The sequence below is a fragment of the Acidobacteriota bacterium genome (genome assembly GCA_019347945.1).
Classification (GTDB): Bacteria; Acidobacteriota; Thermoanaerobaculia; order Gp7-AA8; family JAHWKK01; genus JAHWKK01.
Window position 1 is genome coordinate 57,672 of sequence record JAHWKK010000013.1, and the last position, 42,588, is coordinate 100,259.

Annotated in this window: 36 protein-coding genes (1 of these 36 cut by a window edge); 24 read left to right on the plus strand and 12 right to left on the minus strand. The window is 62.1% G+C overall.

What is annotated here, in order from left to right; all coding sequences use genetic code 11:
* Nucleotides 1–1,279 carry the 3' portion of an EAL domain-containing protein gene (locus KY459_10050; protein ID MBW3565054.1) on the plus strand. The gene continues 761 nt to the left of window position 1, outside the view, so the window shows 1,279 of its 2,040 coding nt (coding positions 762–2,040); its start codon lies off the left edge, out of view; the stop codon is at nucleotides 1,277–1,279.
* A 14-nt stretch (nucleotides 1,280–1,293) separates the two neighbouring features.
* On the opposite strand, the gene KY459_10055 is transcribed toward KY459_10050, so the two are convergent.
* Genes KY459_10055 through KY459_10065 form a run of 3 tightly spaced genes read right to left on the minus strand, consistent with a single transcriptional unit; the run spans nucleotide 1,294 to nucleotide 4,657 of the window.
* Complete coding sequence (locus KY459_10055) at nucleotides 1,294–3,636, minus strand: anion permease (GenBank protein MBW3565055.1); 2,343 nt, start codon at nucleotides 3,634–3,636, stop codon at nucleotides 1,294–1,296.
* A gap of 21 nt (nucleotides 3,637–3,657) precedes the next feature.
* Nucleotides 3,658–3,957, minus strand: coding sequence for an addiction module toxin RelE (locus KY459_10060; GenBank protein ID MBW3565056.1), 300 nt, complete (start codon nucleotides 3,955–3,957; stop codon nucleotides 3,658–3,660).
* A 31-nt stretch (nucleotides 3,958–3,988) separates the two neighbouring features.
* Complete coding sequence (locus KY459_10065) at nucleotides 3,989–4,657, minus strand: hypothetical protein (GenBank protein MBW3565057.1); 669 nt, start codon at nucleotides 4,655–4,657, stop codon at nucleotides 3,989–3,991.
* A gap of 141 nt (nucleotides 4,658–4,798) precedes the next feature.
* Here KY459_10065 and KY459_10070 point away from each other — a divergent pair, with 141 nt between their 5' ends.
* A complete protein-coding gene (locus tag KY459_10070; protein ID MBW3565058.1) occupies nucleotides 4,799–5,563 on the plus strand; it encodes a LysM peptidoglycan-binding domain-containing protein in 765 nt (254 codons plus the stop codon).
* Here KY459_10070 and KY459_10075 read toward each other — a convergent pair.
* Both KY459_10075 and argE read right to left on the minus strand, forming a co-directional pair.
* Entirely contained in the window at nucleotides 5,532–6,812 is a 1,281-nt protein-coding gene (locus KY459_10075) for a formimidoylglutamate deiminase (protein MBW3565059.1), read from the minus strand. The genes KY459_10070 and KY459_10075 overlap by 32 nt on opposite strands.
* Entirely contained in the window at nucleotides 6,809–7,957 is a 1,149-nt protein-coding gene (argE, locus tag KY459_10080) for an acetylornithine deacetylase (GenBank protein MBW3565060.1), read from the minus strand. Before argE ends, KY459_10075 begins: the two co-directional genes overlap by 4 nt.
* 194 nt (nucleotides 7,958–8,151) lie before the next feature.
* On the opposite strand from argE, the gene KY459_10085 reads away from it, so the two are divergent.
* Nucleotides 8,152–10,230 (plus strand): S8 family serine peptidase, encoded by a 2,079-nt coding sequence (locus KY459_10085; GenBank protein ID MBW3565061.1) that lies wholly within the window; start codon nucleotides 8,152–8,154, stop codon nucleotides 10,228–10,230.
* Between the two features lie 131 nt (nucleotides 10,231–10,361).
* On the opposite strand, the gene KY459_10090 is transcribed toward KY459_10085, so the two are convergent.
* Entirely contained in the window at nucleotides 10,362–11,324 is a 963-nt protein-coding gene (locus KY459_10090) for an NAD(P)H-quinone oxidoreductase (protein MBW3565062.1), read from the minus strand.
* A gap of 332 nt (nucleotides 11,325–11,656) precedes the next feature.
* Between KY459_10090 and KY459_10095 the strand changes: the two genes are divergently transcribed.
* The 3 genes from KY459_10095 to KY459_10105 all read left to right on the plus strand — a co-directional run bounded on the left by KY459_10095 (nucleotide 11,657) and on the right by KY459_10105 (nucleotide 15,861).
* The gene (locus KY459_10095) at nucleotides 11,657–12,175 is read left to right on the plus strand and encodes a response regulator (protein MBW3565063.1); all 519 of its coding nucleotides are present in this window, start codon (nucleotides 11,657–11,659) and stop codon (nucleotides 12,173–12,175) included.
* Between the two features lie 54 nt (nucleotides 12,176–12,229).
* Nucleotides 12,230–12,871: a YceH family protein gene (locus tag KY459_10100; protein MBW3565064.1), complete on the plus strand. Its 642-nt coding sequence runs from the start codon at nucleotides 12,230–12,232 to the stop codon at nucleotides 12,869–12,871.
* A 143-nt stretch (nucleotides 12,872–13,014) separates the two neighbouring features.
* A complete protein-coding gene (locus tag KY459_10105) occupies nucleotides 13,015–15,861 on the plus strand; it encodes an aconitate hydratase (protein MBW3565065.1) in 2,847 nt (948 codons plus the stop codon).
* A 134-nt stretch (nucleotides 15,862–15,995) separates the two neighbouring features.
* Here the strand turns inward: KY459_10105 and KY459_10110 are convergent, their stop codons facing one another.
* Both KY459_10110 and KY459_10115 read right to left on the minus strand, forming a co-directional pair.
* The gene (locus tag KY459_10110; GenBank protein MBW3565066.1) at nucleotides 15,996–16,517 is read right to left on the minus strand and encodes a hypothetical protein; all 522 of its coding nucleotides are present in this window, start codon (nucleotides 16,515–16,517) and stop codon (nucleotides 15,996–15,998) included.
* A gap of 2 nt (nucleotides 16,518–16,519) precedes the next feature.
* Nucleotides 16,520–20,269, minus strand: coding sequence for a multifunctional oxoglutarate decarboxylase/oxoglutarate dehydrogenase thiamine pyrophosphate-binding subunit/dihydrolipoyllysine-residue succinyltransferase subunit (locus KY459_10115; GenBank protein ID MBW3565067.1), 3,750 nt, complete (start codon nucleotides 20,267–20,269; stop codon nucleotides 16,520–16,522).
* Between the two features lie 232 nt (nucleotides 20,270–20,501).
* On the opposite strand from KY459_10115, the gene KY459_10120 reads away from it, so the two are divergent.
* The 5 genes from KY459_10120 (at nucleotide 20,502) to KY459_10140 (ending at nucleotide 24,414) form a co-directional block, all read left to right on the plus strand.
* On the plus strand, nucleotides 20,502–20,981 hold the full coding sequence (locus KY459_10120; GenBank protein MBW3565068.1) for a hypothetical protein: 480 nt from the start codon (nucleotides 20,502–20,504) through the stop codon (nucleotides 20,979–20,981).
* A gap of 54 nt (nucleotides 20,982–21,035) precedes the next feature.
* Entirely contained in the window at nucleotides 21,036–21,914 is an 879-nt protein-coding gene (locus KY459_10125; protein ID MBW3565069.1) for a GNAT family N-acetyltransferase, read from the plus strand.
* Nucleotides 21,911–22,603 carry a phosphatase PAP2 family protein gene (locus KY459_10130; protein MBW3565070.1) on the plus strand — a complete coding sequence of 231 codons (693 nt, stop codon included), beginning with the start codon at nucleotides 21,911–21,913 and terminating at the stop codon, nucleotides 22,601–22,603. The genes KY459_10125 and KY459_10130 overlap by 4 nt, the downstream gene beginning before the upstream one ends.
* Before the next feature lie 120 nt (nucleotides 22,604–22,723).
* Complete coding sequence (locus KY459_10135) at nucleotides 22,724–23,617, plus strand: 3-hydroxybutyryl-CoA dehydrogenase (protein ID MBW3565071.1); 894 nt, start codon at nucleotides 22,724–22,726, stop codon at nucleotides 23,615–23,617.
* Nucleotides 23,614–24,414: an enoyl-CoA hydratase/isomerase family protein gene (locus KY459_10140; protein MBW3565072.1), complete on the plus strand. Its 801-nt coding sequence runs from the start codon at nucleotides 23,614–23,616 to the stop codon at nucleotides 24,412–24,414. The genes KY459_10135 and KY459_10140 overlap by 4 nt, the downstream gene beginning before the upstream one ends.
* 336 nt (nucleotides 24,415–24,750) lie before the next feature.
* Here the strand turns inward: KY459_10140 and KY459_10145 are convergent, their stop codons facing one another.
* Complete coding sequence (locus KY459_10145) at nucleotides 24,751–26,217, minus strand: phosphoglucomutase/phosphomannomutase family protein (GenBank protein ID MBW3565073.1); 1,467 nt, start codon at nucleotides 26,215–26,217, stop codon at nucleotides 24,751–24,753.
* 13 nt (nucleotides 26,218–26,230) lie between these two features.
* On the opposite strand from KY459_10145, the gene KY459_10150 reads away from it, so the two are divergent.
* The 7 genes from KY459_10150 (at nucleotide 26,231) to KY459_10180 (ending at nucleotide 33,237) form a co-directional block, all read left to right on the plus strand.
* Nucleotides 26,231–27,907, plus strand: coding sequence for an EAL domain-containing protein (locus tag KY459_10150; protein ID MBW3565074.1), 1,677 nt, complete (start codon nucleotides 26,231–26,233; stop codon nucleotides 27,905–27,907).
* On the plus strand, nucleotides 27,904–28,926 hold the full coding sequence (locus tag KY459_10155; GenBank protein ID MBW3565075.1) for a M20/M25/M40 family metallo-hydrolase: 1,023 nt from the start codon (nucleotides 27,904–27,906) through the stop codon (nucleotides 28,924–28,926). Before KY459_10150 ends, KY459_10155 begins: the two co-directional genes overlap by 4 nt.
* Nucleotides 28,927–29,053: 127 nt before the next feature.
* Nucleotides 29,054–30,244, plus strand: a complete 1,191-nt coding sequence (locus KY459_10160) for a thiolase family protein (protein ID MBW3565076.1) — start codon at nucleotides 29,054–29,056, stop codon at nucleotides 30,242–30,244.
* On the plus strand, nucleotides 30,244–31,017 hold the full coding sequence (locus KY459_10165; protein ID MBW3565077.1) for a TatD family hydrolase: 774 nt from the start codon (nucleotides 30,244–30,246) through the stop codon (nucleotides 31,015–31,017). Before KY459_10160 ends, KY459_10165 begins: the two co-directional genes overlap by 1 nt.
* Nucleotides 31,014–31,745 (plus strand): glycosyltransferase family 2 protein, encoded by a 732-nt coding sequence (locus KY459_10170; GenBank protein ID MBW3565078.1) that lies wholly within the window; start codon nucleotides 31,014–31,016, stop codon nucleotides 31,743–31,745. The genes KY459_10165 and KY459_10170 overlap by 4 nt, the downstream gene beginning before the upstream one ends.
* Nucleotides 31,742–32,053: a lipid-A-disaccharide synthase N-terminal domain-containing protein gene (locus KY459_10175; GenBank protein MBW3565079.1), complete on the plus strand. Its 312-nt coding sequence runs from the start codon at nucleotides 31,742–31,744 to the stop codon at nucleotides 32,051–32,053. The genes KY459_10170 and KY459_10175 overlap by 4 nt, the downstream gene beginning before the upstream one ends.
* 8 nt (nucleotides 32,054–32,061) lie before the next feature.
* Complete coding sequence (locus tag KY459_10180; protein MBW3565080.1) at nucleotides 32,062–33,237, plus strand: glycosyltransferase family 2 protein; 1,176 nt, start codon at nucleotides 32,062–32,064, stop codon at nucleotides 33,235–33,237.
* A 107-nt stretch (nucleotides 33,238–33,344) separates the two neighbouring features.
* Here the strand turns inward: KY459_10180 and KY459_10185 are convergent, their stop codons facing one another.
* Nucleotides 33,345–33,764 carry an energy transducer TonB gene (locus KY459_10185; GenBank protein ID MBW3565081.1) on the minus strand — a complete coding sequence of 140 codons (420 nt, stop codon included), beginning with the start codon at nucleotides 33,762–33,764 and terminating at the stop codon, nucleotides 33,345–33,347.
* A 662-nt stretch (nucleotides 33,765–34,426) separates the two neighbouring features.
* On the opposite strand from KY459_10185, the gene KY459_10190 reads away from it, so the two are divergent.
* The 3 genes from KY459_10190 (at nucleotide 34,427) to KY459_10200 (ending at nucleotide 39,115) form a co-directional block, all read left to right on the plus strand.
* Nucleotides 34,427–36,886, plus strand: coding sequence for a PIG-L family deacetylase (locus KY459_10190; protein ID MBW3565082.1), 2,460 nt, complete (start codon nucleotides 34,427–34,429; stop codon nucleotides 36,884–36,886).
* Nucleotides 36,887–37,014: 128 nt separating this feature from the next.
* Nucleotides 37,015–38,715: a sodium:solute symporter gene (locus tag KY459_10195; GenBank protein MBW3565083.1), complete on the plus strand. Its 1,701-nt coding sequence runs from the start codon at nucleotides 37,015–37,017 to the stop codon at nucleotides 38,713–38,715.
* Between the two features lie 46 nt (nucleotides 38,716–38,761).
* Nucleotides 38,762–39,115: an STAS domain-containing protein gene (locus KY459_10200; protein MBW3565084.1), complete on the plus strand. Its 354-nt coding sequence runs from the start codon at nucleotides 38,762–38,764 to the stop codon at nucleotides 39,113–39,115.
* Nucleotides 39,116–39,416: 301 nt separating this feature from the next.
* On the opposite strand, the gene KY459_10205 is transcribed toward KY459_10200, so the two are convergent.
* On the minus strand, nucleotides 39,417–39,773 hold the full coding sequence (locus KY459_10205) for a four helix bundle protein (protein ID MBW3565085.1): 357 nt from the start codon (nucleotides 39,771–39,773) through the stop codon (nucleotides 39,417–39,419).
* Nucleotides 39,774–40,134: 361 nt separating this feature from the next.
* On the opposite strand from KY459_10205, the gene ndhC reads away from it, so the two are divergent.
* Genes ndhC through nuoF form a run of 3 tightly spaced genes read left to right on the plus strand, consistent with a single transcriptional unit; the run spans nucleotide 40,135 to nucleotide 42,356 of the window.
* Nucleotides 40,135–40,512 carry an NADH-quinone oxidoreductase subunit A gene (gene ndhC, locus KY459_10210; GenBank protein ID MBW3565086.1) on the plus strand — a complete coding sequence of 126 codons (378 nt, stop codon included), beginning with the start codon at nucleotides 40,135–40,137 and terminating at the stop codon, nucleotides 40,510–40,512.
* Between the two features lie 3 nt (nucleotides 40,513–40,515).
* The gene (locus KY459_10215) at nucleotides 40,516–41,046 is read left to right on the plus strand and encodes an NAD(P)H-dependent oxidoreductase subunit E (protein ID MBW3565087.1); all 531 of its coding nucleotides are present in this window, start codon (nucleotides 40,516–40,518) and stop codon (nucleotides 41,044–41,046) included.
* Nucleotides 41,043–42,356, plus strand: coding sequence for an NADH-quinone oxidoreductase subunit NuoF (nuoF, locus tag KY459_10220; protein ID MBW3565088.1), 1,314 nt, complete (start codon nucleotides 41,043–41,045; stop codon nucleotides 42,354–42,356). The genes KY459_10215 and nuoF overlap by 4 nt, the downstream gene beginning before the upstream one ends.
* Before the next feature lie 27 nt (nucleotides 42,357–42,383).
* Here the strand turns inward: nuoF and KY459_10225 are convergent.
* Nucleotides 42,384–42,588: hypothetical protein (locus KY459_10225; protein ID MBW3565089.1), on the minus strand; the 205-nt coding region annotated here is incomplete at its 5' end.

Genomic DNA, 42,588 nt, shown 5'->3' on the forward strand with positions numbered 1-42,588 from the left:
ACTGACTGGTCTTCCGAACCGGGCGTTGTTTTTCGATCGTTTGATCATGGCGACCCAGCATTCGGGCCGGCGTGGCGGGCGGCTTGCCGTTTTCTTTCTCGATCTGGACCGGTTCAAGAACATCAATGATTCGCTGGGCCACTCGGTCGGAGATGCCCTTTTGAGGGTCACGGCAGAGAGGCTGCGGAATGTGGTCCGGTCCGAGGATACGGTGGCCAGGTTCGGGGGCGACGAGTTCATCGTGATCATCCAGGGGATTCAGGCACCGGACGACGCGGTCAAGGTCGCCCACAAGGTCCTCGAGGCGATGCGACGCCCCTTCGTCGCGTTTGGGCGTGAGTTGGTCGTCTCGTGCAGCATCGGAATCGCGCTGTTTCCCGAGGACGGAACGGGCGCCGAAGAGCTGGTCAGGAACGCCGATTCGGCGATGTACCGTGCAAAGGAAGACGGCCGGGACCGTTACCGCCTGTACACCCATTCGATGAACGCCGACGCGGTCAGCCGGCTCGAACTGGAGATGGATCTGCGGTCGGCTCTCGATCAGAGCGCTCTGACGGTCCACTACCAGCCTCAGTATGATCTCGAAGACGGGAGTCTGCGCGGCTTCGAGGCTCTGGTAAGATGGGATCATCCTAGGCACGGGATGCTGCCTCCCACCACATTCGTGCCGATGGCGGAGAGAACCGGGCTGATGAGCAGGCTGGGTAACTTCGTTCTTAACCAGGCATGCGCGCAGGGAGCGCGCTGGGAAAATGAAAGTGGGGCGAGCCTCAGTATCGCTGTGAATCTCTCTCCCCCGGAACTGCTTCAGCCCGGACTGGTGTCGACCGTCAAGGCGGCGCTGAGGACCACTGGCCTGCCGGCGAATCTTCTAGTGATCGAGATCACCGAGGCGGTCGCCTTCCGGAACGAAGAGGTCACCGTCAGTATCCTCCGGTCGCTCAAGGCGCTCGGCGTCAGCATCGCGATCGACGACTTCGGAAGCGGCTACTCGTCTTTGACGTATTTGAGGAATCTTCCGATCGATATCGTCAAACTGGATCAACTGTTCATCGGCGATATCGAGTCCGGACCCGACGCAACGATCACGGCGTCGATGATCCAGATGGCGCACGGGATGAAACTGAACGTTGTTGCGGAAGGAGTCGAACGGCCGGCTCAACTCGCGTTTTTGCGTCAGCAGAAGTGCGACATCGCTCAGGGTTTTCTTCTGAATCATCCGCTGCCTCCGGGGGAGATCGACATTCAGCAGTTGCTCCGCGGATTCGATTCCGACTGAGCCCTTCGCTTCGGTCAGAGGAGCGGCCAGAAGAGCGGGAGAACGAACATCAGTACCAGAAGGGTGATGATCGTCAGAGGAATCCCGACCTTCAGGAAGTCTTTCATGTGGTAGCCACCCGGTCCCATGATCAGCAGGTTGATCGGTTGATTCGTGGGCGTCATCCAGACGGACGCAGCAGCAATCGAGAGCGCGAGCATTGCGGCATGGGGCTCGATGCCCATCTCCATCGATGAATTGATCGCCACGGGGGCCAGCAGGACCACCGTCGCCGGTGGCGGGACCACCTGGGTCATTGCCACGGCAAGAAGAAAGAGAAAGAGGATCAGTGAGCGGGTTCCGAACTGCTCGGTCGACGCTGTGAGAATCTCCGAGAACGTGAGAGCCGCGCCGGTTTGCTCGAGCGCGATTCCGAGCGGCAGCATTCCGGCAATCAGGAACACTGATTTCCAGTCGATGAACCGGTAGGCCTCTTCCATCCTCAGGCATCCGGTGATCACCATGAGCGCCGCGCCGCCGACGGCCGCAATGGAAACATGAACCATCCCCGCAATGACGGGAACGATCGTGAGAACCATCAGAGCTGCTGCGGTGAAAGTCTTTTCTGAGCGAGGAGGCTCCTGAACGGCCTTGGTCAGTGCGAGAAAATCGGATTCGGAACCGAGGACCATCAGATTCTTCCGGGGCCCATAGACGAGCAGGGCGTCGCCCGTCTGAAGGGGAACCGCGCTGAGCCGCGACCGGATGACCTTGTCCCCGCGGAGAATCGCCAGGACCGTCAGGTGGTACTTGTCCCGGAAATGGATGTCTCGCAGCGTCTTGCCCACCAGCGAGCTGTGCGGAGAGAGAATGAACTCCTGCAGCCCCACGTGCGGCGACTGCAGCGTACTGATCTCCGGGGCTCCCTCGGTCGTCAGCTCGAGATCCCGCAGCGCGTCGAGCAGGTCAAGCTCCGACCTGCGACCCTCGACGATCAACCGGTCACCAACTTCGATCTTTTCGGATGAGGAAGGGAGAACGACTCTCTCACCCCCTCTTTCAATGGAAAGCACATTCAGACCGAACGCGGCGCCGAGCCGGCTTTCGGCCAGCGATTTGCCCTGGAGAGTCGACTCTCCGGAGACGGTGATGACGAACAGGCTGTCGTCGAGAGCATAGCGGCGAGTCAGCTCGGAGCGGTCGATCTGTTCGAAGCTGTCGAGCATGTCGTGCTCGGCAAGAGCCGCGATCTTTTCGGGCGCTCCCTGAAGAAGTACGCGGTCCCCCGCTTCGAGCGCAAGCCATTGAATGTTGGAACGCCACCGCTCCTTTCCGCGATAGACGGCGACGATGTTCACTCCCCAGCGGCCGCGGAGGTCGGCGTCCGCGACGCTCAGCCCGATCAGCTCGCTGTCGTCCGATACGGTCATCTCGGTGAGCTGGATCGCATTGGACGCGATCGCCTCGGCGTCGATCGACGTTTCGAAAGCGCGGGCGACCGACCAACCTCTCAGATCCTGCAGTGAGTCCATCCGTCCCGACACGACGAGCTTGTCTCCTCCTCGCAGAACGTAGTCCGCTTCCGGAGCGAGCCGTGTATGGCCCGAGCGGAGGACGGCGAGAAGATTCATCCCGAGAAGCGTTCCGATACGGCTTTCGGCGACCGTTTTCCCTGAGAGCAGTGATTGCCACGGTAATGTGGTCACGAAGATCCGCTCATCGAGCTCGAAATCGGAATAGTCGGCTTCCCGCGGCCTGCTGCCGTCTCCCTTCGGCAGCAGACGGCGGCCGAACACGAGCATGTAGATCGTTCCGCAGATGAGCAGAACGAGACCGACCGAGAAGAAATCGAACATCCGGAACGGCTCGAGCCCGCGGTTCCGGAGCGCATCCGATGCGAGCAGGTTCGGAGCCGTTCCGACCAGCGTCATCGTACCGCCGAGAAGAGTGGCCGAGGTGAGAGGAATAAGCAGACGGGCAGGAGGACGAGAGGTTTCACGCGCCAGGTCCATGACGACCGGCAGGAACAGTGCGATGACCGCCACGTTGTTCATGAAAGCCGAAACGGTCGCGGCGGTGATCATGATGGTCGCGATCAGGCGCATCTCGCTGCGCCCAGAGAATCGGATCAGATGCCGCGCGATGATTCCGGCGACGCCCGTCCGGTAGAGCCCTCCACTCAAAATGAACATCGCCCAGATGGTCACGGTGGCGGGGTTGCCGAATCCGGAAAGCGCCTGAACCGGCGTCAGAATGCCGAACGCCGCCAGGCTCACGATGACGACGAGCGCGACGACGTCCATGCGAACTCGATTCGACATCGACAGGGCGAAAGCGACGGCGAGGATCGCCATCACGGTGAGCTCGGGAGCGGTCATCTGGGCAGGGGTGTACGGGCGTTACGATCGGGAACGAATGGCGCGGATCAGCGCGCTCTTGTTCATTCGAGAACGGCCCCTGATCGACAGCTCGCGGGTGCGGTTCCGGAGCTCGGCGACCGTTCTCGTTTCCAACGGCGAATTCGGGTTCCCGGTTCCACTCGTCGTCACCTTCTCGGTGCGTCCTTCCTCACGCCGCTGTTTGTTGACGGTACGAGCCGCGATTTCCTTTGCTTTCTCCGGCTTTCTCCCTCGTTCCCGCTCGCTCTGCCGGATGTGCTCGTACTGTCTTTCATCTTTCGGGGTCCAGGCTTTCGGCATCACTCGTTCCCGTTCGGGACAGGATCTACGTTCATGGATTGTACTTTCTCGTCGGAACGCCGAGGCGCTGGCTGACGCTGATCTCGGCGAGTTGGCGGATCATCTTCCTGCCGCCCTCATCGGAACGCTGGAACACGGCGCAGAGCATGTCGATCTCTTCATCCGACTCTCCCCGAGATATGGTGAAGCCAAGAACCGGCTGTTCCGCGTCCCTGGTCTCTACCTTGAGCCAGGTGTTGTCGGGCTGGAGGGTGCACCGCACATACCCCTGGCTCGCTGCTCCGGTCTGATAGGCGACGGCATTTACGGCGGGAACCCCCTGGGCATTGGACATCTGTTCGTCGAGTGCACGTTCGACCTGCTGGCCGATCAGTTTCCGCATCGCCGTGAGCGAATCGTCTTCGATGTGCGACAACTCGATCTCGGAGGCGAAGAGCTCGCGGGCTTTTTCCCGGGCCTTCGTACTCCGGAGAACGCGCCCAGTCATCTGAACGACCTCACCGTTCCATTCGAAAACCACCGTTGCGGGATTTGTCGTCAACTCCGATTCGTGAACGGCCGTCAAGTGGGTGAGGGAAACTCGTGTGATGTAGACGAGGGTCGATCCGACATGTCCGGGGATCGGGTGATGCAGATGAACACTGAGAAACTGTCTCTGATTCGTCGGCCCGGTCACGGCGGACATTCTACTGTCACGCATGCGTCAAAATCGAGCCGTCCCCTCTCGAAAAGAGTCGCCGAGGTTGTTCAAAAAGCGAAATGATTTCGAGGCGAGAGCCGTTGAGAGGTTCAAATTAATAACTGATTTTGGTATCCTTTTTCAGGCAGGGGGGTCCGAGGAATGCAGGTGGGTTTTTCAGAGACGTGGAATGGCGCCAGACTCTGGCTATTGATGCTTGTAGTGGTGATAGCAGTTTCGGTGCCGGTCGAGGCGGCTTCCCTCAAGGGGTCGCGGTCCTCGCTGAAAAAGCAGAACCAGGTCGCTCGGCAGCACAACTATTCCTATCTCCGGAACGACTCCCAGGTGCGGACCTTCGTCAGGAGCGGTTACATCGTTCCGATTCGGGGCAACAGCGATTTCGAGCTCGTCGGCGTCAGCTCCCCCTATGCGCGCCCGGAGCTCGAGCTCTTCCTGAACAGACTCGCGTCGCAATATCGGGACCGATGCGGCGAGAAGCTGGTCGTGACCAGCCTCACGCGGCCGAAGAGCCGGCAGCCCCGAAACGCTTCTCCGCTGTCGGTGCATCCGACTGGTATGGCTCTCGACCTGCGGGTGCCTCGGTCATCGGCCTGCCGGAGGTGGCTCGAGGACACGTTGCTGTCGCTGGAGCGATCCGGCGTTCTGGACGCGACCCGTGAGCGAAGGCCGCCGCACTACCATGTCGCTGTCTATCCGCGGCAGTACGTCTCCTATGTTGCGAAGCTGACCGGTTCGAAGCCCGAAATCAGCCGGCCTGCGGCGACCCTGAAAAAGTACAAAGTTCAGAAGGGGGACAGCCTCTGGCTGATCGCGAGAAAGCACGGTACCTCGGTCGCCTCGATCAAGAAGGTCAACGATCTCGGATCGAACCTGATCAAGCCCGGCGATTCTCTCCGGATTCCCTGAACCGGCCTCCGATGATCGTTCCGGCGACGACCGAGTTGTCGGAGCCGCTGATGATCGAATCGAGCAGGCTTTCGCGGGTCCACCCCGCGAGCGAGGGCGCGGTCAGATCGATCACCGCATAGTCGGCGGGGTGACGAAGCGTTCCGCGAAGACTCGCGGCGCCTCCCTCGGTCGCGATTCGGAGCAGCTCGATCCCCATCATTCCCTTGCCGTCGACGAACGCCCCGCGCTTTTCGTGAACGAGCCGCTGTACGTACTCGAGCCATCGCATCTCTTCGACGAAACTGATCCGCGCATTCGAATCGGTCCCGAGCGAGAGCTGTGACCGGATCTCGGGCGCGAGCGGTTGCACGCCATCACCCAGATTCCCCTCCGTCAGCGGCGTGATGCATACGCGGCCGCCTCGCGAGGCGAGCTCCTCGAGCTCCGCCGGGGCAGTGTGAGTCGCGTGAACGGCCGTGAATCGCGAATCCGGCCCGAGCTCATCGAGGACGAGACGCATCGGGGTGGCGCCGTGAGCCGCCTGGCACTCCTCGATCTCCTGCCTCTGCTCTTCGAGGTGCATGTGAAAGGGGAGGTTCCGCTCCGCCGCCGCTTCCCACAAATGCTTCGCGCTCGCGAGCGAAACGGCTCGCAGGCTGTGGGCGGCGATTCCGAACGAGACCAGCTCGTTCGTGGTGCGCGCTCTCAGCCGGTCGAGAGTTTCGATGAATTCGGAGACCGACTCGCTTGCGAACCGAGCCTGCGCGGGCTCCAGCGGGGAGTCGAAGCCTCCGCGTTCGTAGTACGTCTGGAGCAGGACCATCCGAATCCCCGCCTCTGACGCCGCCTCGATCACCGCGTCGTCGAGATCCCATCGCCCGGAGCCGTGATGAAGATAGTGGAACTCCCCGACGGACGTGATCCCTCCGTTCCTCATCTCGGTAAACGCCTGCACCGCTGTGGCTTTCAAGGTTTCGGGATCGATCTCGTCGACCAGGGCGTACATCGCTTTGCGCCATGACCAGAAGCTGCCACGGCCGCCAGGAAAGCGCTCGGTTCGTCCGCGGAGGGCTCGTTGAAACGAATGTGAGTGGGCATTGACGAACCCGGGGATGAGCGCCTTCCCCTCGAGACGAAGATCGGCCCTTCGATTTCCCGCAGGCTCGATCGACGCGGATGAGTCTTCCTCGAAGGCGACCAGCCGGTCCGGCTCGAAGGCTTCGCCCGTCCAGACGAGATCGGCCTTGATCGTACGAGCGCCGGTCATGATTCGCGAATGCAGAAGGCGTGGATCATCGTGTCGAGAACCCGGGCCGCTTCCACCATCTCGGACCAGGGAACGAACTCGTTTGCCCGGTGTGCGACTTCAATCGAGCCGGGTCCGAAAAGCACGCATTCGAGACCGAGCTGCTCGAGCCAGCCGGCGTCGGTCGCGAAGGAGACTGCTTTCGAGTCGACCTGGCCGCGTTCCCTGCAGAGCCATTCGTGGACTTCGGCCTCCGCCGCGCAGATCATCGGCGGGCTCGAGCTGATCTCTTCGACCGTCGCGGTCGGTTCGGCGCTCGCCACCGTCTCGCTGATCCTTTCGAGGAAGGAGTGGCGGTCTCCCTTCGTCGAGGGCATCGGGCGAAGACCGAGCTCGATCAGGCACTCGGCCGGAACGATGTTGATCGCCGTACCCCCGGTGATCGTCGCGATGTTGAGCGGCTGCCATGGGACGGGTTCGAAATACCGGCTCAGTTCGAGACGCTCCTCTTCGAGTTGGCGCCGCAGCCCGGAAAGCGCCTCCAGGACAGGGATCGCGGACTCGATTGCGTTGCTTCCGAGATGCGGGTAGCCGCTGTGGGCCGATCGGCCCCGGATCGTTACGCGAAACTTACTGTGGCCCTTGTGCATCCGGACGACGGCAAGCCCCGTCGGCTCTCCGATGACCGTGGAGCGGGGGAGCGGCTCTTCCGGCGGCGATGCGACCAGCTGCTCTGCTCCGAGGCATCCCACTTCCTCGTCATAGGTGAACACGAGGACGAGAGGCCGACTCAGGCCGGAGGCTCGACGTGCCGCATTCATCGCGATCGCTAGGAAGCCCTTCATGTCGGAGCTTCCGCGAGCGAACAGAAGATCGTCTTTCTCCCGCACGGTGAACGGATCACTGAGCCAGTCATCCTCGACTGCGGGCACCGTGTCCATGTGACCGGAGAGGGTGAGGCCCTCCTGATCGCCGGTCGAAGGGCCCAGCCGGATGATCACGTTCGCCTTTTCTCCGCGACGATCCTTCAGAAATTCGATGCGTGCTCCGGTCGAGTCGAAGTAGTCGGCGATCTCGCCGACGAGCGGAAGATTGCTCTTCGCACTCGTCGAATCGTGCGAGATCAGACGATCGAAGAGCTGCCGGTCGGTGACGAGGCTGGGCATCCGGCGAAGTCTATCGCCATCCGATCTTACCGTGTGCCGCGGTCGGTATCGTCGCTGGTTTTCGACATGCCACCGGCTGGGGCAGGTCGGCCTCCCCCCTTCTAGGAGTAGCATAGTTCCCGAAAATGTTGTATAACGGTTTTCCTGTCGGTAACCATTCAGTCGTCAAACCACAACCCTTCACGAGGAAAAATATGCAGAGAATTCGAAATATCGTAGCGATTGTGGCTTTCCTTACCGTCGTCGGTGTTCCGGTGGCTTCAGCCAGTGACGCGGCGCCCAACGATGGGCGTTACATGATCGAGTTTCACGACTTCAAAGGCGCGGCTGCTGCTGTTCGCGCCGCTGGCGGGAGTCCGATCCATGAATTCCCCGCGATGCGGGTCGTCGCGGCTCACCTCCCTGCGCCAGCCCTTCACGGATTGCAGAGCAACCCGAACGTGAAGCTGATCGCTCCGGAACAGCGACGGTATCGTCTCGCACTCTGGTCCGACAGTACGGTGTCCGGTGAGACGACTCCCTACGGAGTTCAGATGGTGCAGTCGAATGTGGCGCCTTTCACCGACATTACCGCGGCAATCACGAACCGCACGATCTGTATCATCGATTCGGGTTACTACATCGAACATGAAGATCTGCCGTCCACCAATGTCACAGGCTACAACGGCAACCTCGCCTGGAACCAGGATGGCAGCGGTCACGGCACTCACGTGGCGGGAACCGTCGTGGCGACCGGCGGCAACGCGAAAGGTGTCGTCGGTGTGATCCCGAATGGGGTCAAGCTTTACATCGTCCGGGTGTTCGGAGACGACGGCACCTGGGCGTACGAGTCGGATCTGATCGACGCACTCGGGCGCTGCCAGGACGGCGGCGCCAATGTGGTCAGCATGAGCCTCGGTGGTGGCAAACCGATTGGCCCCTGGGAGCAGAACGCATTCGACAACGCCTACAATGCGGGCGTTCTTTCGATCGCCGCAGCGGGAAATGCGGGAGACACGAGCACTTCTTATCCAGCCGGGCACGGCAGCGTCGTCTCGGTCGCAGCAGTCGATGCCGACGAGATCGTCGCTGATTTTTCTCAGAAGAACGCCGACGTCGAGATCGCTGCGCCTGGTGTGTCCGTTCTCTCGACCCTTCCCTTCGATGAGACAAACACGCTCACTGTTTCGGATGGGACGAGTTACAGCGGCGGACACATCCACAATTCTCCGAGGACCAGCGGAATCACTGGCGATCTCGCGGACGGCGGTCTTTGCGACGGCGTCGGGGCATGGAGCGGAAACGTTGTTCTCTGCCAGCGAGGCACGATCAGCTTCAAACAGAAACTGGATAACGTTGAAGCTGGCGGAGGTGTTGCCGGCGTCATCTACAACAACGTCTCCGGCGGCTTTCTCGGAACCTGTGATGACGGCACCGGTACGACATGCACGATCACGGGGCTCAGCCTGAGTATGGAACAGGGCGATGCGGCGAAAGCCTACTTCGGGCTCACCAGCACCGTGGTCAGCACGATCACTCAGCCCGCAAGCGGCTACGACTACTACAACGGCACCTCCATGGCCACTCCGCACGTTTCGGCGGTAGCCGGTCTGGTGTGGAGCTACAACACCGGATTGACCAACCAGCAGATCCGTGACGCCCTCAACGCCACGGCGCTCGATAAAGGCGCCGCCGGACGGGATGATGCCTACGGCTACGGGATCGTTCAGGCCAAAGACGCCTTCTGCTATCTCAATCCCGCTCATACCGCATGCGGTGGCGGAGGCGAGACCAACAGTCCGCCGTCCGCGAGTTTCACCCACAGCACGAGCGACCTGACCGCCAGCTTCACCGACACGAGCACCGACTCCGACGGCACCATCGCGTCATGGAGCTGGGATTTCGGAGACGGAAGCGGCACCTCGACTGCGCAGCATCCGAGCTACACATACGCTGCCGAGGGAACCTATACGGTCTCGCTGACGGTGACCGACGATGATGGCGCAACTGCCAGCGCGAGCAATTCCGTAACGGTGAGCAGCGGATCGACCGGCGGGATCACTCTGAGCGCCACGGGATACAAGGTCAAAGGTGTGCATCACGCCGACCTGAGCTGGAGCGGAGCGACGTCCACGGATGTCGACATCTTCCGAAACGGGTCGAAGATCACGACCACGGCGAACGATGGGTTCCACACGGACAACATCGGGAACAAGGGCGGCGGCTCCTACACCTACAAGGTGTGCGAGGCTGGCACTTCCACCTGTTCCAACGAGGCTAGCGTGACTTTCTGATCGAAGTCAGGACTGGAAAAGGCCCCCCTCCGGGAGGGCCTTTTTTTGTTTGGCGATGAGTCAACGAACGAAGATCAGCCGATTGAACAGCCGCCTGTCGGTCAGTGGGGAGATGCCATCGCCCGCAAGGTCTACCGGTGAAGGATGATTTTGCCGAAATGCCCGGACGACGCCATTCTTTCGTGAGCTTTTGAAGCGTCGGCCATCGGGAAGACCGAATCGACGATCGGCGTGAGCCGTCCGGCTTTGAGAGCGTCGCCGAAGCGTTCGAGGAACTTCTCCACGATGAACGCCTTCGCGCCGTCCGGTTGATTCCGAAGCGTTGAGCCGCGGATCGTCAGGCGCTTCCGAAGCAGCATCGTGAAATCGAGCTCCGCGGATCGCGATCCCATCGAGCCGATGCTGACGATCCGGGCATCGAGGTTCGCCAGATCGAGGTTCGCGTCGAGCCAGGTCGCTCCGGTGTGATCGAGAATCACGTCGAAGCCGCGGAAGCGCTCCCTGGCTTTGCCGGGCCAGTCGGAATCGTTGTAATCGAAGCCCGCCGTGGCACCGAGCTCGATGCATCGCTCAGCGCGCGCAGGGTCTCCTGCCGTCACAATCACCCGGACGTCCGCCTCGCGGCAGAGCTGGATCGCCGAGGTTCCGACGCCGCCGCTTCCTCCATGCACGAGGATCTGGTCCTCGTCGCGAGCTTCGCCGAGCATGAAGATGTTGAAGAACGCGGTCAGGAAAGTCTCAGGGAAGCCGCCGGCGGCAATCAGATTGAGGGCCGGAGGAACCGCGATGACGGAGCCGGCGTCGACCGCCGCGAGCTCGGCGTAGCCGCCGCCGGAGAGCAGCGCCATCACTCGATCTCCTTCTGTGAATGCGACGCCCGGAGGTGCTTTCCGCACGTGCCCCGCGCACTCGAGCCCGAGAACAGGGGAGGCGCCCTCCGGGGCGGGGTAGAGGCCGCGGCGCTGCAGAAGATCCGCCCGGTTGACTCCGGCCGCCTTAACCTCGATCAGCACCTCGTCTGGTCCCGGATCCGGATCATCGACCTCCGCTAGCTCCAGGGCCCCGGTCGCCGGATCGATGTTAATCGCTCTCATCTCTCAGCTCCCGCCTCGTGCGCAGCTCGGATCTGGATCACCATGGGCCCGATGGTAAACGAGATGGGACCTCCATTCTGCTGATTAGATCGCCTCGATCGGAGTTCCGTCAGGGAGTCTCCAGCTCCCGGAAATGTGGTCAACAGCGGAATGGGAAGGACGATAAACGTGAATGATTTACGTAATTGATTGCTCGTTGGGATGAAGCGCTGGCGATGATGTCAAACTCGGCCGAAATGTGATGAACAGCCAATAACATCTGGCATCTCGCTTGCGTTTGTTACGGGTCGACAGGTCTGCTTCGAGGGGAGGGGAAGAAGGGGAGAGCGAGATTGCAATCGGAAAATGACACCGCGGGGCTCAGGAGAGCCCTCGTTGTTGAAGACGAGCACACGATCGCCATGCTGATCGCCGCGGTTGCGCAGCGCGCCGGATTTGCGGTCGATCACGCCGCTGATGGAGCCGAAGCGGTGCGGGCGATGGACGATCACGACTACGCCGTCGTCATACTCGATCTGATGCTGCCTCGCGTGAACGGCTGGCAGGTCCTCGAGCACATCGAGGAGAAGGGATGTGCCGGCTGCGTCGTCATCGTCTCTGCGGGATCCGACAGCGACCTCGCGAAGGTCGACGCGTCGATCGTCCGGAAGGTCATCCAGAAACCGTTCGACGTCAACGAGCTGGAGCAGATCCTAGCCAGTATTCATCGGGATGCGGAAGGAGCGCCCGTCGTCGCCTCTTCGGAACGGCTGAAAGTAGCGGCGAAAGACGAGGAGTCTGGCAGCGGAGAAGGCGCCCGATCGAAAACCGCGACGCGCTCCGAAGTCGAGGACCTGAACGGCCCGGAATAGGCCGATGATCCCGAGGGATCCGCATCCTGTCCCGAATCTGACAGAATCGGGCGTATGCATCTCGAACGACCTCTCGATGCCCTCGAGATTCGCGTGCTCGGAGCACTGCTCGAAAAGCAGCTCGCGACACCCGATGTCTATCCGCTGACGCTCAACAGCCTGGTCTCCGCATGTAATCAGAAATCGAATCGCCAGCCGGTGATGGAGCTCGCTCCCGGCGATATTGGAAAGGCGCTGAAGCGGTTGCAGGCTCTTCAGCTCGTCTGGGAGATTCATGGTGGACGGGTCGACCACTACGATCATCGTCTCGACGGCCGGTGGGGACTTTCGCCGCCGACGCGTGCACTCATGGCGTTGCTGATGCTGAGGGGTCCGCAGACCGCGGGTGAGCTTCGAGCGAGAAGCGAACGGCTCTTCACCTTCGACTCGATCGAACAGGCAGAAGGGGAGCTTCGCTACCTCTCCCAGGGGGACGAGCCTCTCGTTCGTGAGCTCGAGCGGAGACCGGGACAGAAGGAAAATCGGTGGACACATCTCATTGGTGAGCACGTGGAGCAGGGCGAATCGGTGTCGGCGGAGCCGGCGCGGCCGACGCCCGTAGCGGAATCGATTACTCGCCGGCTCGAGACGCTGGAGGAGTCGGTGGAGCAGCTTCGGGAGGAGCTCGTCGCGCTCCGGCAGGCGCTCGGCGAGTGAAACTCCGCCGGCCTCGCCATTTGACCGCCGACGGGCGGCACTAATAAACTCGAACGAAACGGGTTCCGCAGCATGAATCCGGCGTCGCGAAAGTGGCGTTGACACCCGGAAAGCGCATTTTCACCCCCTGATACTGGAGCCGCATGACCTACGATCCCTTCAAGACCGTCCGCAAACTCGATCTCGCCGGGGGAGCTTCCGTCAGCTACTGCTCTCTCCCTGCGCTCGCCGAAGCAGGTGTTGGCGACGTTTCGAGACTCCCCGTGTCGATCCGCATCGTGCTCGAGTCGGTTCTTCGTAATGCGGACGGCTCGAAGATCACCGAGCAGGATGTCCGAAACATTGCGGGATGGAAGGCGAAAGCCGAACGCACCGAGGAGGTGCCGTTCGTGGTGGCGCGCATCATCCTGCAGGATTTCACCGGTGTGCCGCTTCTGGTCGATCTCGCCGCGATGCGCTCGGCCGCGGACAAATTCGGCGTCGATCCCGCGAAGATCGAACCGCTCGTGCCGGTGGATCTGGTCGTCGATCACTCTGTCCAGGTCGACTTCTTCGGAACCGAGGATGCGATGAAGAAGAATCTCGCGAGAGAGTTCGAGCGGAATCGCGAGCGATACGAGTTTCTGAAGTGGGGGATGCAGGCGTTCGACGGTTTCGGTGTCATCCCTCCAGGCATCGGAATCGTCCACCAGGTCAATCTCGAATACCTCGCTCAGGGTGTGATCGAGAAGGACGGCTTCGTCTATCCGGACACGCTGGTCGGAACCGACTCGCATACGACGATGATCAACGGTCTCGGAGTCGTCGGATGGGGCGTCGGCGGAATCGAAGCCGAAGCGGGGATGCTGGGACAGCCGATCTACATCCTCACTCCGGATGTCGTGGGAGTGAACATGTCGGGCCGTCTGAACGAGGGGGTCACGGCGACCGATCTCGCGCTCCACATCACCGAGCTCCTGCGAAAGAAGGGTGTCGTCGGCAAATTCGTCGAGTTTCACGGCGCAGGCGCTGCTTCGCTCTCGCTCGCCGACCGTGCGACGATCGCGAACATGTCGCCGGAGTACGGCGCGACGATGGGCTTCTTCCCGGTCGACGACAAGACATCCGAGTATCTGGTCGCCACCGGTCGCGGGGAGGAGAAGGTCGATCGCTTCCGTCGTTACTTTGAAGCGCAGCAGATGTGGGGGATCCCGCTTGCTGGCGAGTGTGATTACACGTCAGTCGTCGACCTCGACCTCTCTTCCGTGACCCCGAGCGTGTCCGGGCCGAAGCGACCGCAGGACAGGATCGATCTCAGGATGCTCGGCGGGACCTTCCGAGGACTTCTTCGCAAACCGTTCGGCGATGGGGGATACGGATTGGCCGAGGATCAGCTCGAGTCCTCGGGAGAATGCGCAGTCGGCAGCGTCGGTCCCCGACATACGTATTCATCGGGCGGAGGCGAACAGGATCCCGCGAGCCTCCCCAGCCGGTCGAAGGACACAAATCCGGAAACCGAGATCGAGATGATGAACAATCGGCCGACGCCCGACGTAGTCCTCGACGAGGACGGCAGTCCGGCAGTGGTCTGCCTGCACCATGGCGACGTGGTAATTGCCGCGATCACGTCCTGTACGAACACGTCGAATCCTTCGGTGATGATCGGGGCGGGGCTGCTCGCGAAGAAGGCCCTCGAGCGGGGACTCATCGTCCCGGCTTACGTGAAGACTTCGCTGGCGCCCGGCTCGCGAGTGGTGACCGACTACCTGGTGAAGAGCGGCCTGCAGGAATCCCTCGACCGGCTCGGGTTCAATCTCGTCGGGTACGGATGCACGACATGCATCGGAAACTCCGGACCCCTCGATCCGGGAATCGAGCAAACAATTGCCGACAAGGAGCTTGTCGCTGCGAGCGTTCTCAGCGGCAACCGGAACTTCGAGGCGCGGATTCATCAGAACGTCAAAGCGAACTTTCTGATGAGCCCCCCGCTGGTCGTTGCGTTCGCGCTGGCAGGCCGCGTCGACATCGATCTGACGTCCGATCCGATTGGAGAGGGGAGCGACGGAGAGCCGGTCTATCTGCGCGACCTCTGGCCATCGACTGACGAGATCACCGAGGCGCTTCGGGGGGCGATGGACCCCGAGACGTTCCGCCGGCTCTACAAGGACTTCGCGAGTCAGAATCCGATGTGGCAGGAGATCGAAGGAGCGACCGGCGTGCTGTACGACTGGAAGCCGTCCACTTACATCGAGCACCCGCCGTTTTTCGAAGGCTTCGCAAAAGAGCCCGGCCGAATTTCCGACGTCGCGGGTGCGCGGGCGCTGGCGATCTTCGCCGACTCGGTCACGACCGATCACATCTCGCCGGCCGGAGCAATCCAGGGCGATTCACCCGCAGGCCGATACCTGGTGGAGCAGGGGGTCGAGCCGAAAGACTTCAACAGCTACGGGTCCCGCCGCGGCAACGACCGCGTCATGACCCGGGGAACTTTCGCCAACGTTCGGATCAAGAACCAGATGGTCCCGGGGGTGGAGGGGGGCGTGACCATTCTCCAGCCGACCGGCGAGCAGATGTCGATCTACGATGCAGCGGTGAGGTACCGGGAGGCGGGGGTGCCGCTGGTCGTTCTCGCCGGAAAGGAGTACGGAACAGGCAGCTCACGCGACTGGGCGGCGAAGGGCACGCAGCTCCTCGGGGTGCGCATGGTCATCGCTGAGAGCTTCGAGCGGATTCATCGAAGCAACCTGATCGGGATGGGCGTCCTGCCATGCCAGTTCGAGCCTGGCGTCTCCCCCGCAACTCTCGGGCTCGACGGAACCGAGCAGTTCGACCTGCTCGGAATCGCCGGAGGAATCGAGCCGAGACAGAAGGCGAGGCTGCTCATTCATCGAGGTGGCGGCAACGACGAGGAGATCGTCGTGACCGTGCGCCTCGATACGCCCGTCGAGGTCGACTACTTCGAGCACGGGGGGATCCTTCCGTACGTGCTCCGTCAGATTGCGGCGGCGTGAGAGTAAAAGAGTGAAGAGTGAAGGGTGAAGAGTGAAAAGAGACGAGACGCTCTTGTCCTTCACGAGCCCCCGCTCGCAATGCGACTTCGTCAATCTGTGTGCAACCGGCAACCGGCAACCGGCAACTGACAACCTCAAACTTCCAGCCTCGAACCTCCAACCTCCAACCTGCTGAGCAGCTGGCCGTGCCAGCTGTCGGCCGCGCGTTTCACGAACGCTCGACGGAAATCGCCCAGCGACTCGGAGAGGGTGTCGTAGACCTCGCTCTCGCCGGTAACGGCTCCCGTTTCGGCGAGACGCTGAAAGGAAACGCGGTCCGTCCGGACGGGCTCGTCCCCTTCGCCGCGATAGTAGATGCTGGTCGAGTCGAGAAAGTCGGTCCCGGCGGCTTCGCCGGCGGAGCGCATGAACCGGAAGAGCCGGTCGATCGAGCAGCCGGAAGGCGACGCCGACTCATCGGCGGCAATGACGATGAATCGGTCATCGACGATCGACCATGCCGCCGATATGTTCGAGCCGTGAGCCGCCCACGTTTCGAGGAATGCGGCGAGATCGCGAGCGAGCCGTCCGCGTTCGGATTCCTCGATCGGAACGGTCGACGGGAAGATCCAGACGCGGGAATGGTCGGGGAGCTCTTCGATCGGGACGAGTGCCATGGTCACCACTCCTCGACCGCGACCCTGACGATCTCGGCCTGCTGCTGTTCGTGACGACGGTGGGATCCGGTCGCCGGTGACGCGCTGAAGTTGCGACCGACGTAGCGGAGCTCCTTCCCTTCCATGAGCGTCATGAGCCGTTCATCGACGAAATCCCAGCCGCCCATGTTCCGCGGTTCTTCCTGAACCCAGAGCACTTCTTTCGCGTTCGGATAGCGGGCGAACGCGTCGGCGAGAAACTTCCGCGGCCAGGGGTAGAACTGCTCGAGTCTGATGATCGCCAGCCGGCCTTTCGACTTCTCTTCACGGGCCTTTGCGAGGTCATAGTAGATCTTGCCTGAAGTGACGACGATCCTTTCGACTGATGTGGTATCGGCACCGTTCTCCGAAAAGGACGGGTCGTCCAGAACGGGATAAAAGCGCCCGCTGAAAAACTCTTCGAGGGTCGATGTGGCCGGCGGATACCGGAGCAGGAACTTCGGAGTCATGATGATCAGCGGCTTGCGCGGCTCGTTCCGCAGCTGCCGGCGGAGCACGTGAAAGTACTGCGCCGAGGATGTCGCATTGACGACCTGCATGTTGCCCTCGGCGCAAAGGACGAGGAACCGCTCGAGTCTTGCGCTCGAGTGCTCCGGCCCCTGCCCCTCGTAGCCGTGAGGAAGAAGCATGACCAGTCCGCTGTGCTGATTCCATTTCTCCTCGGAGCTCGAGATGAACTGATCGATGATGATCTGAGCACCGTTCATGAAGTCGCCGAACTGCGCCTCCCATGCGACGAGCGCGTCGGGATCAGCCACGGAAAAACCGTACTCGAATCCGAGCACTGCGTACTCGGAGAGGAGCGAATCGTAAATCGCCAGGTTGATCGGTGCGCCTTCGAAATGCTCCTCGGCGTCGTCGACGGGTGCCTGTATGGCCGGATTCGCTTCGCTGTAGGTTTCGCGTGCTTCGGGGGCGTTCTTCGCCAGAATGTTGAGTGGAATCCACGGTCTGCCTGTTTCGTAATCGCGCAGCACCGCGTGTCGCTGAGAAAACGTTCCGCGCGTCGTGTCCTGTCCGGTGATCCGGACTCTGAAGCCTTCGGTGAGCAGACTGCCGATTGCCAGCGCCTCGCCGGTCGCCCAGTCGATCCGCTCTTCTCCCGTCATCATCTTCCGCCGCTTTTCGAGAAACGACTCGAGCCGCGGGTGAAGATTGAACTCCGGTGGAAGAGTGAGAAGAGCCTGGCCAACACGCTCGAGAGTCTCCTGCGAAATCGATGTATCGGGTGAAGGCGCGTCCTGGATACCGGTTTCTTCCTCGTCGGTCCAGAGCGCCGGGCCGGTCGGTTCGGGTGGCTTCGATTCCTTCGTCCGGTCGAGTGCGCTCTGAAGCTTGTCCTTGTAATCGTCGAGCCACTTTTCGGCTTCGTCGGGGTCGATGTCACCCTTCCGCAGAAGCGTCTCCGTGTAGATCTTCCGTACCGATCGGTGATCCTTGATCAGCGCATACATCTTCGGCTGAGTGATCGATGGATCGTCGGCCTCGTTGTGACCGTGACGCCGGTAGCAGACCATGTCGATGACGACGTCCTTCTTGAACTTCTGTCGGAAGGCCCAGGCCAGCTCGACCGCACGGACGCAGGCTTCGGGATCGTCGCCATTGCAGTGAAAGATCGGAGCCTGGATCATCTTCGCGACGTCGGTGGCATACACCGACGACCGCGCATGCTCCGGCGTCGTCGTGAAGCCGATCTGGTTGTTGATGACGAGATGAATCGTGCCGCCCGTCCGAAACCCGTGGAGCTGCGAAAGGTTCAGAACCTCGGCCACGACACCCTGGCCGGCGAAAGCAGCGTCACCGTGAATGAGAATCGGAAACACCTTCTCCCGTTCATAGTCGTTGATGAGTTTCTGTTTTGCCCGGGTCATTCCCTCGGCGACTGGGTTGACCGCCTCGAGATGCGAGGGATTCGAAGCGAGCGCGATGTCGAGAGTCGCTCCGGAGGGAGCCACGTGCTGACCGCGCGCCCCGAGGTGGTACTTGACGTCACCAGAACCCTGGGTGGTTGCGGGATCGATGTCGCCCTCGAACTCCGAGAAAATCTTTTCGTACGATTTTCCCATGATGTTCGCGAGCACGGTCAGGCGCCCACGATGCGCCATTCCCATCACCGCTTCCTTCGAGCCTTCGTCGGCCGCGAGATTCAGAAGGTGATCGAGCATCGGAATGAAAGTCTCGGAGCCTTCGAGTGAAAAGCGTTTGTGACCGACGTACTTGACGTGAAGAAAACGCTCGAACGCCTCGGCGTCATTGAGCTTCTTCAGGATGCGTCGCTTCGTTTCGCCCGAGAGCTGCCACGAGTTTCGGGTCGGCTCCATCCGTTCCTGCAGCCACTTCTTCTCGATCGGCTCCTGAATGTGCATGTACTCCGCGCCCAGCCGCCCGCAGTAGGTCTTCCGGAGAGTGTCGAGGATGTCCCGGAGCGGAGCAGTCTGCTTTCCACACAGCCCTCCGCAGATGAACTGGCGATCGAGATCCCAGAGGGTATAGCCGTAATAGACAGGATTCAGCTCGGGATGATGCGACAGCCGGTACTCGAGGGGGTTGAGATCGGCGATCAGATGCCCGCGCACGCGATACGCATTGATCATGCTGAGAACGCCGGCCTGCCTGGTCGGCGCCGAGGCGCGCGACTCGGCAAATCCCTCGGCGTGATTGTCGTCATGCGTCCAGTGAACCGGTGCGAATGGTACGCGCAGGCTCCTGAAGATCTCGTCGTAAAAGTTCTCCGCTCCGAGCAGAAACTCGTGGATGCGGGCGAGAAAAGCACCCGATTCGGCTCCCTGAATGATCCGGTGGTCGTAGGTGCTCGTCATCGTCATGACCTTCGAGATCCCGAGGTCGGCGAGTATCGCGGGATCGGCGGCCGAGAACTCGGCGGGATAATCGATCTGACCCGTCGCGATGATCGTTCCCTGACTCGGCATCAGCCGCGGGACCGACGCGACCGTGCCGATCATTCCGGGATTCGTGAGCGAGATGTTCGTTCCCCCGAAGTCTTCGAGCGTCAGCTTGTTGTTTCTCGAACGCCGGATGATGTCGTTGTAGGCGCGGAAAAACCCCGCGAAGTCGAGCGTCTGCGCTGCCTTGATGCTCGGTACGACGAGCGTTCGGGTGCCGTCCTTCTTCTCGATGTCCACGGCGAGCCCGAGATTGAGGTCGCGGTGATCGACCCGGACCGGCTGGCCATCCTGAACCGCGTAGGAGGAGTACATCCGCGGAAACTCGATCCCGGCTTTCACGATCGCCCACGCGATGATGTGGGTGAACGAAACCTTGGCGTGACCGTAGAGGTTTTGATGGTCGTTGATCGTCCGGCGGTTCTCCTCGAGCGCTTTCGTCGCGAGAGTTCGAACCGTCGTCGCCGTCGGGAGACCGAGTGACGCCTCCATGTTCTCGACGATCTTGGAGGCGATCCCCCGAAGTGGAGTGATCTCGGCGCTCTCGGAAGGATCCGGCGCGACGGGCGCTTCGTTCAGCGGGCGGGAGCGAGGAGCTTTCGCTTCCTCCTTCCGAGCCTGCTGCTGCGCCTCCTTACCGTTACCGCCGTCCGGCGCCGGCGTGGTGACGCGCGGTTCCACCGTCGTGGGCGTGTAATCCTGAAAGAACTCCTGCCATGATTCTCCGACCGATTCCGGGTCGTGGAGATATTTCTCGTACAGATCTTCGATGAATGCGATGTTCGTCCCGTAGGTGGGTGTGGCGCTCATTTTTCCTTCGTCGTCAGAGGTTTGATTCGATTTCGGACATTCGGCTCTCAACCGTTTCGCAACCTGCGAGGCGATGAAGCAATTTCGACAGGATTGCCATGTCTGGTCTCAACCTGGAGCTCAGCTCCGGAAGTATCGCATTTTTGGCTCGATCCGGGAGTCGAGGTCAGGTCCAACCCGGAACCCCGGACGAAAACTTTGCAAACTCCCTCCCGTATCAGATCATTGAGCGATGGACGAGACACCCCAGACCCCGACACCACCACCACCGCCTCCACCCGAGAGGCCGCGGGGAATCTCCGAATCCGAGACAGCGGGGGATCTCCAGACCCTCCGTACCTTCTATCTCGTCTCCGCCATCGTCAACGGCATCGCGGCGATCGGCTGGGCACTGACCGCTGTGATCGTCGGGGTGACCACCTGCGGATTCGGTTGCATCGTCGTAGTCATCCCGATCTTTGCGGTCGTCGCGCTGTACATGGACGTCGAGAGTATCCGCCGGATCGACCGCGGACTCGGAGCGGGAGATTCGTCATTCCTGCTCAGCACGGCAATTCTCGACATCGTCGCCGGCATCTGCGGCTCGGTCGTGCCGATCGTCTTCGGTGTGCTCGAGATCGTCTGGCTCTATCGTCCTGCGATTCAGGCAAAGTTCTACGGTCTGCCAGGCCAGCCGGGCGACCAGAGCCCCCCTCCGCCCGCGGCTCGCTGACCGGCGGCGAGGTTCCCAGCCCCTCCCGGTACCGCAACTGCAAGCGTCCGCATCGTGATCGTCGTCCGGCATTCCGAAGGCGAACGGGACTTCACCGAGCTGGCCGGAATTCTCGTCTCGGCGAACCGGACGATCATGGATGTTTCCGTCGTTGCCCGCGAGAAGATTTTCGGCCCGGACGCTCGCGGGACCCCGCAGACGATCGTCGCAGTCGAGAACGGGCGGATCCTCGGGTTCGCAACGCTCTGTGGACGTGTCGTACGCCTGATTGCCGTCCTGCCCGAAAATCAGCGAAAGGGAATCGGCCGCCGCCTTCTCGAGGAAGCCGAAAAGATCATCTTCGCCGAATCCGATCGCGTCGTCGTCGCAGCAGGGCCCGGCAACTATCTCGTCCCCGGAGTCAGCCTCGACGACGAGCCGACGCAGCGCTTCTTCCAGGCGCTCGGCTATTCGGCCCACGAGGAGGATGCGATCGACCTCCGCTCGGAGTTGCCGCAATTCGCCCCACGGATTCCCTCCGGCACAGTCATTCGAAGACCGGCTCCGGAGGAGCGGGACCGCGTGGTCCGATGGGTCGGAGAACATTTCGCATTCTCCTGGGGATGGGAGATCGGGCGCGCGTTCGACGACGACGCGCGCAGCGGATGCCTCCTTGCGGAAGTCGACGGTGACCCGGCGGGCTTCGCCGGCTGGGAGATCAACAACCGGGGACTCGGGACGTTCGGGCCGCAGGGGGTCGTCGGAAGCCACCGCTCGAAGGGGCTCGGAGGTGCTCTGCTGATGGAGGCACTCCAGCAGCTCGCTCGGGCAGGCTACCGCGAGGTGCACATTCCCTGGGTCTCATCCATCGAATACTATCGGCGATATACCGGGGCTCGGGTGGTGGCACGCTACGCGCGTCTCGAAAAGAGAAAGAGGAAGGAGAAGGCTTGAGGCGGCGAAGCGGGCGTCGGAAACCGAGGAAAAAGCGACCTTCGAAGAGAACATTTCTTCCCACGGCGATCGGGACGACCGGTGGAGTTCTGCTCGCCACAGCCGCTTTCTGGTTCTTTCGCGAGCAGGCCAAGCACGTCGTCGGAGGGCGCACCGACCTTTTCGACGACTCGATCCTCGATCTCGTCCATTCGACTCACAGCGAGCGAAAGGACCGGATTGTTCGAGCATCGACCTTTCTGGGCGAGCACTTCGCGATCGGCGCCGCTGCGTATCTGACCGCGCTCACGCTGAACCGGAGAGGGCGGAGTGTCGAAGCTTGGACAGTCCTGATCTCGACCGGGGGAGCGATGGCGCTGAACACGGCGATGAAGGCCATCTTTCAGCGCCAGCGCCCCCAGGAACGGCTCCGTAGAATCCGACTTCCAAAATCTCACTCGTTCCCCAGCGGGCACTCCCTGCTTTCCGCCGCCACCTATCCGATCGTCGCTCATCAGCTCGTATCGTCCCGGTCAGTCTCCACGCAGATCATCACGCAGCTCGTGGCGAACAGTATCGTCATCTCGGTCGGTTACTCGCGAATCTACTTCGGCGTTCACTTTCCATCCGATGTTCTGGGTGGGTTCGCCGCCGGCTTCGGCTGGCTCGGACTCACCGCTCTGAGTCACGCGGCTGCCGCAAAGGAATGACCGGCCGGGTTTTCCAGGTATAGGCCGCATGAAGCTTTCGAGCCGCCGGGCCTTCGCCTGGCGCCTGACACGCGCGACTGTTCGTCGCGCGGCACAAATCTGAAAGGAGTTGCTATCTCAATGTCTGATATCAGGAAGGTCGGAGTCCTGGGCTGCGGCCTGATGGGCTCCGGAATCGCGCAGGTCTCCGCGCAGGCCGGCTACGAAACGATCGTTGCAGAGGTGGAGCAGAAGTTCCTCGACAAAGGAATGGGATCGATCGAGAAGAGTCTCGGAAAGTTCGTGGAGAAGGGGAAGATGGAATCTGCCGACCGTGACGCGTGCCTCACGCGTCTGAGCGGCACGACGAGTCTGGAAGATCTTGCAGAATGCGACATCGTCATCGAAGCGATCATCGAGAACATCGAGACGAAAAACTCGACCTTCAGAGCGCTCGACGGAATTGTGAAAAAAGATGCCATCTTCGCGTCCAACACCTCGTCTCTGACGATCACCGAGATCTCGATGGCGACGTCCCGGCCCGAGAAGTTCGTCGGTCTCCATTTCTTCAACCCGGTCCCGATGATGAAGCTCGTCGAGGTCGTTCGCACGATCATCACCTCGGATGAAACCTTCGATCGCGCATTCCGCTTTGCGGGCTCCCTCGGAAAGGAGGCCGTGGCGGCCAGGGACAACTCCGGGTTCATCGTCAATCGTCTGCTCGTTCCGTATCTGCTCGACGCGATCCGTGCATATGAGGAGGGTGTCGGCTCGATCGCCGACATCGACAAGGCGATGATGCTCGGATGCGGATACCCGATGGGTCCCTTCACGCTTCTCGACTTCGTCGGCCTCGATACGACCTGGTACATCACCCGGGTGATGTTCGAGGAGTATCGGGAGCGGCGCTTCGCGTCGCCGCCTCTGCTGCGGAAGATGGTGCTCGCAGGCCGTCACGGACGGAAGACCGGAGCCGGGTTCTACGACTACTCGGGAGAGAAGCCCGTTCCGATGGATGCGGGGTCGAATCGATGAGCGCGCTCGACAAGCTGAATCTCGACAACGTCCGGACCGAAAATCGCGACGGAATCCTGGTCGTCACGATCGACCGGCCCAAGGTGCTCAACGCGTTGAATGCGCAGACCGTCGAGGAGATCGGCCAGGTGTTCGATGCCGCCCGAGAGGATTCGAGCGTCCAGGCGGTCATCATCACCGGCGGTGGCGAGAAGGCATTCGTCGCAGGGGCGGACATCGGCGAGCTCGCGAAGAAAACCCCTGTCACCGGCAAGGAAACCTCCGAGCGTGGACAGGCGATCCTCGGACGGATCGAGCGATTTCCCAGAATCGTCATCGCCGCGATCAACGGCTACGCCCTCGGTGGCGGATGCGAGCTCGCCCTCGCGTGTCACATCCGGATCGCGGCCGACTCCGCGAAGATCGGTCTTCCCGAGGTCACGCTCGGCATCATTCCGGGTTACGGCGGCACCCAGCGCGCGGTCCGGCTCCTCGGAAAGGGGAGAGCACTCGAGCTGATCTGTACCGGCGACATGATCTCCGCCGCTGAAGCGGAGAGGATCGGTCTGGTCAATCGCGTCGTTCCGGCCGCCGAGCTGATGGAGACGGCGGAAAAGATGGCGAGAACGGTCGCCTCCCGCGGACCACTCGCCGTCCGCGCCGCGATCGAAGCGATCAACAGCGGCGCCGAAATGCCCCAGAACGAGGGGGAGTTCCTCGAGGCGACCCTTTTCGGACTTCTCTGCGCGAGCGAGGACACGAAAGAAGGGATGAACGCCTTTCTGGAGAAGCGGAAGCCGGCGTTCAAAAACAGGTAGAAAGAAGAGTGAAGAGTGAAGAGTGAAGAGTGAAAAAAAAGAGATGCCGTGAAAGTAACCTCCACGGACATCTCACCGTGACTCACGATCCCCCGCCCGGATTCTTCGCCCGCACTGCGCCGGGCTCAGAATGACGAGTGTTGTGTTTGCGCAAAGTAACGGTCATAGACGAATGTTTGCTCTCGCGAAACCCAAGCACTCGTCATCCTGAGCCGCCGAAGGACGGCGAAGGATCTGGGGGCAGGCTCGTGAGTCAAGGTGAGATGTCCGGAGGAGTTACTTTCAGGCCATCTCTTTTTTCACTCTTCACTCTTCACTCTTCACTCCAACCTATTCTCAGTTGCGGATGAAAGCCTTGCCGCCGTCGAGCAGGCGTTTCAGCTCTTTCGGACCGCAGGCTTCCCCATAGAGGCGGGCGACCGGTTCGGTACCCGACAGCCGGAACAGCAGCCAGGTGCGGTCGTCGAAAACGAGCTTCACGCCATCCGTTCGATCGACGCTTTCGACCTTCAACCCGGCGACCTCGGCGGGAGGATTTGCGAGCTTGGTCTCGAGCGATTCCTGGAGCGGCCCGGTCAGCCGCATGTCGATCCGCTTCGATACATGGGTGCCGAACTCGTCGTAGAGCTCGCGTGTCAGCTCCGGTATCGTCTTCCCCGTGACGGCGACCATCTCGGCGACGAGCAGACAGGCGAGAATGCCGTCCTTCTCCGGGAGATGTCCGTAGATGGAAAGGCCGGCGCTCTCTTCGCCGCCCATCGCGATGGCGTCTTCGAGAATCAGCTCGCCGATATATTTGAATCCGACGGGCGTCTCGTAGACCGGGATGTCCAGTTTGTCGCCGATCTTGTCGATGATGTGAGTGGTCGCGACGGAGCGGGCGAGCCCGCCGGGAAGTTTCTTGATGCGCTTGAGATAGACGGCGAGAAGCGCGAGCACCAGATTGGGAGAGACGAATCGCCCCCGGTGATCGACGATGCCGAAACGGTCGGCATCTCCATCGGTCGCGAGGCCGAGATTCAGCTTCTCGGCGACCACCAGCTTTCGCAGATCCTGAAGATTCTTCTGGTTGCACTCCGGAGAGAACCCTCCGAAGTAGGGATCGCGGTAATTGTGAATGATCCTGACGGTGACGTCGGCGGTGAGAAGCACGAAGTCGAGATATTCGCGCGCCGTCCCGTAGAGCGAATCGACGCCGATCTTCAACCCGGCCTTTCCGATCTGCGCCACATCGACGAGATCCCCGATCCGCTCGATGTAACGCTCCCGGGGGTCGATCGTCTTGATGAGCTCGTCCTTCCGATAGACGTCGATGTGTTCGCCGGTCGACTCGACCGCATTGATCTCCGTCTCGATCGCCTGGGTCACCTCGGGAAGCGCGGGGGCGCCGTTCGCGGTGGAAAACTTCAGACCGTTGTATTCCGGAGGATTGTGCGACGCGGTGAAGTTGATTGCACCAATGGCTCCACGCCGGACCGTTTCGAAGGAGACCGCAGGGGTCGGAAGATCGCGGGAGCAGAGCAGCGCTCGAAAATCGTTGTAGGCGAGGATCTTCGCAGCCTCCGCGGCGAACTTTTCGGAAAGGAAGCGTGTGTCGTATCCGATCACCACGCCGGCCGAAGGATCGGCGCCCGATTCGCGGAGATAGTTGCAGATGCCCTGGGTGGCAACACGCACCTGCTCGAACGTGAAGTCCTCGCCAATGACGCCGCGCCACCCGGAAGTACCGAATTTGATCATCAGAAGGGAATGAGGCGAAAAAATCGTCGAGTCCGCCTGTTCTCGCTGGCCCCATTCAAGCATAATCGAAGCCCGGATGGCTGACCAGTCCAAGATCCTGATCGCGGACGACGACCCCGCGATCGTGAGGCTCCTGAGCGCGCTGCTCAAGCCGCTGGACGCCGAGATTTTCACCGCTTCCGACGGAGCCGAGGCGCTCGAGCAGGCCAGGAAAATTCTGCCCGATGTGGCGATCATCGATGTGGTGATGCCGGAAAAGAGCGGCTGGGAAGTCTGCCAGACGCTCAAGAATGTGAAGAGAACCAACCCGATCAAGATCGTTCTGATGACGGGAAAAGGGGAAGTGAAGGACCGCCTGACCGGGCTCCAGCTCGGAGCGGACGACTACATCGTGAAGCCATTCGATGGCAACGACGTCACGTGGCGGATCAGCCGGCTCCTCGACCTTCGCCAGCGCCAGCAGGGAGAGATCGCGGAAGACGACGAGATCCGCTCTCTCGTCCATGACGCCGCAACCGATCTCCCGACGATCTCCGCCTGCGTGCCGAGAATGAAGGAAATGCTCATCGAGCACGGACTGCTCGGCATCATTTACGTCGACGTCGAGGAGATGGAGCAAGTCGAGGTCGAGTACGGCTGGGCGTTCTTCGACGAGTTGTTGCGCGCAGCCTCCTCGCTTGTGGAGAAAGAGGCCAAGGCGAACGGCGGGACGGCCTGTGTCAGCCGGGTCGGTTCCTCCGGCTTCTACGTCTTCAAAACCGGCACCCGCGGGTCAATCGGAGCCGAAGCCACAGCGCTGGCGAAGAACATCCACGAGCGGCTCTCCGACGCTCTGCTCGACCGCTATCCGCAGTTCTCTTCCGGCGAGCTCGTATTTTTCACCGGTATCGCCGTGGTCAACTATTCGCCGCAGATCCGGCTCGAGCGACAGATCTACAAAGGACTCCAGCAGGCTTTCGATACCGTTCGTGACGCCGAGGCGCAAACGAGGCGAGGACTGGTCGAGGAGATGGAGACGATCATCAATGAGAAGAAGGTCCGTGTGCTCTTCCAGCCGATCGTGGAAGCCTCGGATCTCTCCATTTTCGGTTACGAGCTTCTGACGCGAGGCCCGGCAAGCTCGTCGTTCCGGAACTCCGACATCCTGTTCGAGTTCGCCCGGCGCAACGGCCTTGCCTGGGCTCTCGAGCAGGTCGCCATCGAGTGCATGGTCAGAAAGCTCGGGCGCGAAAAACTCGAGGATCGGGCGCTTCTGATCAATCTCGAGGCGGAAACCGTCGATGCCTTCACACGCCAGTTCGACGAAATGATGTCGGAGGTCGGAGAGCACCCGGAGCGCCTGGTGTTCGAGCTGACCGAGCGCGCGGCCATCGAGGATTTCTCATCCTTCCGCGAGACTCTGTCGAGACTGAAGGCACACGGCGTGTCGATCGCAATCGACGACGCCGGATCAGGCTACGCTTCGCTCGAAGCGATTGCCTCGCTCGCACCCAACTATCTCAAGATCGCGAAGGGACTCGTCTCGGCGCTCTCTTCCGAGCCGATCAAACAGGATCTGATGAAGCTCCTCGTCGATCTCGCCCAACGGATCGGCGCCAGGACGATTGCCGAAGGAATCGAGACCGAAGAGGAATACGAGTGGTGCAGGACGCTCGGAATCGATCTCCTCCAGGGCTTCTACTTCGCGATGCCGTCCGAGGAGCTCGTCACAGCGATCGAGCCGCGCACGCGACGCAAGCGCGCAGCAGGATGATCCCCGGCTCGGCATCCGCGCTCGCGCGGCAACTGATCGACATCCCTTCTCTGACCGATGAGGAAGGACCGCTGGCGGCGTTCCTCGCCCGGATGCTCCCGTCAGCAGGATTCGAATGCCGCACGCTCCCCGTCGACGACGGGAATCCGGAGAGGGTGAGTCTCCTCGCCACCGCTCCCGATCGGATTCCGCGCGCGCTTCTCTGCACCCACCTCGATACCGTGCCCCCATTCATCGCATCGTCCGAAGACGACGAATGGATTTTCGGTCGGGGTGCCTGCGACGCGAAAGGAATCATGGCGGCGATGATCCTTGCGGCGAGCGACCTTCTCGAAAAAGGGTTCTGCGATGCAGGCCTCCTCTTTCTCGCGGGGGAAGAGACCGATTCGATCGGCGCAAAAAGAGCCAACGAACAGCTCGCCGATCTCGGCGTCGAGCTCGTGATCGTCGGCGAGCCGACCGACGGTCGGTTCGTCGAAGCCTGCAAGGGGACGCTGACGGCCGAAGTGCGATTCGACGGCAAGGCGGCCCATTCGGCCTACCCGGAGCGCGGCGAGTCCGCCATATCGAAGGCCGCGCGGGCCGTCGTCGCGATCGAGGAAACCGACTGGGGAACCGACGATTCGATTGGCCAGGCCTCGGCCAACGTCGGGATCATCTCCGGTGGCCGCAAACCGAACGTGGTTCCGGATGAAGCGTCGCTGACTGTCATGATCCGTACAGTTGAGGATATGAACCGATCATTAGAGCGGTTGAAACGAACCGTTGACCTGTTCGGCGGCCGGATCGCCCATCACCACGGAACCTCCCCGGTGATCTTCGAGGTGCCGGAGGGGGAAGAAGGGATCAGCGTCGGATTCGGTACCGACGCCCCCTACCTCGGCAATCTCGGACGCCGGATCCTTTACGGTCCGGGATCGATTCACGATGCTCACACCCCTCACGAGCGGATTCGGAAGCCCGACATCGAAGCGGCTCGCGCGGTTTACGCGCGCATCGTGCAGAATTCGCTTCGCTAGTTGCCCGGCTTGCGGCACCGGAGCGGTCGACCGCACGATGGAGCATCGAAATAATGGAGAGGCGGCAAGTGTAACGCGTGGCGTCCGGCAATTCCGGGGATCCCGGTTCTGCGAAAGAAGGAAAACGATGGCAAAACTCGAACAGGAGATCTATCTGGTCAGCCCGAGGCGGACGCCCATCGGGCGATTCGGGGGGACACTGCTCCCCCTCAGCGCCGCGGATCTCGGGGTGGCCGCTGCGAAGGGGTCGCTCGACGCGGCCGGGCTCGATCCCGAAGCGCTCGACGAGGTGATCTTCGGCAATGCGCGCCAGGCGGGAGTCGGTCCGAACGTGGCGCGGCAGATCGCCCTGCGGTCGGGCGCAACACACGAGACGCCGGCCTGGACGGTCAACCAGGCGTGCGGCTCCGGCATGCGCGCGATCATCAATGCTGCCGACCAGATCCGCCTCGGTAACGCGAAGCTCGTTCTCGCTGGCGGGACCGAGTCGATGTCCAACACTCCGTATCTGCTCACCAACGCCCGATGGGGTCTTCGGATGGGCAACGGCGAGGTCGTCGACGGGATGACGAGGGACGGATTCTTCTGCCCGCTCGCCGACGAGATGATGGGCGCCACGGCGGAAACACTCGCGGACCAGTACGGAATCTCGAGAGACGAGCAGGACGAGCTCGCCGTTCGGAGCCAGCAGAGGGCGGGGAAGGCATGGGACGACGAAGCCTTCGCCGGTGAGATCGTTCCGGTGGAGATCCAGACGCGGAAGGACTCGACGACGCTCGATCGCGACGAGCATCCGCGACCGGATACGTCGGTCGAAAAGATGAAGAAGCTTCCTCCGGTCTTCCGCGATGGCGGAACCGTTCATGCGGGCAACGCGTCGGGAGTGACCGACGGCGCCTCCGCGATGATCGTCGCGAGCGCCGAAGCGGTGAAAGCGCACGGACTCACTCCGCTGGCGCGTCTGGCCGGCTACGCGCAGGCGGGAGTGGATCCGAAGGTAATGGGGATCGGTCCCGTACCGGCCACAAAACAGATCCTCGAGGAGAACGGGATCTCGCTCGACGAGATCGGCCTCATCGAGCTGAACGAGGCGTTCGCCGCGCAGGTGATCGCATGCGACCGTGAGCTCCATCTCGATCCGGAGCGCCTCAATGTGCACGGAGGCGCGATCGCCCTCGGACATCCGATCGGCGCGACCGGAGCCCGGATCACGACGACGCTCGCTCATGCGATGAGCCGGAGAAACGAACGACTCGGTCTCGCAACCCTATGCATTTCCGGGGGGATGGGACTCGCGCTGCTTCTGGAACGCTGCTGATGAGCGGGATCTGGACCGACAGCCATTGTCATCTGGCGATGGCCGAGGATGCGCGCGCGGCGCTCGACCGCGCGCGCGGCGATGGAGTCCGCGGCTTCGTCGTTCCGGGGACGACGCTGGAGGATTCCCGGGAGTGTGTCCGGCTCGCCGCTGAAGAACAGGACGTCTGGGCGGCCGTCGGGTTCCATCCCCACGAGGCGAAGGACTGCGACGATGCTGCGTTCGTTGAGATCGAGCTCCTCGCCGGAAGGGAGAGAGTCGTGGCGGTGGGGGAGGTCGGTCTCGATTATCACTATGACTTTTCTCCGCGCTCGACCCAGCGCGAGGTTCTCGCGAGACACATGGATCTCGCGAGACGGAAGAGTCTTCCGCTCATCGTGCATAACCGGGAATCGACCAGCGATCTCCTCGAGATTCTTCGGAGCGAGCCCGGGCGAGAATGCCGAGGCATCCTCCATTCATTCACCGAAAACTACGAGGTGGCGAAGGAGCTGATCGATGCCGGATGGGTGATCTCGTTCTCCGGAATCGTGACGTTCCGAACCGCGGAAGACCTGCGGGCGACCGCCCGAAAACTTCCGCCCGAATCGGTGCTGATCGAGACCGACACCCCCTACCTCGCTCCGGTGCCGAAGCGGGGGAAGACCAACGAGCCTTCGTTTGTCCGCTACATCGGCGAGCTGCTGGCCGATTTGTGGAACATCCCCGCGGAAGAGGTGGCGCGGATCACGACGGCGAACTTCGAGCGGGTGTTCGGCGTGGAGGTCGGGTGATCCGGCATCCGGACGTCTCGGTCGTCGTCCCCGTCCGGAATGAGCGGGAATGCCTCCGGCTGCTGTGCGACGAGACGGCGGCGGCTCTCGCCACCGCGCCGTTCACCTGGGAGCTGATCCTCGTCGATGACGGCAGCACCGACGGAAGCCAATCGGTCATCCGGGAGCTCGCGGCGGAGCGCATCTGGGTGCGGGCGCTGATTCTCGATCGCAACCACGGCCAGACCGCTGCTCTCGATGCGGGATGGCGTCGGGCAGACGGGCGTTATCTCGCCTCAATGGACGCCGATCTCCAGAACGATCCCGCCGATCTGATCGCCCTGTGGCGGCGTCTCCAGGGAAACGGAGACGCGCCGGACATGGTCGCCGGTATTCGTGCCCGGCGGCGCGACACCTTGTGGAAGAAGATCCAGAGCCGCATCGGGAACGCCATTCGAAACTGGATCACGCAGGATCACATCACGGATACCGGCTGCTCGCTGAAGATGATGAAGCGGGAGTGTCTCGATCGGATCACGCTCTTCCGCGGCATGCACCGGTTCCTTCCGACGCTCGTGAGGATGCAGGGATACACCGTCGTCGAGCTTCCCGTCGGCCATCGTCCCCGCCGCTTCGGTGAGACCAAATATGGCGTGCTCGACAGGGCGTGGCGGGGCCTGGTCGACTGCATCGCCATTCGCTGGATGAAGAGCCGCCTTCCGGCGTATCGTGTCGAGGAGAAGCGATGAGCCTCAATCCGGCGGAATGGGACATATGGGTCGCGATCGGCTTTCTGGGCCAGCTCTGCTTCTCCGCGAGGTTCCTCATCCAATGGGTCTCCTCCGAGAGGGAGCGGAAGAGCGTCATCCCGATTTACTTCTGGTACTTTTCGCTCATTGGCGGGATGATTCTGGCCGTGTACGCATTTCACCGGCGTGATCCCGTCTTCCTGCTCGGACAGAGTATGGGGATCCTGATCTACGTCCGGAATCTGATGCTCATCCATCGCGCGCGCCGCGCCGGAAAGCAACCGGGTTTGCCGGAGATACCTGTTTGAAAGATTCGATGAAACTCGCCATTCACATTCCAGCATGGAACGAAGAATCCACGATCGAGACGGCGATCCGTTCTCTTCCCCGAAGGTTGAGGGGATTCAGCGAAGTCCTGATCTTCGTCGTCGATGACGGCAGCACCGACCGGACCGCGGAGATCGCGGAGGAAGCGGGCGCCACGGTCGTCAGGCTGCTCAACCATCAGGGACTCTCCGCAGCGTTTCGCAAGGGGATCGATGCTGCGCTGGCAGCGGGCGCGGATGTCATCGTCAATACCGACGCCGACAATCAGTACGAAGCTCAGGACATCGAAGCCCTCGTCGCACCGATTCTCGATGGACGCGCCGATGTCGTCATCGGTGATCGCGTGATCGCCCGGTCGCCGCACATGGGTCCGCTCAAACGCTTCCTCCAGTCGCTCGGCTCCCGCGCCGTCAGCATTGCGTCGGGTATCAGCCTTCCGGACGTGACGAGCGGATTTCGCGCGTTCTCCCGCGAGGCCGCGATGAGGCTGAACGTCTTCAACTCGTTCACCTACACTCTCGAGACGATCATCCAGGCGGGCCATCACAACCTCGAGGTGCGGGCCGTTCCGGTCCGGACCAACGCCCCCGTCCGCCCGTCGCGGCTATACGGGAGCATCTTCTCGTATCTCTGGCGATCGGTGCTGACGATCTTCCGTGTCTATACGCTCTACCGGCCGCTGCGGACGTTCCTCTGGATCGGGGCTCTTCTCTTTCTCGGTGGCGCGCTGATCGGTGGAAGGTTCCTCGTCGAGTACCTCGCGGGGGACGGAGCCGGGCACATACAGAGCCTGATTCTCGCTGCCGTTCTCCTGATCAGCGGCTTCCAGACGATTCTCTTCGGCATCATCGCAGATCTCATCTCGGTGAACCGGAGACTCCATGAGGAGAGCCTCGTCAGGCTGCGAAAGCTCGAGCTGCGGCCTCGTTTTGCTCGAAAAGGTCGTCCCGCAGCTCCGGAAGCGCCGGCGAAGACCGCGGGGGAGAGCATTCCGGACGAAGGGGAGTCGCAGTGGGTCTGGATCGCGGGCGACGAGGAAGAGATCGAGCCGGTGCGCGGTTCCCGGCCGCGCCGCCGTCGCCGCGGTCGAAGCGGGGGAGAGCATCGCGTGACCGATCCCCGCGATCGCAAACACCAGCCCCGCCTCCACAACGACGACGACTAGCGCCGGGAACGCCGAACTTCACCGTAGCGCAGGCTCTCCAATCCGTCGCCAGGACGCGGCGCTACGAAGACCGGCTAATCGACCACAACTCTGATCTCGCATGCCGCTCACGGTCCGTCCCCAGGCCGGGGAGGTTTAACGTTGACGGTCAAAGCGAAGATGACGTCGACGGGTTCACCGTCGAGCGTTCCCGGGCGGAACTTCCACTTCTTGACCGCTTCCACCGCGCTGTCCGTCGCAAACCCAAGAGGCTTCAACACCCGGACGTCTACGACTTTTCCGTTGCGGTCGATGACTGCTTCGAGGATTACGATGCCCGAAACGTTTGCCGCTCTGGCGACTTCCGATAGCACGGGCTCGACCCGCTCGAGGACGACGGGCGCCGTTACGTCACCGCCGACTCTGAGAGCCCTTTCCCGAATCTGGCCGGACTCCGAGAGGCGCTCCGGAACCTCGACCCCGGCTTCCTCCAAAACGGACCTCAAATCCGCGATCTGGGGGTGGCTCGAATCGATATTCTCTGCCATCTCGCGCAGGCCCGAAGCCGCGGTGAAAAACGGATCGAACGCCCGCGCCTTACGCCAGGTCTCGATCGCTCCCGCGTAATCCCCCTCATGGATCGCGGCGGAGAGGCGTCGGCCGAAGCGGTCCGATTTCGACTGCCTCAGCATGGCGTCGGACTCCGAAGGAACTTTCTCGATCCATAATTCGACCGCGATTAGGTTCGAGATGTACTCGGCAGACTCGTTGCCCAAATGCCATTGTCTCGAGAACTCCCCGTTCGTATAGACAGCATCACCGTCGATCGGTAACGCGTGATCGCTCTCCTCCCACCTCGCCCGCTGAAACTCGCCATCGGATCCGGCGCTGATCAGACGGTACCCATCCGCGCCGATCTCGATCTCGATTGGGTGTCCCCATCCATCGGTTCGTTCCGGTGGAAACATGTTTACGCCAAGGCGGGACAGGGCGTAAATGGAGACAACCGTTACGCAAAAGCGATAACCGCTCGGTAGCCCCAAGCCCACTGGCTGGTGGCGCAGGTCTCCAGCCTGCGCTATGGAAGCCTGCGATACGTGGATGAGAACCCTTTGCAGGCGGAAGCCCCAGGAATCCTTCCCCGCGCGCCGGCCCTGCTTTTACACGGCCGTGACCTGTACGGAGATCCAGTCTGCTATCGTGCCGGGCCATGAGACCCGCCCGCGCGGCCGCGCTCGTTCTCCTTCTTCTCCTCCCTTCGGTTCTCCTCGCTGCGCAGATCCCCGAGCCGGTCCGGCCGATGTCGGGTGCCGAGCTCGACACCGCGATCAGGAAACTCCCCGTCCTCCGCAGCGCCCTCTACATCGCCGCCCATCCGGACGACGAGAACACCGCGATGATCACCTGGCTCGGCAACGAGAAGCTCGCCCGCGCCGGCTACCTCGCGATGACACGAGGGGACGGCGGGCAGAATCTCATCGGGGGCGACATCGGGCCGAAGCTCGGGGTGATCCGCACCTGGGAGCTGTTGAGAGCCCGGGAGATCGACGGAGGGCATCAGTTCTTCACGCGCGCCATCGACTTCGGTTACTCCAAAAGCTCCGAGGAGACGCTCGCGATCTGGGGCCACCGGGAGATCCTTCGCGACGTCGTCCGGATCATTCGCGACTTTCGCCCGGACGTGCTGATCACGCGATTTCCGGTCGAGGCGGACACGCACGGGCACCACACCGCCTCCGCCATCCTCGCGAACGAAGCCTTCCGGCTCGCCGGTGATCCGGCGGCCTTTCCCGACCTCGGATTGCCGCCGTGGCAGCCGAAGAGAATCTTCTGGAACACCTGGCAGCCCGACAGCGCGGAGCCCGGAACCGTGCTCGAAATCGACCTCGGTGGCTACGACCCCCTGCGAGGCGAGTCGTGGCCGGAGGTCGCGGCGAGAAGCCGCACGATGCACAAGAGCCAGGGATTCGGCGCGGGCGGAACGCGTGGCCCCCTGACCAACCACCTGGTTCTGACCGGCGGCGAACCGGTTCAGACGGGCATATTCGACGGGGTCGGGTCTGGCTGGGAGCGGGTCGAAGGATCGGAGCGCGTCTCGGCGATCTTCGACCGGATCGTCAGCGAGCTCGACGTCACCCGCCCGGCCAGGAGCATTCCCGCGCTGATCGAGGCGAGGCGTGAACTGCGGAAACTTCCGGATTCCCACTGGGTGCTCATCAAGAGCGAAGACCTCGACCGGATCATCCTGAGCGCCGCGGGAGTCTGGATCGAAGCGCTCGCCGACCGAACCAGCGTCGTTCCGGGGCAGTCGATCGACGTCGCGGTCACGGCCGTCGCCAGAACTGCTCCCGCGAGCTTTTCGGTCGCGGCCGGCGGTGACCCCAACCTAATGGGGCGCGAAGCGATCAACGAGCGCTTCGCTGCCTCGGTGCCGCTCACCGTACCTCCGGACGCGGAACCGAGCCAGCCCGTGTGGCTTCGCGAGCCGCCGCTGGCGGGGCGCCATCAGATCGCCGATCCCTCACTCGTCGGAGCGCCGGTCGGCCCGGCGCCGCTGAGCGTCCCGGTCACCGTAGGGATCGCGGGCGAGACGATCGAGATCGAAGTCCCGGTCCTCCGTCGCGAAGTCGATCGCGTCCGCGGCGAGATCTGGGATCCCGTTCTGATCGTCCCTCACGTCACCGTCGGTGTGGAGCCGGCCCCGCTGCTCATACCGGGAGAAGGGGCGCGAAAAACGACCGCCCGGATCACCCTCACCAACAACGGCGCGACCGTCTCCGGCCGTTTGCGCCTCTCGCTTCCCGAGGGGTGGCGGGTCGCTGACGAGGCGATTCCCCTCACCATCGATGCGGGCGAGACGCTCACGCGCGAGCTCGAGATCGCCGCTCCAGACCGCCAGTCGACCGGTACGCTGCGAGCCGCGTTCGAGTTGGACGAGGGCACCTTCGATCGGAGCATGTCGATCCTCGAGTACGACCACATCCCTCGAACCGCCGTGTTCGAGCCGGCCGAAACGAAGCTCGTCCGGATACCGCTCGAGGTCACGGGTGACCGGGTGGGATACATCCCCGGTTCAGGAGACGCCATTCCAGCGGCACTGGAAGCTGTCGGGCTCGAAGTCGTCACGCTGAGCCCGTCGTTTTCCCTCTCCGATCTCGAGGCTCTCGATGCGCTCGTTCTCGGGATCCGAGCGCTCAATGTTCACGATGATCTCGGGAGCCGTCTGAACCAGATCTCCGACTGGGTCTCCGAGGGAGGCCGGGTGATCGTGCAGTACAACACCGCGGGACGATCCGGCTCGACGATCTCATTTCCCGATCCGCTCGCAATCGGGCGGGATCGCGTCACCGTCGAGGAGGCCCCTGTCCGCCTTCTCCGCGAGAATCATCCACTCCTGGTCCATCCCAATCGAATCACGCCCGCCGATTTCGAGGGCTGGGTGCAGGAGCGGGGACTCTACTTCGCGGAGAGCTGGAGCGACCGCTGGCAGCCGATTCTCGGAATGACCGAGCCGGGCGAGAGCGAGGTCCTCGGTTCGCTCCTCGTCCTGCCACACGGCGAGGGAGCTTACATCTACACCGGGATCTCCTTTTTCAGACAGCTGCCCGCGGGAGTTCCCGGGGCGTGGCGGCTCTTCGCCAACCTGGTGTCCGGAGAAAGCGATGACTGACGAAGTCCGCAAGCCTCTCCCGGACGACTCGCCGCGATGGAAGTGGGTGTACGCAATCGTGCTCGGTGAGCTCGCGCTGCTCGTTTTCCTGATGTGGATCTTCACGAAAGCGTTCGAGTGACCGACGGATGACCGGACTCGACTGGCTCGTTCTCGTCGCATCGCTCGTTTTCATCGTCGCGTACGGTCTGTGGAAGGGGAGAGGGAACCGCGATCTCGACGGCTACATCCTCGCCGATCGCAGCCTTCCCTGGTGGACAATCGCGCTGTCGGTCATGGCGACGCAGGCGAGCGCGATCACCTTCATCTCGACGCCGGGGCAGGCGTACGCCGACGGGATGCGGTTCGTCCAGTTCTACTTCGGCCTTCCGATCGGGATGGTCATTCTCTCGATCACCGTCATCCCGATCTACCACCGCCTCAGGGTCTACACGGCGTACGAGTACCTCGAGGGGCGATTCGATCTGAAGACGCGCGTTCTCGCCGCGGGGCTGTTCCTGATTCAGCGGGGGCTCGCGGCCGGTCTCACGATCTTCGCGCCGGCATTGATCCTCTCGCTGATTCTCGGATGGAACCTTCAGCTGACGACCGTCATCATCGGCGTGCTCGTGGTGATCTACACCGCTCTCGGGGGAACGAAGGCGGTGAACTACACGAACTTCCACCAGCTTCTGATCGCGATGTCGGGCGTGATCGCCGCGTTTCTCTTCGCGATCTGGAAATTGCCCTCGGGGGTCGGATTCACCGACGCGGTCCACGTCGCAGGAGAGCTCGGCAGGCTGAACGCGATCGACTTCTCCTTCGACTGGCAGAATCGCTATACCTTCTGGTCGGGGGTGATCGGCGGGATGTTTCTGCAGCTTTCCTACTTCGGCACCGACCAGAGTCAGGTGCAGCGTTATCTCACGGGTAGCTCGATCACGCAGAGCCGCATCGCGCTTCTCTTCAACGGCATGGTGAAGGTGCCGATGCAGTTCTTCATCCTTTTCGTCGGAGCGATGGTCTTCGCGTTCTACACCTTCACCACGCCGCCCGTATTCTTCAACCCGACCGAGACGGCAAAGGTCGAAGCGAGCGCGCTCGCGCCGGAGTGGAGTGCAGCCGAGGAGGAGTACCTCGCTGCCGGCGCGGAGAGGGAACGGGCAGCGATGGAGTATGTCCGTGCGAGAAACACCGGCGCCGAGGATCGCGCCGCGGCGGATCTCGACGCGGCAAACCGCGATCTGATCGCCGCCCGCGCGGGAGCGATCTCGGTGATGAAAGCGAGCGACGAAGGCGCCGACGACAACGACACCAACTTCATCTTCCTCACCTTCGTGCTGCAGTACCTTCCCGCGGGGCTCGTGGGACTCGTCATCGCGGCCGTGTTTGCCGCCTCGATGTCGTCGACCGCCTCGGAGCTCAATGCGCTCGCTTCGACGACGGTGGTCGACTTTTACAGGAGGATGTTCCGGAAGGAGACCTCCGACAGGCACGACGTTCTCGTCTCGAAGATCGCAACAGTCTTCTGGGGTTTTCTCGCGATTCTGTTCGCGATGTACGCGAACCGGCTCGGTACGCTGGTCGAGGCGGTGAACGAGATCGGATCGCTTTTTTATGGAACGATTCTCGGAATCTTCCTCGTCGCGTTCTATCTGAAGCGGGTGGGGGCGACCGCGACCTTCGCGGCAGCGCTCATTGCCGAGGGGATCGTGATCTGGTGCAGGTTGGCGACGCCGGTGGCGTGGCTGTGGTTCAACGCGATCGGGTGCATTGCCGTGATCGTGCTCGCGCTGCTGCTCCAGCCTCTGATCGGCAGGGGCGCGCCTGGCAGCGAGCGGCGAATTTGAGTAGGATAACGGGACGATCACGCAGGGCGTGAGGCAGGGAGTCGTCGTGAACATCGTCAAAAACCGGCACAACGACGTGACCGTGCTCGACATCCAGGGCGTCATCAAACTGGGAGAGAGCGCGAGGGAGTTCTCGGGATTCCTCGAGAAGGTTCTCAACGAGGAGTCGGGCCCGGTCCTGATCAACTTCGAAGGGATCAACTACATGGACTCGACGGGTCTGGGCGAGCTGATCGGCTATCTTCAGAAGTTCGAGGGGCGTGAGCGAAAGATGGCTCTTCTCAATCCGTCCAACAGAATCCTGGCGCTGCTCCGGATCACGAAGCTCGACACGGTGTTCAAGATCTTCGAGTCCCGCGACGAGGCGTTCGCGTACCTCGAAGGGGCGCGAGCCAGCTGACCAGGAGGATTCTGGGCGTGGGGCGCGGACATCGTTCCCGGGTTGAGCGAGAAACTCGAAACAGGGCGCGTTCACGGGCGCGAGCGCGTTCACGGGCACGGGCGCGTTCACGGGCACGGGAAAAGACTTTATGGAACCGGGCACGGGCACGGGCGCGTTCACGGGCACGGGAAAAGACTTATGGGACCGGGCACGGGCGCGTTCACGGGCACGGGAAAAGACTATGGAACCGGGCACGGGCACGGGCGGGTTCACGGGCACGGGAAAAGACTTTATGGAACCGGGCACGGGCACGGGCAAATCAACGACTCTGGCACGACAGAATGAGTTTAGTCAGCATCTGAACGAGCCGGTGGAGACGCTCTTTGCTGATTTCAGCATCTGTTTCGGACACAACGCCCAGCGCTAAGCCTGCGTCGATCACTCCTGCACATTCGGTCGCGGACGCTCGTGCCCGGGCGTAAAAGGCAGCCTTGTCTGCAGCTGAAAATTTTCCTGCCCCCTCGGCGATATTCAGTGTGACGCTCAGAGCGGCTCTGCGCAGCTGATCGGACAGATAGCTTCGCCCGCGAGGCAGCGAATCAACGATACGTTCCGCGATCGGTAGAAACTCGAGCGAAACCCGGTAAACATCGAGTTTTTCGTGGTCGAACGGCATGAGATTGATCGAACCGAGTTTAACCTAACAGGCCCTCGACGCATCTTTCCGTGCCGATGCCCGGCATTTTGTCCCGTGCCCGTGAACATGCCCGCGCCCGTGTCCGGTCTTTAAAGTCCGTGCCCGTGAACATGCCCGCGCCCGTGCCCGGTCTTTAAAGTCCGTGGCCGTGAACATGCCCGCGCCCGGTCTTTAAGTCCGCCGTGAACGTGACCGTGTCCGGTCTTTAAAGTCCGTGCCCGTGAACGTGCCCGCGCCCGTGCCCGGTCTTTCCCGGACAGAGGGGCCCGGCGTTCTCTTCACCTTGCGAGCCCTCCTCGGCTCGTGTAGCATTTGCCGGCCTTTTCAAGGCGAGTGACGAATGACTCAATCCTTCATTCCTGTCCTGATTCTTCTTCTGTTTGCGATCGTTCTCGGAGCCGTCATGCTTGGTCTGGCGTACATCGGGGGATCGCACGCCCGGAGTCCGCAGAAGCTGGGGCCGTACGAGAGCGGTGTCCCGCAGCTCGACGTCTCCAGGAAGCGGTTCAATGTCCGCTTTTACAAGGTCGCGATGTCATTCATCATCTTCGACATCGAGGCGGTGTTCATCTTTGCCTGGGCGGTGATCTATCGGGAGACGACCACCGGCGGCGGCGAGCTCAACTGGCTGCCGTTCATCGCAATGATGATCTTCACGCTGCCGATTGCCCTCGGTTTTCTCTACGAGTGGAAGAAAGGTACTTTCGACTGGACCTGATTCATGGCCGATCTTCATCCTGACAGCCCATACATGCCCCACCGTCACCCCGAACCGGGGGCGACATTCGAGTGGGACGAGGAGCAGAGACGGGAGCTCGATCGGATTCTCGAGCGTTATCCGACGAAACAGGCTGCCCTGCTCCCGGTCCTCCATCTCGCGCAGCGAAAGGTCGGCTGGCTCCCGCCGCACGTCATCGTGAAGGTCTCCGAGACGCTCGGGCTGACCCCGGCCTGGGTCTTCGGCGTCGTCACCTTCTACAACATGTACAACCAGAAGCCCCGGGGGAAGTACTTTCTCCAGGTCTGCACGAATCTGAGCTGCATGTTGCGCGACGCCTACGACATCTACGACCACCTCTGCTCGCGGCTTCGTGTGAAACCGGGCCACAACACCGAGGACGGCAAGTTCACCGTTCTCGAGGTCGAGTGCCTCGGTTCATGCAACACGGCGCCGGTGGTTCAGGTCAACGACGATTACCACGAGAACATGACGATCGAGAAGATCGACGATCTGATCGAGACGCTTCCATGACCGAGCCAATCAGGGTTCTCACGCGCAACATCGACGAGCCGGACTCGGCATCGATCGACACGTACCTCCGGACCGGAGGCTACAAGGCGCTCGAGAAGGCGTTGTCGATGAAGCCGGCCGAGCTGATCGACATGGTCAAGGCCTCCGAGCTTCGTGGCAGGGGAGGCGCCGGGTTTCCGACCGGCATGAAGTGGGGCTTCGTCCCGCAGGACAGCGGAAAGCCCGTCTATCTCCTCTGCAACGCCGACGAAGCGGAGCCCGGGACATTCAAGGATCGGCTGATCATCGAGAAGGATCCTCATCTCATGATCGAGGGGATGATCATCTCCGCTTACGCGATTGGCTCGGGACCGATGTCGTACATCTACATTCGAGGCGAGTTCGCGTACGGCGCGAAAGTACTCGAAAAAGCGCTCGCCGAGGCGCGCGAGAAGGGCTTTCTCGGGAAGAACATCCTCGGAAGCGGCTTCGATCACGACGTGACGGTGCATCGCGGAGCAGGAGCGTACATCTGCGGCGAGGAGACGGGACTCATCGAGTCGCTCGAGGGGAAGCGTGGCGAGCCGCGCGTCAAACCTCCCTTTCCGGCGGTCGTCGGCGTCTTCGGAGCGCCAACCGTCGTCAACAACGTCGAAACGATCGCCTGCGTGACGCTGATTGTCGAAAAGGGTCCGGACTGGTTCAGGAGCATCGGCGTCGAGAAGAACACCGGCCCGAAGCTCTATTGCGTTTCGGGGCACGTGAAGAAGCCGGGTGTCTACGAGTTCCCGATGACGGTGAACCTGAAGGAGCTGATCGTCGACCACTGCGGCGGAACCGCGAGCGGGCTGCCGATCAAGGCGGTCATTCCGGGGGGAGGCTCGGCGCCGATCCTGAAGCCGGACGAGATCGACATCCCTCTCACCTTCGACGCCGTTCAGAAGGCGGGGTCGATGCTCGGCTCGGCTGCGATCATGGTGATGGACGAGAGCGCCTGCATCGTCGAGTGCGTCTGGCGGCTCGTGAAGTTCTTCGCCCACGAGTCGTGCGGGCAGTGCACGCCGTGCCGCGAGGGCTGCAACTGGATGGAGTCGGTGCTCCACCGGCTCGAAACGGGGCAGGGGCGCCAGGAAGATGCCGATCTTCTCCTCGACATGTCGGACAACATCGGCGGCAAGAGCCTCTGCGCTCTGGGAGATGCCGCGATCGGCCCGGTCATCTCGGGGGTTCAGAAGTTCCGCGACGAGTTCCTCTACCACGTCGAGCACAAGAGCTGTCTGCCGGGCACCAAACGCTACCGGCGGCTGGACATGCCGGTAGGAGCACACTAGCGCGCTGGAGATGGCTGCAAGGCTATGTCAGGCACTCTTCTCGAAGAAGCGATCGACGCCTGGATAGACGCCCGGGAAGGCGTCGTCGCCGAGTTGGAAAATGTCCCGGAGGAGCGGCTCCACTTTCGCCCTGTCGACGGCGTGTGATCGATTCGCGAGCTCATTCACCACATCGTCGAGGTCTCGTTGCTGATGGTGGGAGAGCTGGTTCGCAGTGACGGCGACTTCCGCC

Coding starts and splice junctions, on each gene's coding strand:
- KY459_10055 (MBW3565055.1), bottom strand. CDS start 3,636: ATGACCGCTCCCGAGCTCACCGTGATGGCGATCCTCGCCGTCGCTTTC.
- KY459_10060 (MBW3565056.1), bottom strand. CDS start 3,957: ATGCCGAAAGCCTGGACCCCGAAAGATGAAAGACAGTACGAGCACATC.
- KY459_10065 (MBW3565057.1), bottom strand. CDS start 4,657: ATGCGTGACAGTAGAATGTCCGCCGTGACCGGGCCGACGAATCAGAGA.
- KY459_10070 (MBW3565058.1), top strand. CDS start 4,799: ATGCAGGTGGGTTTTTCAGAGACGTGGAATGGCGCCAGACTCTGGCTA.
- KY459_10075 (MBW3565059.1), bottom strand. CDS start 6,812: ATGACCGGCGCTCGTACGATCAAGGCCGATCTCGTCTGGACGGGCGAA.
- argE (MBW3565060.1), bottom strand. CDS start 7,957: ATGCCCAGCCTCGTCACCGACCGGCAGCTCTTCGATCGTCTGATCTCG.
- KY459_10085 (MBW3565061.1), top strand. CDS start 8,152: ATGCAGAGAATTCGAAATATCGTAGCGATTGTGGCTTTCCTTACCGTC.
- KY459_10090 (MBW3565062.1), bottom strand. CDS start 11,324: ATGAGAGCGATTAACATCGATCCGGCGACCGGGGCCCTGGAGCTAGCG.
- KY459_10100 (MBW3565064.1), top strand. CDS start 12,230: ATGCATCTCGAACGACCTCTCGATGCCCTCGAGATTCGCGTGCTCGGA.
- KY459_10105 (MBW3565065.1), top strand. CDS start 13,015: ATGACCTACGATCCCTTCAAGACCGTCCGCAAACTCGATCTCGCCGGG.
- KY459_10110 (MBW3565066.1), bottom strand. CDS start 16,517: ATGGCACTCGTCCCGATCGAAGAGCTCCCCGACCATTCCCGCGTCTGG.
- KY459_10115 (MBW3565067.1), bottom strand. CDS start 20,269: ATGAGCGCCACACCCACCTACGGGACGAACATCGCATTCATCGAAGAT.
- KY459_10120 (MBW3565068.1), top strand. CDS start 20,502: ATGGACGAGACACCCCAGACCCCGACACCACCACCACCGCCTCCACCC.
- KY459_10135 (MBW3565071.1), top strand. CDS start 22,724: ATGTCTGATATCAGGAAGGTCGGAGTCCTGGGCTGCGGCCTGATGGGC.
- KY459_10140 (MBW3565072.1), top strand. CDS start 23,614: ATGAGCGCGCTCGACAAGCTGAATCTCGACAACGTCCGGACCGAAAAT.
- KY459_10145 (MBW3565073.1), bottom strand. CDS start 26,217: ATGCTTGAATGGGGCCAGCGAGAACAGGCGGACTCGACGATTTTTTCG.
- KY459_10150 (MBW3565074.1), top strand. CDS start 26,231: ATGGCTGACCAGTCCAAGATCCTGATCGCGGACGACGACCCCGCGATC.
- KY459_10155 (MBW3565075.1), top strand. CDS start 27,904: ATGATCCCCGGCTCGGCATCCGCGCTCGCGCGGCAACTGATCGACATC.
- KY459_10160 (MBW3565076.1), top strand. CDS start 29,054: ATGGCAAAACTCGAACAGGAGATCTATCTGGTCAGCCCGAGGCGGACG.
- KY459_10165 (MBW3565077.1), top strand. CDS start 30,244: ATGAGCGGGATCTGGACCGACAGCCATTGTCATCTGGCGATGGCCGAG.
- KY459_10175 (MBW3565079.1), top strand. CDS start 31,742: ATGAGCCTCAATCCGGCGGAATGGGACATATGGGTCGCGATCGGCTTT.
- KY459_10180 (MBW3565080.1), top strand. CDS start 32,062: ATGAAACTCGCCATTCACATTCCAGCATGGAACGAAGAATCCACGATC.
- KY459_10185 (MBW3565081.1), bottom strand. CDS start 33,764: ATGGCAGAGAATATCGATTCGAGCCACCCCCAGATCGCGGATTTGAGG.
- KY459_10190 (MBW3565082.1), top strand. CDS start 34,427: ATGAGACCCGCCCGCGCGGCCGCGCTCGTTCTCCTTCTTCTCCTCCCT.
- KY459_10195 (MBW3565083.1), top strand. CDS start 37,015: ATGACCGGACTCGACTGGCTCGTTCTCGTCGCATCGCTCGTTTTCATC.
- KY459_10205 (MBW3565085.1), bottom strand. CDS start 39,773: ATGCCGTTCGACCACGAAAAACTCGATGTTTACCGGGTTTCGCTCGAG.
- ndhC (MBW3565086.1), top strand. CDS start 40,135: ATGACTCAATCCTTCATTCCTGTCCTGATTCTTCTTCTGTTTGCGATC.
- KY459_10215 (MBW3565087.1), top strand. CDS start 40,516: ATGGCCGATCTTCATCCTGACAGCCCATACATGCCCCACCGTCACCCC.
- nuoF (MBW3565088.1), top strand. CDS start 41,043: ATGACCGAGCCAATCAGGGTTCTCACGCGCAACATCGACGAGCCGGAC.